The sequence below is a fragment of the Salinimicrobium sp. WS361 genome, assembly GCF_050750585.1.
GTDB lineage: Bacteria > Bacteroidota > Bacteroidia > Flavobacteriales > Flavobacteriaceae > Salinimicrobium.
The window spans coordinates 1-57671 of record NZ_JBOJLM010000005.1 but is presented as its reverse complement, the minus strand read 5'-3'; the positions used below and the strand labels follow the sequence as shown (position 1 = coordinate 57671).

The 57671-nt window shown below is 42.2% G+C and carries 48 protein-coding genes, 1 tRNA gene and 1 riboswitch (1 of these 50 running past the window's edge); of the genes, 18 read left to right on the top strand and 31 right to left on the bottom strand.

Annotated elements, in window-relative coordinates; genetic code table 11:
* Positions 1-48: the beginning of an FMN-binding glutamate synthase family protein gene (locus tag ACQ93I_RS06310; protein ID WP_431697709.1), read on the bottom strand. Its footprint begins 1572 nt before the window's first position; 48 of the gene's 1620 nt are visible here — the first part of the coding sequence; it begins with the start codon at positions 46-48; its stop codon lies off the left edge, out of view.
* 186 nt (positions 49-234) lie between these two features.
* Between ACQ93I_RS06310 and ACQ93I_RS06305 the strand changes: the two genes are divergently transcribed.
* The 3 genes from ACQ93I_RS06305 to ACQ93I_RS06295 all read left to right on the top strand — a co-directional run bounded on the left by ACQ93I_RS06305 (position 235) and on the right by ACQ93I_RS06295 (position 3523).
* Positions 235-2565: an ATP-dependent helicase gene (locus ACQ93I_RS06305; RefSeq protein ID WP_431697708.1), complete on the top strand. Its 2331-nt coding sequence runs from the start codon at positions 235-237 to the stop codon at positions 2563-2565.
* Positions 2566-2619: 54 nt separating this feature from the next.
* Positions 2620-2832 carry a DUF2945 domain-containing protein gene (locus ACQ93I_RS06300; RefSeq protein WP_266070927.1) on the top strand — a complete coding sequence of 71 codons (213 nt, stop codon included), beginning with the start codon at positions 2620-2622 and terminating at the stop codon, positions 2830-2832.
* A gap of 70 nt (positions 2833-2902) precedes the next feature.
* Positions 2903-3523, top strand: coding sequence for an L-threonylcarbamoyladenylate synthase (locus ACQ93I_RS06295; RefSeq protein WP_431697707.1), 621 nt, complete (start codon positions 2903-2905; stop codon positions 3521-3523).
* A gap of 103 nt (positions 3524-3626) precedes the next feature.
* Here the strand turns inward: ACQ93I_RS06295 and ACQ93I_RS06290 are convergent, their stop codons facing one another.
* From ACQ93I_RS06290 to ACQ93I_RS06275, 4 genes are all read right to left on the bottom strand, one after another.
* A complete protein-coding gene (locus tag ACQ93I_RS06290) occupies positions 3627-4751 on the bottom strand; it encodes a hypothetical protein (RefSeq protein ID WP_431697706.1) in 1125 nt (374 codons plus the stop codon).
* A 139-nt stretch (positions 4752-4890) separates the two neighbouring features.
* Positions 4891-5724, bottom strand: a complete 834-nt coding sequence (locus ACQ93I_RS06285) for an OmpA family protein (protein ID WP_266070930.1) — start codon at positions 5722-5724, stop codon at positions 4891-4893.
* Positions 5725-5814: 90 nt separating this feature from the next.
* The gene (locus tag ACQ93I_RS06280; RefSeq protein ID WP_431697705.1) at positions 5815-6807 is read right to left on the bottom strand and encodes a glycosyltransferase family 2 protein; all 993 of its coding nucleotides are present in this window, start codon (positions 6805-6807) and stop codon (positions 5815-5817) included.
* 61 nt (positions 6808-6868) lie between these two features.
* Positions 6869-7312 carry a type I restriction enzyme HsdR N-terminal domain-containing protein gene (locus ACQ93I_RS06275; RefSeq protein WP_423819395.1) on the bottom strand — a complete coding sequence of 148 codons (444 nt, stop codon included), beginning with the start codon at positions 7310-7312 and terminating at the stop codon, positions 6869-6871.
* A gap of 60 nt (positions 7313-7372) precedes the next feature.
* Between ACQ93I_RS06275 and holA the strand changes: the two genes are divergently transcribed.
* The 6 genes from holA (at position 7373) to ACQ93I_RS06245 (ending at position 13411) form a co-directional block, all read left to right on the top strand.
* A complete protein-coding gene (gene holA / locus ACQ93I_RS06270) occupies positions 7373-8377 on the top strand; it encodes a DNA polymerase III subunit delta (RefSeq protein WP_431697704.1) in 1005 nt (334 codons plus the stop codon).
* 1 nt (position 8378) lies between these two features.
* Entirely contained in the window at positions 8379-9281 is a 903-nt protein-coding gene (gene menA, locus ACQ93I_RS06265) for a 1,4-dihydroxy-2-naphthoate octaprenyltransferase (RefSeq protein WP_431697703.1), read from the top strand.
* Between the two features lie 297 nt (positions 9282-9578).
* On the top strand, positions 9579-10259 hold the full coding sequence (locus tag ACQ93I_RS06260; protein ID WP_431697702.1) for a metal-dependent hydrolase: 681 nt from the start codon (positions 9579-9581) through the stop codon (positions 10257-10259).
* 9 nt (positions 10260-10268) lie between these two features.
* Positions 10269-11303: an o-succinylbenzoate synthase gene (locus ACQ93I_RS06255; RefSeq protein ID WP_431697701.1), complete on the top strand. Its 1035-nt coding sequence runs from the start codon at positions 10269-10271 to the stop codon at positions 11301-11303.
* Positions 11304-11311: 8 nt separating this feature from the next.
* The gene (locus tag ACQ93I_RS06250; protein ID WP_431697700.1) at positions 11312-12256 is read left to right on the top strand and encodes a CPBP family intramembrane glutamic endopeptidase; all 945 of its coding nucleotides are present in this window, start codon (positions 11312-11314) and stop codon (positions 12254-12256) included.
* Between the two features lie 51 nt (positions 12257-12307).
* The gene (locus tag ACQ93I_RS06245) at positions 12308-13411 is read left to right on the top strand and encodes an AMP-binding protein (protein ID WP_431697699.1); all 1104 of its coding nucleotides are present in this window, start codon (positions 12308-12310) and stop codon (positions 13409-13411) included.
* Positions 13412-13554: 143 nt separating this feature from the next.
* Here ACQ93I_RS06245 and ACQ93I_RS06240 read toward each other — a convergent pair whose 3' ends face one another.
* Positions 13555-15198 carry a M1 family metallopeptidase gene (locus tag ACQ93I_RS06240; RefSeq protein ID WP_431697698.1) on the bottom strand — a complete coding sequence of 548 codons (1644 nt, stop codon included), beginning with the start codon at positions 15196-15198 and terminating at the stop codon, positions 13555-13557.
* 12 nt (positions 15199-15210) lie between these two features.
* The gene (locus ACQ93I_RS06235; RefSeq protein WP_431697697.1) at positions 15211-16839 is read right to left on the bottom strand and encodes an acyl-CoA carboxylase subunit beta; all 1629 of its coding nucleotides are present in this window, start codon (positions 16837-16839) and stop codon (positions 15211-15213) included.
* 216 nt (positions 16840-17055) lie between these two features.
* Here ACQ93I_RS06235 and ACQ93I_RS06230 point away from each other — a divergent pair, with 216 nt between their 5' ends.
* Complete coding sequence (locus ACQ93I_RS06230) at positions 17056-17235, top strand: CAL67264 family membrane protein (RefSeq protein WP_266070940.1); 180 nt, start codon at positions 17056-17058, stop codon at positions 17233-17235.
* 151 nt (positions 17236-17386) lie between these two features.
* On the opposite strand, the gene ACQ93I_RS06225 is transcribed toward ACQ93I_RS06230, so the two are convergent.
* Positions 17387-18055, bottom strand: a complete 669-nt coding sequence (locus ACQ93I_RS06225; protein WP_431697696.1) for a hypothetical protein — start codon at positions 18053-18055, stop codon at positions 17387-17389.
* A 101-nt stretch (positions 18056-18156) separates the two neighbouring features.
* Here ACQ93I_RS06225 and ACQ93I_RS06220 point away from each other — a divergent pair, with 101 nt between their 5' ends.
* Entirely contained in the window at positions 18157-18627 is a 471-nt protein-coding gene (locus tag ACQ93I_RS06220; protein ID WP_431697695.1) for a DinB family protein, read from the top strand.
* A 113-nt stretch (positions 18628-18740) separates the two neighbouring features.
* On the top strand, positions 18741-20429 hold the full coding sequence (ettA, locus tag ACQ93I_RS06215) for an energy-dependent translational throttle protein EttA (protein WP_431697694.1): 1689 nt from the start codon (positions 18741-18743) through the stop codon (positions 20427-20429).
* A 78-nt stretch (positions 20430-20507) separates the two neighbouring features.
* Here the strand turns inward: ettA and ACQ93I_RS06210 are convergent, their stop codons facing one another.
* The 7 genes from ACQ93I_RS06210 to hutI form a co-directional block, all read right to left on the bottom strand.
* Positions 20508-21098: a response regulator gene (locus tag ACQ93I_RS06210; protein WP_431697692.1), complete on the bottom strand. Its 591-nt coding sequence runs from the start codon at positions 21096-21098 to the stop codon at positions 20508-20510.
* Between the two features lie 33 nt (positions 21099-21131).
* Complete coding sequence (locus ACQ93I_RS06205; RefSeq protein ID WP_431697691.1) at positions 21132-24200, bottom strand: ligand-binding sensor domain-containing protein; 3069 nt, start codon at positions 24198-24200, stop codon at positions 21132-21134.
* Between the two features lie 227 nt (positions 24201-24427).
* On the bottom strand, positions 24428-25228 hold the full coding sequence (locus ACQ93I_RS06200) for an MBL fold metallo-hydrolase (RefSeq protein ID WP_431697690.1): 801 nt from the start codon (positions 25226-25228) through the stop codon (positions 24428-24430).
* Positions 25229-25292: 64 nt separating this feature from the next.
* Positions 25293-25751, bottom strand: a complete 459-nt coding sequence (locus tag ACQ93I_RS06195; protein ID WP_431697689.1) for a GNAT family N-acetyltransferase — start codon at positions 25749-25751, stop codon at positions 25293-25295.
* Complete coding sequence (locus ACQ93I_RS06190) at positions 25752-26102, bottom strand: DUF1622 domain-containing protein (RefSeq protein ID WP_431697688.1); 351 nt, start codon at positions 26100-26102, stop codon at positions 25752-25754.
* On the bottom strand, positions 26095-27090 hold the full coding sequence (locus ACQ93I_RS06185; protein ID WP_431697687.1) for a formimidoylglutamase: 996 nt from the start codon (positions 27088-27090) through the stop codon (positions 26095-26097). Before ACQ93I_RS06185 ends, ACQ93I_RS06190 begins: the two co-directional genes overlap by 8 nt.
* The gene (hutI, locus tag ACQ93I_RS06180; RefSeq protein ID WP_431697686.1) at positions 27091-28326 is read right to left on the bottom strand and encodes an imidazolonepropionase; all 1236 of its coding nucleotides are present in this window, start codon (positions 28324-28326) and stop codon (positions 27091-27093) included.
* A 130-nt stretch (positions 28327-28456) separates the two neighbouring features.
* Between hutI and ACQ93I_RS06175 the strand changes: the two genes are divergently transcribed.
* The 3 genes from ACQ93I_RS06175 (at position 28457) to ACQ93I_RS06165 (ending at position 30737) form a co-directional block, all read left to right on the top strand.
* The gene (locus ACQ93I_RS06175; RefSeq protein WP_431697685.1) at positions 28457-29629 is read left to right on the top strand and encodes a trans-sulfuration enzyme family protein; all 1173 of its coding nucleotides are present in this window, start codon (positions 28457-28459) and stop codon (positions 29627-29629) included.
* A 252-nt stretch (positions 29630-29881) separates the two neighbouring features.
* Positions 29882-30598: a bacillithiol biosynthesis deacetylase BshB1 gene (gene bshB1 / locus ACQ93I_RS06170; protein WP_431697684.1), complete on the top strand. Its 717-nt coding sequence runs from the start codon at positions 29882-29884 to the stop codon at positions 30596-30598.
* A gap of 63 nt (positions 30599-30661) precedes the next feature.
* Positions 30662-30737, top strand: a tRNA-His gene (locus ACQ93I_RS06165).
* A 373-nt stretch (positions 30738-31110) separates the two neighbouring features.
* On the opposite strand, the gene ACQ93I_RS06160 is transcribed toward ACQ93I_RS06165, so the two are convergent.
* Positions 31111-32139 (bottom strand): M28 family metallopeptidase, encoded by a 1029-nt coding sequence (locus ACQ93I_RS06160; RefSeq protein WP_431697683.1) that lies wholly within the window; start codon positions 32137-32139, stop codon positions 31111-31113.
* A 168-nt stretch (positions 32140-32307) separates the two neighbouring features.
* On the opposite strand from ACQ93I_RS06160, the gene ACQ93I_RS06155 reads away from it, so the two are divergent.
* Positions 32308-32736: a CBS domain-containing protein gene (locus tag ACQ93I_RS06155; protein ID WP_431697682.1), complete on the top strand. Its 429-nt coding sequence runs from the start codon at positions 32308-32310 to the stop codon at positions 32734-32736.
* Between the two features lie 305 nt (positions 32737-33041).
* Here ACQ93I_RS06155 and ACQ93I_RS06150 read toward each other — a convergent pair whose 3' ends face one another.
* From ACQ93I_RS06150 to ACQ93I_RS06135, 4 genes are all read right to left on the bottom strand, one after another.
* A complete protein-coding gene (locus ACQ93I_RS06150; RefSeq protein WP_431697681.1) occupies positions 33042-35405 on the bottom strand; it encodes a GH92 family glycosyl hydrolase in 2364 nt (787 codons plus the stop codon).
* Positions 35406-35602: 197 nt separating this feature from the next.
* A complete protein-coding gene (locus ACQ93I_RS06145; RefSeq protein WP_431697680.1) occupies positions 35603-36043 on the bottom strand; it encodes a MarR family winged helix-turn-helix transcriptional regulator in 441 nt (146 codons plus the stop codon).
* Positions 36044-36141: 98 nt separating this feature from the next.
* Positions 36142-36756: a glutathione peroxidase gene (locus ACQ93I_RS06140; protein ID WP_431697679.1), complete on the bottom strand. Its 615-nt coding sequence runs from the start codon at positions 36754-36756 to the stop codon at positions 36142-36144.
* Positions 36757-36838: 82 nt separating this feature from the next.
* The gene (locus tag ACQ93I_RS06135) at positions 36839-37312 is read right to left on the bottom strand and encodes a DoxX family protein (RefSeq protein WP_431697677.1); all 474 of its coding nucleotides are present in this window, start codon (positions 37310-37312) and stop codon (positions 36839-36841) included.
* Between the two features lie 269 nt (positions 37313-37581).
* On the opposite strand from ACQ93I_RS06135, the gene ACQ93I_RS06130 reads away from it, so the two are divergent.
* Positions 37582-38049 carry a hypothetical protein gene (locus ACQ93I_RS06130; protein WP_431697676.1) on the top strand — a complete coding sequence of 156 codons (468 nt, stop codon included), beginning with the start codon at positions 37582-37584 and terminating at the stop codon, positions 38047-38049.
* Between the two features lie 115 nt (positions 38050-38164).
* On the opposite strand, the gene ACQ93I_RS06125 is transcribed toward ACQ93I_RS06130, so the two are convergent.
* The 9 genes from ACQ93I_RS06125 to ACQ93I_RS06085 form a co-directional block, all read right to left on the bottom strand.
* Positions 38165-38332: a hypothetical protein gene (locus ACQ93I_RS06125; RefSeq protein ID WP_431697675.1), complete on the bottom strand. Its 168-nt coding sequence runs from the start codon at positions 38330-38332 to the stop codon at positions 38165-38167.
* 202 nt (positions 38333-38534) lie between these two features.
* Positions 38535-38753, bottom strand: a complete 219-nt coding sequence (locus ACQ93I_RS06120; protein ID WP_431697674.1) for a YgaP family membrane protein — start codon at positions 38751-38753, stop codon at positions 38535-38537.
* Between the two features lie 47 nt (positions 38754-38800).
* On the bottom strand, positions 38801-39106 hold the full coding sequence (locus tag ACQ93I_RS06115; protein WP_431697673.1) for a hypothetical protein: 306 nt from the start codon (positions 39104-39106) through the stop codon (positions 38801-38803).
* Between the two features lie 443 nt (positions 39107-39549).
* Complete coding sequence (locus ACQ93I_RS06110; protein WP_431697671.1) at positions 39550-42807, bottom strand: efflux RND transporter permease subunit; 3258 nt, start codon at positions 42805-42807, stop codon at positions 39550-39552.
* 103 nt (positions 42808-42910) lie between these two features.
* Entirely contained in the window at positions 42911-43993 is a 1083-nt protein-coding gene (locus ACQ93I_RS06105) for an efflux RND transporter periplasmic adaptor subunit (protein WP_431697670.1), read from the bottom strand.
* Positions 43994-44319: 326 nt separating this feature from the next.
* Entirely contained in the window at positions 44320-45636 is a 1317-nt protein-coding gene (locus tag ACQ93I_RS06100; RefSeq protein ID WP_431697668.1) for a TolC family protein, read from the bottom strand.
* Between the two features lie 598 nt (positions 45637-46234).
* Entirely contained in the window at positions 46235-47032 is a 798-nt protein-coding gene (locus ACQ93I_RS06095) for an HNH endonuclease (protein WP_431697667.1), read from the bottom strand.
* A 3-nt stretch (positions 47033-47035) separates the two neighbouring features.
* On the bottom strand, positions 47036-49351 hold the full coding sequence (locus ACQ93I_RS06090) for an AAA family ATPase (RefSeq protein WP_431697666.1): 2316 nt from the start codon (positions 49349-49351) through the stop codon (positions 47036-47038).
* Positions 49352-50852: 1501 nt separating this feature from the next.
* Positions 50853-52076, bottom strand: a complete 1224-nt coding sequence (locus ACQ93I_RS06085) for an outer membrane beta-barrel protein (protein ID WP_431697665.1) — start codon at positions 52074-52076, stop codon at positions 50853-50855.
* Between the two features lie 568 nt (positions 52077-52644).
* Here ACQ93I_RS06085 and ACQ93I_RS06080 point away from each other — a divergent pair.
* Entirely contained in the window at positions 52645-53637 is a 993-nt protein-coding gene (locus ACQ93I_RS06080; protein WP_431697664.1) for an endonuclease/exonuclease/phosphatase family protein, read from the top strand.
* A gap of 759 nt (positions 53638-54396) precedes the next feature.
* On the opposite strand, the gene ACQ93I_RS06075 is transcribed toward ACQ93I_RS06080, so the two are convergent.
* Both ACQ93I_RS06075 and ACQ93I_RS06070 read right to left on the bottom strand, forming a co-directional pair.
* Positions 54397-56091 carry a ribonucleoside-diphosphate reductase subunit alpha gene (locus tag ACQ93I_RS06075; RefSeq protein WP_431697663.1) on the bottom strand — a complete coding sequence of 565 codons (1695 nt, stop codon included), beginning with the start codon at positions 56089-56091 and terminating at the stop codon, positions 54397-54399.
* 36 nt (positions 56092-56127) lie between these two features.
* The gene (locus ACQ93I_RS06070; protein ID WP_431697662.1) at positions 56128-57102 is read right to left on the bottom strand and encodes a ribonucleotide-diphosphate reductase subunit beta; all 975 of its coding nucleotides are present in this window, start codon (positions 57100-57102) and stop codon (positions 56128-56130) included.
* A 133-nt stretch (positions 57103-57235) separates the two neighbouring features.
* Positions 57236-57330, bottom strand: a riboswitch (adenosylcobalamin-variant (AdoCbl-variant) riboswitch).
* Positions 57331-57671: the final 341 nt, after the last annotated feature.

The following is a 57671-nucleotide window of genomic DNA, read 5'->3' as shown; positions in this document are numbered from 1 at the left end:
CCACATCCACCAGGAGATATTTCCCAGAAATTCGAAAATATTATCCATACAAACCGCTTTAATTCCTAATAAAAAATAAAAGTTAGCTTATATAGATGCTCCTCCAAAATATATTGTTTTAAAATATTCGTAAAATACTTTTTGGGACCTTTCAGTTAAACCCAAAAAGATATAGTAGGAGGGTTCTTATTTTGCCTCATTTTAGCTATTTTCACCCCTTAAAAGAAGTTACTATTGGAATCTTATTTAGCCGAATTAAATGATGCCCAGCGAGCTCCTGTATTACAGAAGGATGGAGCTATGATTGTTATTGCAGGTGCGGGGTCTGGGAAGACGCGGGTACTTACCTATCGGATTGCTTATCTTATGAGTAAAGGAGTTGATGCCTTCAATATCCTTTCATTAACTTTTACCAATAAGGCAGCGCGGGAAATGAAAACCCGAATTGCAAAAATTGTTGGGAACAGCGAGGCCAAAAATCTGTGGATGGGTACTTTTCACTCCATCTTTGCCAAAATGCTCAGGTTTGAGGCCGATAAACTGGGATACCCTTCCAATTTTACAATTTATGACACCCAGGATTCCCAACGTCTCATATCGGCTATTATTAAGGAGATGGGGCTCGATAAAGATGTGTACAAGTACAAGCAGGTCTATTCCCGTATCTCGTCTTATAAAAACAGTCTCATTACCGTAAAGGCATATTTTCAGAATCCTGAATTAATGGAAGCCGATGCCATGTCGAAAAAACCAAGGCTGGGTGAAATTTACAGGGAATATGTAGACCGCTGCTTTAAGGCAGGAGCGATGGATTTTGATGATTTGTTGCTTAAAACAAATGAGCTGCTCAATCGTTTCCCCGAGGTGCTTCAGAAGTACCAGAATCGCTTCAGGTATATTCTGGTAGATGAGTACCAGGATACCAACCACTCCCAGTACCTTATTGTTAAAGCACTTTCAGATAAATTTCAGAATATATGCGTGGTAGGTGATGATGCGCAAAGTATCTATGCCTTCCGTGGCGCAAACATCAACAATATTCTCAACTTTCAGAAGGATTATGACAATGTACAAATGTACCGTCTGGAACAGAATTACCGTTCTTCCAAGAACATAGTTGAAGCGGCCAATTCTATCATTGAAAAAAATAAGACCCGACTTGAGAAAGTGGTGTGGACGGCTAATGAAGACGGGCCAAGGATCGTTGTAAACCGCCTGCTTACCGATGGCGAAGAAGGAAGGTTTGTGGCAGGATCTATTTTTGAGAACCGGATGGAGCACCAAATGAAAAATGGTGATTTCGCGATTCTTTACCGAACAAATGCACAAAGCCGGGCCATGGAAGATGCCCTTCGGAAAAAGGATATTCCTTACCGTATTTATGGCGGATTATCTTTTTACCAGCGAAAAGAAATTAAAGATGTGCTGTCATATCTCAGGCTGGTGATCAATCCTAAAGATGAGGAAGCGCTAAAACGGGTGATCAATTACCCGGCAAGGGGAATTGGGCAAACTACTATAGACAGGCTTACCATTGCTGCCAATCACTACAAAAGATCGATCTACGAGATCGTTGAAAACCTGGACAGAATTGACCTGAAGATCAACAGAGGCACCAAAAATAAGCTGGAGAATTTCATCAACATGGTCAAAAGCTTCCAGATCATGAATGAAACTGCCGATGCTTTCACCATTGCTGAAACTGTTGCAAAAAAGACGGGACTTTTACAGGAGTTGAAGAAAGATGGTACGCCCGAAGGTATTGCGAAAATTGAGAACATCGAGGAATTGCTTAACGGGATAAGGGATTTTGTTGAAGAGCAAAAAGAACTGGCCGATGTCACCGGTTCCCTTACCGAATTTCTTGAAGATGTTGCACTGGCTACCGATATGGATAAAGACTCGGGTGATGACGATCGTGTCGCCCTTATGACTATACATTTGGCTAAAGGCCTGGAATTCCCTTTTGTGTACATTGTAGGGATGGAAGAAGATCTATTCCCTTCGGCTATGAGTATGAGTACCCGTAGCGAACTGGAAGAAGAACGCCGGCTTTTCTATGTGGCTCTTACCAGGGCCGAGAAAAAAGCTTTTCTTACTTACACCCAATCGAGGTACCGCTGGGGAAAACTCGTAGATGCCGAGCCCAGCAGGTTCATTGAAGAAATAGATGATAAGTACCTGGATTTTATGATTCCGCAGGACGATTACAAATACAAACCTCTTATTGATACCGACATTTTTGGGGAAGTAGATAAAAGTAAATTCCGTCAAACCAAACCTTCAAGCGGCACTCCGCCACCATCACATAAACCTACAGAAGAACAACTTCAAAAACTGAGGAAACTGCGACCTGCAACTTCGCCCGGCAATACGGCTTCTGCAGGAGAAGTGATCAAACTTATGGCGGGTGACGAAGTAGAGCATATGCGTTTTGGTAAAGGAAAAGTGTTGAGCATAGAAGGGGCAGGGCAGGATAAAAAAGCAGAAATCGACTTTGAAACAGGGGGGATAAAAAAACTACTCCTAAAGTTTGCCAAGCTCAAATTACTTAATCAAGGTTAAGTAATTGTTATTCTTTGGTTTAGGTGTGTTCTTGTTCTTATTTTTAAATAAAAAATGATAAGAGAAGGTACAGCAGTAAAGTGGAAGTGGGGTAAAGGAACCGCCCAGGGAAAAGTGAAGAATACTTTTGATCATGAAGTTACACACACTATTAAAGGAACAAAGGTAACCCGCAAAGGAAGCCCCGAAAATAAAGCCTTGTATATTCAGCAGGAAAATGGGAATGAAGTTCTCAAACTTGAAAGTGAGGTAGAAAGAAATGACTAAATTTCTCTAAAACTCTTATTAAAAGGCGCTGATTTTTTGTATTTTTTGAAGCATTTAAATCAGAAGAACTATGGCAGAATTAATCAGGATCTACGAAGAGAACCCCAATCCAAAAGAAGTAAAGAGAGTAGTAGAAGCTTTAAGAGACGGTGCTTTAATCATTTATCCTACAGATACGGTATACGGTTTGGGATGTGATATCACCAATAATGCAGCCCTTGAACGCATAGCCCAGCTTAGGGGCGTAAAACTTGAAAAGGCCAATTTTTCTTTTATCTGTGAAAATTTGAGCAACCTTTCTGATTATGTGAGACAAATAGATAACCAAACCTTTAAAATACTCAAGAGAAACCTGCCCGGGCCTTATACTTTTATTCTGCCCGGGAACAATAATTTACCCTCGGTCTTTAGAAAGAAGAAGACTGTAGGTATCCGTATTCCCGATAATAACATCTGTAGAGCGCTTGTGGGAGGTCTTGGTAACCCGATTGTGTCTACATCCATTCGTGACGATGACGAGGTGCTGGAGTACACCACAGACCCTGAACTCATCCTTGAAAAATGGGATAAACATGTAGAAATAGTGGTAGATGGCGGTTACGGAGATAACATACCCTCTACAGTGATTGATCTCACTACCCCCGAACCGGAAGTGATTAGGGAAGGCAAGGGAAGTCTCGAAATACTATAAGTCCCCGTTTTCTAAGGCTTATTGCGTAACGTACCAGAATAAACTAAAAGTGCCCGGCCTGTAATGGCCGGGCATTTTTAATACCAAATAGCTTTGTCTTTTCTTATTCAAAGATATTACCAAATTCGGCCATAAAAGCTTCGTGGGCTTCTTGCTGCGAAAGGATATGCCCTTTCTTTTGTGCACTACTTGCTAATTCATACCCCAGGCGGGCTGCTTCCATTCTTTGAAGTGGCGTACCGTGGTGCCCGCTGCTGGCAAAGCTGCAATCTCCAATGTTGAAGAAGAGCTCAAAGAACTGTTCTACTCTTTTCCAGTTGTAGGTAGCTCCTCTTTTATGCGTCATGTAGTATGCAGCTAAAAAGTCGGCTTCCAGTTCGGTAAGACGGGTAGCTGCTGCCGGATCTTCGTCTGCACCGTTAGGGTACCATTCAGTAAAATTATCAAACTGAATCTGGTGAGCCCATTCATGTGCTAAAATTCCGGTCCATACAATATCTTCTGCAATACCTGTATTAGCAAGAACTGAAGTTATCCCATCTCCAATCACAATAAGGTTTCCTGTTGTGGCGAAACCGTCCATGGCAAAATATGGGCTTTCAGGAAGAACAGGGGAAGCTTCATTAATAGCCAGGAGTTGATCAGCTATTGCGTAAGCATCTTCTCTTGTTTCAACGTCAACGCCAACAATCATATATAAATCGGCCAGTTTTTCACGATCGTTCAAGCTGGCGGTATGTTGCCCGTTCACCCTGATTTCATCTGGCATTCCCCAGAATTTTTCAAGCTCACGGACTCTTTTTCTTACGAAGTTGGTGTATTGACCTTCATCTCCAAAATATTGTTCAGAAGTATCGAGGTACGCCATGTAAAAGTTCAGATCAAGGTAGAGGGAGTAGTAGGTCAACGCCAGCGGATCTGAAAAGAAGGGTTCGATCACTTTGTTGATTTCCTGATTAAACGCTGTAGGTGCACATTCAGATGGCGCTACAGCATCCATTTTAAAGACTTCATTCCGTAAGTTGTGACCGGCATAAGCAACAGGCTCTACATTAAATTCGGGATTTAATGCAGCATTGGCATTTACCGTTCTGGCCGATTGACTTGCATTCATAGATGCAGAATGAGCATCTATAATTTCTTCTACTTCGTTTTCTTTTTCACACGAAATACTAATAAGCCCGGCGCACAGGGTAAGCATGGCAATCTTGTTAAAATTTTTCAGCATAATTTTAGTTTAGTTTGATTTTTATTAGATGCTGAAGCTAATAAAAAAATATTATTATAAGTGTAATTTACTGAAGATTAATTTGTTAAAAATAAAAAACCCGGCTATAGGCCGGGTTTTAAAGAATATTTGAGCTTGCTTATTTAGCAGTCTGCATTCCTTCTTCAATAAGGTTGTAGAATTGATCAAGTTTTGGAAGAATCACGATACGGGTTCTTCTGTTCTTGGCTCTACCTTCAGCAGTTTCGTTTGAAGCTACAGGAACGTAGTAACTTCTACCCGCAGCGGTCATTCTTTGTGGCTGAACACCAAACTCTTCCTGTAGTACACGTACTACAGAAGTAGCTCTTTTTACAGAAAGATCCCAGTTGTCCTGAAGTACTGCATTTCTAATTGACTTGTCATCTGTGTGACCTTCAACCATAAATTCAATTTCTGGACGGTTTTTCACAACAGTGGCTACTTTTCCAAGTACTTCTTTAGCACGGTCAGATACATTGTATTTTCCGCTTTCAAAAAGAAGTTTGTCAGAAATAGAAACATAAACTACTCCTTTTTCAACATTGATCTGGATATCGTCATCACTCATGTTTCCAAGAACACCTTTAAGGCTGGTAACCAAAGCAAGTGTTACAGAATCTTTTTTAGTGATCGCATCCTGCATACGCTGAATCTTCATATCTTTTTCTTTGATACTTTCTAAAGAGCGTTCAAGATTTTCGGCTTCTTTCTTTGATAAGGTGGCAAGATCTCCAACGTTGTTCAATAAAGCAGTATTTTGGTTGCTCAACTGACTAATTTGTTGGTTCAATCGATCTTTTTCATCCAAACAGGAGTTAAGTTTAACCGTGGCTGTGTTCAACTTGTCCTGAGTCTCCTTTTGTTGAGCTTCAAGCTCGGCATATTTCTTCTGTGAAACGCATGAAGAAAAAAGGAGCGCAGCAGTTGCCGATAAAAGCATGAATTTTTTCATAATTCTTAATTGTGTGATTAAATGTTAACGTTTCAAAAATACAAAATCTAAGGTCATTCCGAAATTTAAACAGAACATAATTAAAATAATTTAAACTCTCTTAAATTCCTTCCTTCCCTGTAGGTAATATGCGAATACAACGGAGATATTGTTATAATATTTTGTCTTTTTTGGAGAAGGTTTCCTTTTTTTCCACATTTTTCTTGCATGCCGATAAAACTGAAAATGGGCTTTTACAATGGCTGCTGAATGCGAGGGTTTTAGCTCGATTAGGAATTTTACACCTGCCAGCCCATCCAAAAGTAACCGGAGAAAAATGATGATAAATACTTTGTCTACGGGGGCATTTTTTACCACTGTGAAGAGGCTGTTCCTGAAATTTAAAAAGGTCTTGCGCGGGTGCATGGCATTTAAAGTTCCGCCTCCTAAATGATAAACCTTAGATGCGCCCACAGCTTTTACCTTTAGCCCGCTGTTGTGAAGCCGCCAGCAAAGATCTATTTCTTCCTGGTGTGCAAAGAAATCTTCGTCAAAACCTCCCGCCTCAAAAAAGGCAATTTTGCGTATCATCATACAGGCCCCTGTAGCCCAAAAGATCTCTTTGGTATCATCGTACTGCCCATGATCTTCTTCAAGGGTTTCAAAAATCCGGCCCCGGCAGTAGGGATAACCCATGGCATCAATATAGCCGCCTGCAGCCCCGGCATATTCAAAATGGTTCTTTTTTCGGTAATTGAGGATCTTCGGCTGGAGTGCTGCAACCTTCTTGTCCTGCTCCATTTCTTGTATTAATGGCTGTAACCATCCTTCAGTCACCTCTACATCACTGTTCAAAAGCACAAAAATGTCTTCTTCCAGGTCTTGAAGGGCATCGTTATAGCCTTTAGCAAATCCGCCGTTTATTTTATTCTGAATGATCTTTACCTGCGGAAAATTCTTCCGAAGAAATGGCACCGAATCATCGGTAGAGGCATTGTCGGCTACATAAATGATAGCTTCAGGAGAATGTTGAACCACCGAAGGTAAGAACTGCTGCAATAAAGCTTTTCCGTTCCAGTTAAGAATGACCACTGCTACTTTCACAGGTGCAAATTAAAGTAAATTATGAGGTTGATGCATTATAGGGTGTCAAAAATGGCATTTTCTAGCCCCATTCCGGGAGGTCTGGAAGAAAGTGGTATTGCTCGGCTACATAATCAAGCTGACAAAAATAATGCTGAAGTCCGTTGGTCACCATCAGGTAATCTGCCTGCAGGGCCAGGTTGTAACGCGCAATCTGGTCAAAAGTGTCTTGTGTGATAGGAACAGAGGCTGCCTTGCATTCTACCACCAGGTGAATATCTCCGTTGGGTTTATAGGCCAGTACATCATACCTTTTTATAAGATCGTGGAGCTTCACTTGCTTTTCTACATTGAGCAGGCTCTTTGGAAATTTCTTTTCCTGAAGAAGAAATTGCACCACGTGTTGGCGCACCCATTCTTCGGGCGTAAGCAAAACAAATTTTTTCCGAAGCTCATCAAAAACAGCTATTTTATTTTCGCTATTTTTGAGCCGAAATGAGTACCGGGGGAAGTTAAGTGTATGCATGCTCAAAAGTAGGATTTTTTCAGAAGAAACTTCTTTTAGTCCCTCCCCAAAACCAGCTTTATGGATGACGTAAAAAATATAGTGACTGCCATTAAAAAAGGGGATATTAAACCTATCTATTTTTTAACGGGAGAAGAGCCGTATTTTATTGATAAGATTTCAGATTATATTGAAGATCATGTTTTGCCCGAAGAAGAAAAGGGCTTTAACCAGATGGTACTTTACGGGCGCGATGTGACTGTAGATGACATTATTGGCAACGCCAAACGTTATCCCATGATGGCCGAACGGCAGGTAATTATCGTAAAAGAAGCCCAGGATCTTTCACGCACCATTGAGCAACTCCTGCCATATGCCGAAAACCCACAACCCACAACTGTGCTGGTATTCAATTACAAGTATAAGAAGCTTGATAAGCGCAAAAAGCTGCACAAGGCTATTGCTAAAACCGGCGTGATCTATGAAAACAAGAGGTTGTATGAAAACCAGGTTGTAGACTGGATACAAAAAGAAATGCATACCCGCGGTTACCAAATGGCGCCAAAGGCAGCGCAAATGCTCCTCGAGTTTTTGGGGAACCAGCTCGATAAGATTGACAATGAGCTAAAGAAACTTCAGCTTATTTCGCCAAAAGGAACCACAATAACTCCCGAACTTATCGAGGAGAATATAGGGATAAGTAAAGATTTCAATATTTTTGAGTTGCGAAAAGCTATTGGTAGTAAAGACAACCTGAAGGCGCATCGCATCATTAATTACTTTTCGCAGAACGAGAAAGACCATCCTATGGTAATGACGGTGGGAATGTTGTTCAGTTTCTTTGTGCAACTGCAGCAGTACCATGCCCTCAATGACCAGTCTGAGAACAATGTGGCAAGAGCATTAAAGGTCAATCGTTTTTTTGTGAAAGACTATATTACCGCTGCCCGTAATTACAACATGAAAAAAGTGAGCAGTATTATTTCATATTTAAGGGAAGCCGATGTAAAGGGCAAGGGGGTAGGAGCTGCCAATGTGCCACAGGGTGATCTTTTAAAAGAACTACTTTTCAAAATTATCAATTAATATGGCGAATTTAGATACCTGGTTAAGTGCAGCGAGGCTCAGAACGCTACCGCTTTCAATTTCAGGAATTCTGGTGGGAAGTTCTATAGCTGTAGCGCAAAATGAGTTCAATAGTGTGATCTTTGCGCTGGCCCTGGCCACTACGCTGGGCCTCCAAATTCTCTCCAACTTCGCCAATGATTATGGAGATTTTGTAAAAGGAACAGACAATGAAGACAGGGTAGGTCCTCTACGTGCACTTCAAAGCGGAATGATGACCAGAAAGGAGATGTTTTGGGGAATGATCGTTACCGGCATCATCACCTTCCTGTTTGCCGTTACGCTTATTTATCTGGCCTTTGGCACCCGTAGCCTGTTCTACGGACTGGTGTTTTTGGTCCTGGGAATAGGCGCTATAGCTGCAGCAGTGAAGTATACCGTGGGAGACTCGGCTTATGGCTACAGGGGTTTGGGAGACGTGTTTGTGTTCGTGTTCTTCGGACTTGTTGCGGTTTATGGCAGCTATTTTCTTTATACTATGGAATGGGACTGGCGGGTATTCTTACCGGCTGCCACTATTGGATTCTTAAGTGCCGGGGTGCTCAACCTTAACAATATGCGCGATCGCGCTGCCGATGCTAAAGCAGGAAAGAACACTTTAGTAGTTAAACTGGGGGAAGCCCAGGCAAAACAGTACCATTATTTTCTCCTGCTGGCGGCATTTTCCTCTATGATCCTCTACTCGGCTTTCTCGTTTACAGGAATAGATGATCTCCTGTATCTCTTTGCGTTTGTGCCACTTTTGTTCCACTTAAAAAGGATCATGGAGAACAAGAATCCCGTCCTCCTCGATCCTGAACTTAAGAAACTCGCCTTAGGCACCTTCTTACTGGCTGTTCTTTTTGGGCTGGGACAAATATTATAGGTCTCAAAAATGCCATTTTTGGAAGGTCTTTCGGGTAGGATTTTGTATTTTGTATCAGTGTTGTCCAATTAAATAAATTAATCAGGAGCTAAGTCACGAATTCACTAATTATACTGTTCATTTAAGGTATAGAAAGATGGTTTCCAGTTTCTGAATTTATATTGAACTTTATTTATGGAAATAGAATTAAATATCGTTGTTAATCAAGTGGTTAGATAAAGTCTTGGCGCTTGCAGCGAAGCGATCTTGACTCTTGTCTCCCTGATAATAATGAATTGTATATTAAAATATGATATTATGAAAATTACTCACTACGCACACAGCACATTTGCAATAGAAGTTAAAGGTGTTCACCTTTTAATAGATCCTTTTATCTCGGGTAATGAGAAGGTGAAGGGAATGGTGAATATTGATGATCTAAAGGCAGATTATATCCTGTTAACCCATGCCCATCAGGATCATACACTAGATGCTGAAGCCATTGCCAAACGCACCGGCGCGGTGATCATTAGTAATTTTGAGATAGCCACTCATTACGAAAATAAAGGTCTGGAAGTACACCCGCTTAACCATGGTGGTAAATGGAACTTTGAATTTGGAACGGTGAAATACGTGAACGCCATTCATACCAGCTCCTTTCCCGATGGTAGTTACGGCGGCCAGCCCGGCGGATTTGTCATAGAAGGGGAACACAAGAATATTTACATCGCGGGCGACACTGCCCTTACTATGGATATGAAACTTATCCCCATACACACCAGGCTAGACCTGGCAATTTTGCCTATTGGCGATAATTTTACCATGGGTGTAGATGATGCCATAATAGCCAGTGATTTAGTGCAGTGTGATAAAGTGCTGGGTTGTCACTATGACACTTTTGGATATATTGAAATTGATCATGAAGAGGCAAAAAGGAAATTCTATGAAAAAGGAAAAGACCTTATGTTGCTTGAAACCGGGGAAAGTATAGAACTTTAAACAATATAAGTGCAGGCAAATTATTATAAGTACATCCTGAATTTTAAACGCCCCAGCGGTACTTCGCGGGGCGTTCTTACACAAAAGGAAACCTGGTTTATTATTCTGAAGCAAAACGGAAAGACCGGAATTGGAGAGTGCGGCATTTTAAGAAGTCTTAGTTACGACGATCGTCCGGGTTATGAAGAAAAGCTGAAGTGGGTGTGCGAAAACATCCAGCTCGGTGAGAACAGGCTATGGGAAGAACTTCGGGAATTTCCAAGCATACAGTTTGGGGTAGAAATGGCCTTCAGGTCGTTAGCGGCGCAAGATCCTTTTCTATTGTTTCCTTCAGAATTTACTGCTGGCCAGGCGCCCATTTCTATCAACGGACTCGTTTGGATGGGGGAGGAGCAGTATATGAAAGAGCAAATAATTGAAAAGATCAGGGGCGGCTTCAAATGCATTAAGCTGAAGATAGGTGCTATAGATTTTGAAACTGAAATGAAATTGCTCAGCTTCATCAGGCGTGAATTTACTTCGGAAGAAATGGAAGTAAGAGTAGATGCGAATGGAGCTTTTAAACCTTCCGAAGCATTAGAAAAACTGAAGCGTCTCAGCGATCTTGAACTTCACAGTATAGAACAGCCCATAAAACAAGGTCAGCCGGAAGAAATGGCCTCACTTTGTGAGAAAACACCTTTGCCTATTGCCCTTGATGAAGAATTGATCGGGGTAACAGGTCTTTCGCAAAAGTGGGAACTGCTGGAAAAAATCCGACCTCAATATGTCATTTTTAAGCCCAGTCTTATTGGTGGGATTCGGGGAACAAATGAGTGGATTGAGCTTAGCCGGGAACTCGGTATTGGCTGGTGGGTCACCAGTGCTCTTGAAAGTAATGTAGGGCTTAATGCTATTGCACAATATACTTACAATCTTAACAATCCTATGCCGCAGGGGCTTGGCACAGGAGGTTTGTACACCAATAATTTTGAAGCTCCTCTTGAAGTTGAGAATGGAAAATTATGGTATCGCCCCAACAAAAGCTGGAATTTTAATCTATAAAAGAAAAAATGTTTATACAACAGGCATATAAGGGCAAAACTGAATGGTGGCGCTATGTAATAGGGTTAGTGATCATCTTTTTGGGCTGGCAGCTTTTTGGGGCTCTACCCTGGTTTGGTGCCGTGATTTTGGAGGCAGGCCCAGATGTGCTTACGCTCTCGCAGGAAGAGTGGATGAGGGTACTCGATTCAAATCTCAATTTCTTTTTGTTGCTTCTTTCTTTTGCCGTGGGCCTCGCTGCCCTGCTTTTTGTGGTGAAATACCTGCATGGCCAAAGTATTAAAGACGCTACTACTTCTCGTAAAAAAGTGGACTGGGGCAGGTTTTTCTTTGGATTTAGCATTGTGGCTATTTTCACAGTTGTTACCACGCTTATCGACTATAACATGCAGCCCGAAGATTACCTGTGGAATTTTAAAACGGTGCCTTTCCTCATACTCGCAGCCATTGCCCTTATCATGGTGCCGTTGCAAACCAGCTTTGAAGAATACCTGTTTAGGGGATATCTTATGCAGGGAATTGGGGTGCTCGCGGGAAACAGATGGGTGCCTCTGGTTATTACTTCTGTGGTCTTCGGAAGCCTTCACCTGTTCAACCCCGAAGTGGAGAAGCTCGGTTACATTATTATGGTATACTACATTGGCACCGGATTTCTACTCGGTATGATGACCCTTATGGATGAAGGGATGGAGCTGGCGCTGGGCTTTCATGCCGGGAACAACCTGGTAGGTGCATTGCTGGTAACGGCCGACTGGACGGCATTTGAAACCAATTCGGTTTTAAAGGATGTTTCCAATCCTGAGGCAGGGCTTGATATTCTTCTGCCAATCCTTATTGTGTATCCAATTTTCCTGTTTTTAATGGCGCGGACCTATCGCTGGACCAACTGGAAAGAACGCCTCTTCGGAAAAGTAAATCGGCCGGAACCTATAAAGTTCCCGGAAGAAATTTAGTATTTCTGAACAATTCGTTAACTTTAGCATTTGATCGTTAAATATGACGAAATGATGCAAACAAAATTCAGCTTACCCGAAACTCATCCCGAATTCAGGCTTAACGGGCTTCACTACAACAATGAAGAACTGGCTGCGGTAGCCTACAGTCTTATCAAGGAAGGGGAGCCCTATGAGGGCCAGGCAGGAAATTTTCTGCTAGACTGGGTTAATGATAAGGAATATATCGAGGTGAAAACCTCAGGTTCTACAGGGCCTCCTAAGAGAATTCCTATTAAAAAACAGCAAATGATCAACAGTGCCCGGGCCACGGGAAAATATTTTGAGCTGGGGCCGCGCACTACTGCATTGCATTGTCTTCCGGTGAATTTCATTGCCGGAAAAATGATGCTGGTAAGGGCCATGCTGCTGGGGTGGAAGCTTGATCTTGAGCTGCCAAAAGCAAACCCTCTGGACCGCATTTTTAAGACCTATGATTTTTGTGCCATGACGCCCTTCCAGCTTGATAATTCTCTTAGCCGGTTACACCTCATCAAAAAACTTATCGTGGGTGGCGGTGCTGTATCGGGGAACCTGCGAAACCTTGTGCAGGGAATCAATACCGATGTTTATGAAACTTATGGCATGACCGAAACAGTTTCTCATATTGCAGCCCGGCACATCAATGTAAAGGAGAAAAAGATGGAAGATCCGCTGCCTTTTTCTACGTTGCCCAATGTAAAAATTGATGTTGATGACAGGAGCTGCCTGGTTATTGAAGCCCCACAATTGAACGACGATACACTTGTTACTAATGACGTGGTGGAACTTGTTTCTGAAGACAGTTTTATTTGGAAAGGCAGAATAGACAACCTGATCAATTCGGGGGGTGTGAAGCTACATCCTGAAGAGATAGAAGTTAAGCTGGCGCCAATCATTGCCCACAGGTTTTTTATCACCTCCCTGCCCGATGCGGCACTTGGTGAGAAGCTGGTTTTGATGGTGGAAAGTCAGTTTTCAGAAGTGGCTTTAAACAATCTTGAAAGAGAGATCAAAGCCTGCAGGAAGTTAGGGAAGTATGAAATACCCAAAAAGATCTATTTCGTCGAAAAATTCGAAGAAACTGCAAACGGAAAGATCCACAGGGCCAACACACTTAAGAGCCGGATGAACTAGTTTTACTTCGGAAGTAATAAAGATTTTCAATTTTCTCTGAAGCTTTAGCATAGAGGAAAGAGCAAGGTTTAAAATAAAAAAGTCGGGATCAATGTTTTGATCCCGACTTTTTTATTTTTACTGAAATGTCAAAAATGGCATTTTTAAGCCTGCTTCAGGTTTTGACGTTTAATGTAGAACTCATCTTCCTGCACCTGTACTGCTTCAGGAGAATTCACTTGCTGTTCGAGCTTTTGCCATTTTTCCGTAGGATAGAGGCGAAGCTCTTTTCCTTCAATAGTTACATCTACAGGCATATCAAATCCTTCAACATCGGCTTTCCATTTGTAAAGGATATTACCTTTTTCCTGCTTAAACTGCAGTTCGGGTAAAGCAGAGTGCCTCAGGTATTGATCGAATACCGGCTGCAGGTCATACTTTATGGCAGCATTAAAGAAATCTTCGGTGGTTTGGGTAGTAATGATCTTATGGCGATTGGTTTCGGTATAATCTTTTAAGGTTTTCCACCACAAGTCGTCATCATTGTAGATGCTTCTAATGGTGTTTAGCAGGTTAGCGCCTTTGTAGTACATGTCGCCAGAGCCTTCACTGTTCACGCCATACGTGCCAATGATCTTTTTGCTGTTGGCAATGTTGCTTCTTATGCCTTTAAGATAGTCGAGGGCTTCCTGTTTTCCCCAGCGGCACTCAATGTAAACCGCTTCAGAATAAGTGGTGAAGCCTTCGTGTATCCACATATCGGCGATATCTTTGGCTGTAATGCTGTTTCCAAACCACTCGTGACCAGATTCATGAATGATAATAAAATCCCATTTTAAGCCCACGCCGGTACCACTCAGGTCATTGCCCAGGTAGCCCATTTTGTACTCGTTGCCGTAAGCAACCGCGCTTTGATGCTCCATGCCCAGGTAAGGCGTTTCCACCAGTTTAAACCCGTCTTCTTCAAAAGGATAAGCTCCAAATTTTTCATAGAAGCAGTTCATCATAAACTTCACTTCTTCAAACTGCTTTTTGGCTTTTTCCAGGTTGTAGGGCAAGACGTAATAATCCAGGTCCAGATGACGGAATCTATCTTTAAAATGAACATAATTACCAATGTTCACTACAATATTGTAATTGTTGATGGGGTTATTCACCTTCCAGTTCCAGCGGGTATAGCCGTCACCCAGGATTTCTTTTCCGAGGAAGCGACCGTTAGAAACGTTCATAAGGTCATTAGGAACAGCGATTCCAATAAGGGCTTCTTCAGGTTCGTCGCTTTGGTGATCTTTATTTGGATACCAGAGGCTTGCTCCCGTCCCCTGAACAGCCACAGCGATCCATGGATTGCCCTGTTGGTCTTTTTCAAATACAAATCCGCCGTCCCACGGGGCATTTTTGGCAACTATTGGATTTCCGGAGTAGTAAAAAAGAACAGAGTCTATCGCATTTTTTTCTACCTGTGGCACCAAATCGATAAACACGGCATTGTGGCGCCGTTTAAAATCCATTCTTTTTCCGCGGAAGACAATAGAATCAACCCTCATATTCCTGAAGAGGTCTACCTGCATTACGGGCAGGTCTTCTTCGGCCTTAAAGCTGATGCCGTTATAACCCGAAATGAACTTTTCTTCGGGCACCACCTTTACCTGCAGGTTGTACTTGAGTACATTGTACTCTCTCTCGGCCCTCAAAGAACCACGCAGCGTATCGGCTTCGGTGAATTGAGATTTATTGGTGAGCACCTGGCCCTGTAGAGGAGTAGCTGCAAGAATTAAAACAAAAATAATGGAGGTGAAAAATCGCATTTTTGAGAGGTATTAAGTCTGGATCACACCCAGGTTAAAATCTTTTTCGATAGGAGCATTATTGGCTGCTTCAATTCCTGTAGAGAGCCATTTCCTGGTTTCGAGAGGATCTATCACAGCATCAGTCCATAAATGGGCGGCAGCGTAATATGCTGAAGTCTGCCTGTCGTACCTGGTCTTGATCTCGTCGAACACTTTTTTCTCTTTTTCGGCGTCTACTTTTTCCCCTTTTTTCTCGAGGGCCGCAGTTTCTATCTGTGCCAGTACTTTTGCAGCCTGGGTGCCGCCCATAACAGCGAGTTCGGCGCTGGGCCAGGCGAAAATGAGGCGTGGGTCATAGGCCTTGCCACACATGGCGTAGTTACCGGCCCCGTAGGAGTTTCCAATGATCACTGTAAACTTTGGGACTACCGAATTACTCACGGCATTTACCATTTTTGCACCGTCTTTAATAATACCGCCGTGTTCACTCTTGCTGCCCACCATAAAGCCGGTCACATCCTGAAGAAAGACCAAAGGAATTTTCTTCTGATTACAATTGGCTATGAATCGGGTGGCTTTATCGGCCGAATCTGAGTAGATCACCCCGCCAAACTGCATTTCTTTTTTGGCACTTTTGACAATCTTGCGCTGGTTGGCCACGATACCAACGGCCCAACCATCAATTCGGGCGTAGGCGGTAATGATGGTTTGCCCGTAGCCTTCCTTGTACTCCTGGATTTGGGAATTGTCTACCAGCCTGGCAATAATCTCCCGCATGTCGTACTGTTCGTTGCGCTGCTTGGGAAGGATTCCGTAGATATCCTGCGGATCTTTTGCCGGCTTTACCGGATCCTTGCGGTTGTACCCGGCCTTGTCATTATCCCCTATCTTATCTATAAGCCCTTTAATAGTATCGAGGGCATCTTTATCATCTTTAGACTTGTAATCTGTAACGCCGCTAATTTCACTGTGGGTAGTGGCACCGCCCAGGGTTTCGTTGTCGATAGATTCGCCAATAGCGGCTTTAACGAGGTAACTACCGGCCAGGAAAATACTTCCGGTTTTGTCAACAATAAGGGCTTCATCACTCATAATTGGCAGGTAAGCACCTCCGGCAACGCAACTTCCCATCACGGCAGAGATTTGCGTGATGCCCATGCTGCTCATTATGGCATTGTTTCTAAAGACCCTTCCGAAGTGTTCTTTATCGGGAAAGATCTCATCCTGCATAGGGAGGTAAACCCCGGCCGAATCTACAAGGTAAATGATGGGCAGTCGGTTTTCCATAGATATTTCCTGGGCTCGCAGGTTCTTTTTTGCGGTAATGGGAAACCAGGCTCCCGCTTTTACCGTGGCATCGTTGGCCACCACGATACATTGTTTGCCCGAGATCTTCCCAATCTTCACCACCACGCCGCCACTTGGGCAGCCACCGTGTTCCCTGTACATCCCGTCTCCTGCAAATGCACCTATTTCAACAGCTTCCTGGGTATTGTCAAGCAAATAGTCTATTCGCTCACGGGCAGTCATTTTACCCTTGGCGTGATGTTTTGCTATACGTTTTTCCCCGCCTCCCAGCTTTACCTCTTTGAGGCGTCGCTTAAGCTCTGATACTAATAATTTGTTGTGGTCTTCGTTCTTGTTGAATTCAATATCCATTTATAAGATCTAAAAGTCGTTGTGGTTAACCATCTACCCGTCTTGAAAGCGGCGTAGATTTATCAATGGTCGCTAAAATACAAAAACCCTGCAACTAAAAATCCTTATAAAAACATATAAAAATGCGATCTTTGTCATAGAAGAGGTCGAAACACAATACTACTTTTACGGTCTTTTGGCAAAGACTGCCATAAAACTAATTACTCGCTGCACAAGATGGGAATGAATAAGAACACGATTTTTGGATGGGCATCATTTTGTATGCTCCTTATAGGTATTGCTTTGGTTTTACTGGGGGTGCTTAAGTACCAAGATCAGGCTATAGGTTTTTCTACAGTAGGGATTGGCTTCTTCGTAATGTCCTGGGCTTTTAATGCTTTAAAAGGAAGGGTTTAAAAATAGCATTTATGTCCGGCATTTTTTCTGAAGAAATCCGGGAACAAAAAACATAATTGATCAGGCCACAACTTTTTATACTGAAGACTCATCCTATCCTTTTGGAACTTCAGAAGCAATTATTTTGGCGTTGCAGTGCTTTGTGCCGTAATTAAAAGGAAAAGCCGAAACCAATGTTGGCTATTAATCCTTTGAAAAGTATATCGGCAGAGGCTAATTGATCTTCAAAGTCATAAATATCCGTTTCGGTAGTGCCATCGGGATATCTCACCTGGTAATCTATGGTTTTGGGAAGAGAGGAGAAGGCATAGCCAATTTCAGGCCTAAAGTAGAACAGGCCGCCCAGTTTGGCACCCAGTTTAATGTTGAAAGAACTGTGGTTGTAGTCTATATTTCCCGTTCCTTCCATACCATCATTATTTACATCTGTTTGTCCTTCAAACTTCATTCTGCCATAGCTCACCCCGGCATAAAGGCCTTTGCCCGCTTTAAAAATATAATAATTTATTCCGCCTTCAATATAGGAGTAACTAAGATCGGTAGTTTCGGTGTCACCAGATTCTTCTTCAGATAAAAACCAGTCAGATTCAATAGTGGAATAATCTACACTTACCGATAGCCTGTCATTGAGAAGCGGGGTCACGTATTCTGCATTTCCGCCCACCATGTTCGGAAATCCTATTTTCACACCCAGGCGTATGGGTCTTACCTTGTAATCCCTTTGTTCCGGAAGCTGCTCCTGTGCCTGTGTAAAACCGGTGTTTAACAGCAAAATAGCCAAAACTAAAAAGAAGAGCGGGGTGGTTGTGAATACTTTCATGACAGCAAGATTATGTTATAACCGAAAGATATCTTATTAAAAATGAGGCTGCAATACCCATAAATGAGTAATTTTAAGGGGATTGAAATTCAGTTAAGTCTATGGAGAATATGAAAGAAAGTTTGGTAAAGCATTTAAGAGGTGGCGAAGCCTTTATGCCGGTAGATAAGATGATCGAAAAAATACCTTTTTTGGAACTGGGGAAAAGGCCTGCAGATCTTCCCTATTCATTTTTTGAGATCTTCTCTCATATTCGTTTTACGCAGAAAGATATTCTCGACTATTGTACACAAACTGATTATATGGCACCCGAATGGCCTAAAGATTACTGGCCAGAGAAATCTTCTCCCGATGATGAAAATACCTGGAAGGAGCTGGTAGACGCTTATTTTAAGGAGAGGGATGAGCTAGGGGAGCTTATACTTTCCGAAGAAAAAGATCTTATGGATACAGTACCTTCCGGCGGTGACCACACGATTTTCAGGGAGATTCTGCTGGTCATTGAACATTCTGCTTATCACAGCGGCCAGCTTTTAATTCTCTTAAGGCACCTGGGACTTCATTCCTCCTGAAATTATTCCGAAGCAGCCTTAAAATCAATTCTAAAATTATGATATTTGTCTGTTAGAATAAACTGGGAGTTCTTATTAAGAACTTCAAAATAACAAACTGAAAACAGCATTTTATGGCAGATGATAAGAAAGTAATTTTCTCGATGTCGGGAGTTACAAAGACCTACCAGTCAGCAAACACGCCGGTACTCAAGAATATTTACCTCAGCTTTTTTTACGGGGCAAAAATTGGGATTCTTGGTCTTAACGGTTCCGGAAAATCGACCTTGCTCAGAATTATTGCAGGGGAAGAAAAGAATTACCAGGGAGATGTGGTCTTTGCACCAGGCTATTCAGTAGGATATCTTGAACAGGAGCCAAAACTCGATGACGATAAGACTGTACTGGAAATTGTAAAGGAAGGAGCAGCCGAGACAGTGGCTATTCTGGAGGAGTACAATAAGATCAACGACATGTTTGGTCTGCCTGAAGTCTACGAAGATCCAGATAAGATGCAGAAGCTTATGGATAAGCAGGCTGCACTACAGGATCAAATTGATGCGAGCAATGCGTGGGAACTGGATACCAAGCTGGAGATAGCCATGGATGCGCTAAGAACCCCCGATCCCGATAAGAAAATCGGAGTACTTTCGGGTGGGGAACGAAGAAGGGTAGCGCTGTGCCGACTACTGCTTCAGGAGCCGGATGTATTACTTCTGGATGAGCCTACCAACCACCTTGATGCAGAATCTGTCTTATGGCTGGAACAACACCTTCAGCAATATAAAGGAACAGTGATTGCCGTAACGCACGACCGTTATTTCCTCGATAATGTAGCTGGCTGGATCCTGGAACTTGACAGGGGAGAAGGAATTCCGTGGAAAGGAAATTATTCCTCATGGCTCGATCAAAAAGCCAAACGCCTTGCGCAGGAGCAAAAGCAGGCAAGCAAGCGCCAAAAAACGCTTGAACGTGAGCTGGAATGGTCAAGAATGGCACCTAAAGGAAGACAGGCCAAACAAAAGGCCCGTTTGAACAATTACGATAAGTTGCTTAGCCAGGATCAAAAACAAATGGATGAACAACTGGAGATCTATATTCCCAATGGTCCTCGTTTGGGAACCAATGTGATTGAGGCTAAAGGTGTGAGCAAGGCTTTTGATGACAAATTGTTATATGACGATCTCAACTTCAAGTTGCCGCAGGCCGGGATTGTGGGAATTATTGGGCCAAACGGTGCCGGTAAAACCACGATTTTTAAGATGATCATGGGAGAAGAACAACCCGATAAAGGTACTTTTGAAGTAGGTGATACTGCAAAGATTGCCTATGTAGATCAAAGTCACACAAATATAGATCCTGAAAAAACCATTTGGCAAAACTTCAGCAATGAGCAGGAGTTGGTGCTAATGGGAGGAAGACAGGTGAATTCTAGAGCATATTTGAGCAGGTTTAACTTCAGCGGAAGCGAACAGAACAAAACGGTAAATAAATTATCGGGAGGGGAAAGAAACCGTCTTCACCTGGCCATGACCCTAAAGGAAGAAGGGAACGTTTTGCTTCTGGATGAGCCTACCAACGATCTTGACGTGAACACCTTGAGAGCTCTTGAAGAAGGTCTTGAGAATTTTGCAGGCTGTGCGGTGATCATCTCTCACGACAGGTGGTTTATGGATAGGGTTTGTACCCATATCCTCGCATTTGAAGGAAACTCAGAAGTATATTTCTTTGAAGGCAGTTTCTCTGAATATGAAGAGAACAGGAAGAAACGTCTTGGCGATGTGGCTCCAAAGAGAATTAAATACAAGAAGCTGGTACGCTAAGTATTAGCTCCTTTTAAGTCTATCCATTATTGGCTGAAAACTTCAGCTGATAATGGATATTTTTTTGGTGAAGGTTAGTTACAGCCGATTAGATAGCACAAATCTTATCAATTCCCCTTTTTTATTGAGCTGAAGTTTTTCTTTAATGTTCTTCACGTGGGTGTCTACAGTAAGTTTAGATATGCACAACTCTTTTCCAATCACCTTGTTTGTCTTTCCGGTAGCCAGAGATTGCAGGATCTCTATCTCCCGTTTGCTCAGTTTTTCGGTCAGCGAAGTGTCGGGTGAGGGCGGTACAAAATTCTCGCGGTTTTTGAGAGCGAGGTTTAAGGTGATAAGTAACTGCTGATTATTGAAAGGCTTTAAAATATAGGCATAGGGAGTGACCGCTTCGGCATTATCCATAACCTGTGGGTTAGAGTAGGCTGTAAGAAAGATCACTGGCCCGTGTTGATCGAGTTGATGAAATTTCTGAATGAGCTCAATACCATTCATTTTTTCCTGAAGATTTATATCGCAGATCACCGCATCAAAGCTTCCGTTCTCCAGGTTGTAGATTGCCTTCTCAACGTTTGAAGAAATAGTGATCTCGTAGGAATTCTTCTTTAGAAAGATCCTGAGACTTTCTGCAATAATAATTTCGTCTTCTATGATCAGAATTCTATTCATATTCAAAGTTTACATCTGGTGAGCTTGTAAGTCTTAACATTTAAAGCGGATAACTATATGAGTGCCTTCCGGCGCTTCTATGATCTCCAGGTTACCCTTTAGTTGTTGTGCCAGGTTTTCAACTAGGTTAAATCCCAGGGAGTTACTGTCGTTTCTTATGTCTTTTGGAATTCCTGTTCCATTATCTTTATAATCCATTCTTATCGTTTCCTCTTCCGCAGAGAGGGAGATGTGGATCTCTTTCTTTTCCTGCTCGTTTGGAAAGGCATGTTTCAGAGAATTGGTAACCAGTTCGTTAATGATGATCCCCAGCGGAGTGATACATTTTTTGTGGACTTCAAACGGCTCTAATTTAAAGTCGAGATCCACACCCTCATCCATGAAGTTCACCAGTTCACTGGTTAATGATGAAATAAAGTCATTAAGCCTGAAATGACCTCTCGGATTCTTTGCACTCAACAGGTCGTGGATTGCTGCAATGGTAAACAGCCTGTTTTGAGCTGCCTGAAGATGATCCCTGGCAGATTCATCAAAAATGCTTTCTTTCTGAATATCGAGCAGGCTTGCAATAAGCTGCAAGTTGTTCTTCACCCGGTGATTTAGTTCCTGCATGAGAAAGGCAATATTATCTTTTTGCTTATTGGCTAGAAGCATAGCCTCACCAAGGTCGTTGTTGGTTTTTCTAAGCTCGGCCGTTCTGCCTTCCACCATTTTGTGAAGGCGTACATTTTCTGCCTTTTTCAGGTTGTATCTATAAAAATAAATACCTGTAATAAGGAGTAACAGTAACAGGATGGCAAAGGCTTTAAACCAGGCTGTGGCATACCATGGGGCTCTTATGGTAAGCACCAGGGCATCAGGATTGCCCCATTTGAGATCGTTGTTACTGCCTTTTACCAGGAAGGTGTAGGTTCCCGGGTTGAGGTTAGTATAAGTTGTGGTGCGTTCTTTTGTTACAGGGCGCCAGTCTTTATCAAAACCCAGCATCTTAAACTGGTAGGTGTTCTTCTGCGGAAGCAAAAAATTAAGTGCCGTGAATTTAAAAGTAATTACGTTCTCGTCATGGTCAAAAGAAAGTGTATCGGTATAAATTACATTTTGGTCTATAGGGTTTCCGAAGAGCTCTACTTCCTCAATAATTGTTTTTCCGGCGTAGGTATTCACGGGAATACTGTCGGCGTGGAATTTATTGTACCCGTTCATGCCTCCAAAGTACAGGTAGCCCAGGCTGTCTTTGTAAGCCGCCTTGCCATTAAATTCGTTATTCTGCAGCCCGTCCTGTTCAGTGAAATTGGTAAAGGTTTCGGTAGTGGGATCCAGTTTGGATAGGCCTCTGTTGGTGCTCACCCAAATGTCGTTGTTATTATCGGCAAGCACTCCATAAATAAAATCATTTGGCAGCCCCGGTTGTTCGAGGTAGGAGGTGATTTCATCGGTTTGCAGGTCGAGTTTGTTAAGCCCCTGCGCCGTTCCTATCCAAAGGTTATTGTTCTCATCCTGGGTAATACTAAAAACCCGGTCGTTGCTAAGAGAACCTTCGGAACCCGATTTGTGCGTATACTGCCGGGTTTCACTGCCGGAAATTCTATAAAGTCCGTCGTCGGCACCCAGCCAGATGGTCCCGTCTTTGCCAATGAACGAGGCGCGCGATCTGTGAAGATCCTTGCCGTTGACCTTTACCGGCTGTGCCTCCAAAGTTTGCGGGTTGACCGAATATATTCCCGAAGCCCAGGTGCTCACCCACATGCTGTCTTGTGATAAAGGAATAATCTCGGCCACATCGCGGTCAGGGATACCTGTAAGGGGGGTGAGGTCTCTAAAATGGTCTTTTTGGCGGTTGTATTTCTCAAGGCCCAGGTCAAATCCGCCACCCCAAATTTGTCCCTGCGAATCTTTGACCAGCGTGTAACCCAATTTGTTGGTGCGGTACAGGTCATAGGTATCCGAACTCAAATCGTGCTTCACATAGCCAATAGCGGTGGCCATCCACAGCGTTTGACCTTCTCTCAGAAAATTAAAAATGCTTATAAAGTCTTTTTCGGGTTCGTTTTTAAGTTCTATACGCTGTGGGGTAAACTTTTGCCGGTCCGGGTGATAGTAGAACATGCCTTTTCCCTGTGATCCCATCCAAACGCCCCCGCCGGCATCCTGTTTAACCTGAAGGATCTCTACAGGAGAAAATACTTCCTTCTCAAAACCGCCCAGCACTACAGGTTTGACCTTGTAAGTTTGTTTGTTGAGAAATTTGATGCCCTTGGTGCCTCCAAGGAGGTAGTAATCTTTATTCCAGTCAAAGAAACAACGTATGCCCGATTCCTGTTCGGGCTGCCCAATGAGCTGTAATTCTTCCGAAGAAAAAGAGTATTTAAAAAGCCCTTTTTGAGTACCTATCAAAACTTCATTAGCTGCACTTTTCTGAAAAGCATGCACCGGATTATTGTCCAGCGTATTGAACTGCGGCATATCTTCAATGGTCATTTTTTGAAGATTTAGTTTCAAAATACCGTTGAAGTAGGTGCCCAGCCAGATGTTCTCTTCGGAATGGTTGATCATGCCCAGCACGTAGTCATTGGCAGCGGGTTTGGGCAGGGGAAGGGTAGTGATCTCGCCAGATTTTCTGTCTATAAGGGTGCAATTTTTAAGAGTGGCCGCCAGAAGGTACCTGCTGCTAACTTCATATATGCCGTGTGTAAAACTCAGGGAAGCATCGGAAGCAATTTTTTCGTGCTCCCTAAAATGGATAAACCTGTTCTGCGACGGAATATATGCCTGTACAGCATGCGTATTGGTGCCCAGCCAAAGCGTATCATTCCTGTAAAGCAACCCCCGAATATGATCATCGGTGAGACCTGAAGCTTCGTCGGTCCCCTGGGAATAGGTGTACATATTATAGCCGTTGAACCTGTTGAGCCCGTCTTCTGTTCCGGCCCACATGTAGCCATTTTCATCAAAATCAAATTGTAAAACATTCAGTTGGGAAAGGTTCTGCTTCTGGGCGATCTGCGAAACCCTAAGCGTGTCACCCGTGGGTAGTTTTAAATTTTGAGACCAGCCAAAAGAGGTGAAGAATACAGTAATTAGAACATGTAAAGTTTTTCCCATACTTTTTACTTCTGATTTAAAACTAATTATTTTTTAATTTAATTCATAAAATTTTTAACATTTTTCTGGATTCACGATCAATAACTGATAGTAAAAGTTGTCTTTTGATATTATTGTTGAGGTAGCATAGGTGTCAAAAAGGGGATTTTTGCATTACGTTTTTTAAGTTCCGGAAACAAAAAACCCGCTGTAAAAGCGGGTTCAAAGTATAGGGTGTAGGTCTACGATTATGATTCATCTTCGGGGTACCAGTTGGCCAGTACCACTTCTACCTCGCTGTTCCCTTCGTTTACCAGTTGTTTGAATTTGTCAACATCGGCTTTTCCATCCTGTCCGCGGAAGTGGTACGGATATACTTTTTCGGGTGCAAACTCGATCACTGCATCTGCAGCCGCATCAACCGGCATGGTGTAAGGCAGGTTCATTGGCACCAGCGCAATATCAATATTCTCAAGGTTTCTCATTTCGGGGATGTCTTCGGTGTCTCCGGCTATGTAAAGCCTTTGTCCGTCTTTTTCAAGAACATACCCGTTGCCACGGCCTTTGGGATGGAACTGTTTTGCCTCTTCGCGCAGGTTGTACATGGGGATAGCTTCAATAGCAATCCCGCTTTGACTTAAATTTTCTCCGTTGTTCATCACGGTAATTTTTGTAGCAAGGGAATCTGGCAGCTCATCTTTCACGGCCTGCGGCGCAATAATGGGCGTGTCGCCAAGGTTCAAGGCAGCCAGGGTCTCGGCGCTCATGTGATCTCCGTGAATGTCGGTCACCAGCACCAAATCAGCTTCTTGCATACCTGTAAAAGCTTCGGCGCCTCCCACGGGATCGAGGTAAATGGTCGTATCTCCCCAATTGATTACAGCGGTGGCGTGTGAAATGGGATTGATGTCTATTTCAGCAGTATCTGTAGCGGCAGCTGTTTCTCCTTCCAGCACGTCTTCTCCTGTAACATCAGGAATTTCGCGGTTTTCATTTTTGCAGGATAAGAGCGAACCGGCCACCATGGCAAATAGTAAAATACGTTTCATGTAAAATCAGTTTCCAATAAAACTAATGAAAATTGTGGCTTTTCACCTCAAGTTTAATAGTACTTTAAGAAAGAGGAAGTTCCATTTTGATATCGCCACGGGCATAAGGATTGTTCTCCCCAATGGGAATTTCCTTGAAACCGTATTTTTTGTAGATGTGAATGGCGTTCTCCAGCTTTCGGTTTGAGTAGATAATGAGTTTTTCCCAGCCTCTGCTTTTGGCAAAATCGAGGGTGTGCTGCATTAGCTTCTGGCCAATATTATTTCCCTGTGCCGCAGGGGCTACAGCCATTTTTGTGAGCTCAAAGATTCCCTCGTCAATTTTCATCAGGGCCACCGTCCCAAGAACCCTATCATCTTCCAAGACAAAGAAGATGTTGCCTCCCGGTTCAATAATGTATTTTTCGGGCTTTCCCAAAACCTCTTCATCATGAGGTTCTACCCAAAAGTATTTTTCCAGCCATTCAATATTCAGTTGCCGAAAGTCTTCGGCATATTTTTGGTCAAATGATATGATCTCCATTTATTCTCCAATTTCTCGCTTTTGCCAGGGCCATTTTCCCTCCAGCTCCACTTGCAAAGAAAGACTTAAAAAAGTTCGTATTAAAACAATTACACCCAGCACAAGTACATTATTCATGGTAGGGTCTGTGCTTACCGTAGCAATAATATCGCCTGCCACTAAAAACTCAAGTCCCAGTAAAATTGCCTTTCCCAGGTCGTGTCTAAAGGTCCTGTAACTACTGCCGTCTTCATGCCTGTCAAAAAAATACCTGTAAAGAGCAAAAAGTGGCCCAATGATCATCACCAGGACGCCGGCAACTTCAATTGCCAGGGCCGCCCACTCAACGTAATATTGTACTTTTTCATGCATGCTTCTTCTCTTTTAGAAAATCGGTTACCAAATAGCTCAAAGCCTTCCCGGTAGGAAAATTATTGGTTGCTACAGCTTCACAAATGTGAAGATAACAACAATTTTTTTCTTTTGCAGCCTCTCTTAACAGTGTTCTTGCCTCGTCCAGGTCAATGCCCGCCGGTGAAATAGCGCTGCTGGGAAAATTTGCAATGGCATCACAATCCAGCTCCAGGCCAAATTTATTTGCTTTTATAAATGCAAGATTCTGACTAAATTCCTGTGTTCTTTGATGCTTCGGAAGCTCTTCAAGCAGGCTATATTGATATGCTTCGGAAGCATTCATCTCATCATAAATATATTGAGGTGTGTAATTCTGATGGAGCCCAAAAACAGAATACTTCTCTAAAAAGCCATTTTTGAAGGCATAGCTGAAGCCGTTCCCGCTGTGACGATGTTCCAGCCTTCGCAAATCGGTATGCGCATCTATGTTCAGCACATTAATAGCGTGTCCCAAAGCTTCGGCGGCACCTTTGATGTTTCCGTAGGCATTGTTATGGCCGCCGCCAATGATCACCGGAAATTTCCCTGCTAAAATGACATTTTTGACAACCTCACTAACTGCAGCATCCAGTTGCTCCACAAGATCTCCCAGCTTCTGAACGTAATTTGGATCTGAAACATCAATATTTCCGGCCTTTTCCATTGCTTCGGAAGTATTGATCTCTCCCAAAAGCAGTACATTTTCTCCTGAATTAAACTGGTTTTCCTGAACATTGAGAAAAGCTTCTAAAAATGCCTGCCATGCATTTGAAGTTCCGGGTTTTCCGAAGTTGGCCCGCACGCCAATGTCTTCAGGGATCCCAAAAATGACAATTTTGGCTTCCGATTTTTGAACATCCTCAAAACTCGTGGCAACCTTAATCTTTTCTGCCAGCTTGGTTTCCCCCTGCCGGGTTGAGATCAGCTTTGAAACCTGTTTTTCAGAATAAAACTTCAACTGATTCATTTATACCTTTTTTCCGTTTATATAAACCGAATTTATGTGGTTGGCGCCAAAGGAGTAAGGCATAAATCCGTAAGAAGGGATCTCCTCGGTAAGGATGAGGTTTGCGGCTTTGCCTTTGGTGATGCTGCCGTGGGTGTCGAGAATATCCATTGCATAAGCCGCATTAATTGTGGCAGCATTAATGGCTTCTTCGGGATTCATTTTCATTTTAATACAAGCCAGGGAGATCACCAGGTTCATGTTTCCGTTGGGAGTACTTCCGGGGTTGTAATCGGTCGCCAGTGCTATGGGCAGTCCGGCATCAAGGATTTGTCGTGCCGGGGAGTAGGGAATTCCGAGGAAAAGAGAGCAGGAGGGCAGTGCCACCGGCATGGTGTCGCTATCTTCTAAGGCATCAAGATCATCGGGCTCCATCACTTCCAGGTGGTCTACAGAAAGTGCGCTGTGCGCTACTGCGGCTTTGATACCGCCAATGGCATTGAACTGATTGACATGTATCTTGGGCCTGAGACCATGTTTTCTCCCGGCCTCCAAAACCCGGTGTGTATCTTCTACTGAAAAATAGCCTTTTTCGCAAAAAATATCTACAAATTCGGCCAGCCCTTCTTCAGCTACTTTTGGGATCATTTCATTAACGAGCAGGTCGAGATAGCCGTCTTTGTCGTTCTTGTATTCTGGCGGAATTGCATGAGCGCCCAAAAAGGTCGCTTTTACAGGTAATTTATAATTTTCTGTCAGCTTTTTGATCACCCGCAGCATTTTGAGTTCGGCATCTGTGGTTAAACCGTAACCCGATTTGATCTCAATGGCTGTGGTACCCATCTTCATCACTTCTTCCAGCCGCCTGGCCGATTGCAAGTAGAGTTCCTCTTCAGAAGTTTCCTGCAGTTTTATGGCCGAATTCACTATCCCGCCGCCTTTTTCGGCAATTTCTTCATAAGTGAGGCCGTTAATGCGATCTATGAATTCCTGTTCTCTATTTCCGGCGTAAACCAGGTGTGTGTGGGAATCGATCCAGCCCGGCAGCAGAAACTTTCCGGAGGCATCTACTTCAGAAATTCCTTCAAAAGAGGGAAGATCCTGCATTTTTCCGAAGTCGGCAATTTTACCGTCCTCCACCAGCAACCAGGCGTTGTCTATAACGGGAAGTTCTTTCATTTCGCTGCCTCTTAAAGGTTTAAGGGTTTCCTCTCTTACCTGTACGAGCTGTTTGATGTTCTTAAAGATGGTTTTCATATCGTAAAGATAAAAAAGTGCTGAGAAATTACAGGCCTGTCCAGGAGGAGTCTCAAAAATGGCATTTTTGGAACCCCCTTCTTTTTCATTAATTATTTTTATCTTGGAAAAGAATTTTTTTCTGACAATTATGACTCATAAAAAACCCGGTCTCAATACCATTTGCACCCATGTGGGCGAGCTGAAAGATGAACAGTTTAAGGGCGCAGTGTCCCCGTTGTACATGTCAACTTCTTATGCATACGAAGATGTGGAAGTGAAACGCTATCCCCGCTACTTTAATACGCCAAATCAACAGGCGCTGGCACAAAAAATGGCCGCGCTCGAGCATGGCGAAGCTGCTCTTATTTTTGGTAGCGGAATGGCTGCGGTAAGTACTTCGCTTTTTGCCTTTTTGCAGAAGGGAGATCACGTGGTGTTGCAAAAAACGCTTTATGGCGGTACCAGTAATCTTGTGGTGGAGGAATTTGAAAAATTCGGCATTGAATATTCCTTTGCAAAAGATCTTTCTGCGGAAGCTTTTGAGCACGAGATCCTGGAAAATACGAAAGTGATCTACATTGAAACTCCGTCAAACCCATTGTTAACAGTGACTGATATTGAAGCTGTGGCAAAGCTAGCAAAAAAGCGGGGGCTGGTGAGTATGATCGATAATACGTTTGCTTCGCCGGTAAACCAGAATCCCATCGATTTTGGGATTGATGTGGTGATACATTCGGCTACAAAATACATGGGCGGGCACAGCGATATTCTTGCCGGGGCCGTGATCTCTTCGGAAGAAAAAATAGACAGGATCTTTCAGCTGGCCAAGAATTTCGGCGGAAGCCTTAGCGATTATACCGTTTGGCTCCTGGAACGCAGCCTGAAGACTATGGGACTTAGAGTAAAAGCACAGAATGAAAATGCACAAAAACTGGCCGAATATCTCGAAAAAAATGAGTTGGTAAAGAAGGTGTATTATCCCGGACTGGCTTCTCATGAGGGACATGAACTGGCAAAGAAACAAATGCACGGGTTTGGCGGAATGATGTCTTTTGAACTGAAAGATCTCGATTCGCAGGCGTTTATGAAATACCTGAAGCTTATCAAACCCTCTATGAGCCTTGCCGGGGTGGAATCGACCATTCTGTCACCTGCCAAGACCTCTCACGCCCTTTTAACTCCCGAAGATCGTGCAGCGCAGGGAATAAGTGATAAGCTCATGAGGTTTTCGGTAGGTATTGAAGAAGCCGAAGATCTTATTGCCGATATAGAACAGGCACTGGAAGAGACGAAGAAGGATATGCTGGACGTGAGGATTTAGTGTTCAGTGATCAGTTTTCAGTGGTCAGTGGCCAGTATTCAGAAAGTTTGTTTTAAAAGCTCCAGTGGATCAATATAGAGAAGAGCAAATAAAATATTCGTGTATTCGTGGCTACTAGAGGAAGCAGTATCAAGGGGTGTTCAGAAGGTTTGCTGAAAAAGCTCCAGTGGATCAATATATAGAAGAGTAAATAAAAAATATACGTGTATTCGTGGCTAAATTTTCACGAACAAGACAAGAAAGATTACAAAAATGAAATTAGATATACTTGCCATTGGGGCGCACCCCGATGATGTTGAATTGAGTTGCTCGGCTACCCTGGCCAAAGAAATTTCGCGGGGTAAAAAAGTGGGGGTGTTAGACCTTACCCGCGGGGAGCTGGGAACTCGTGGTACCGCAGAGATCAGGGACCAGGAATCTGCCGATGCGGCAAAGATCCTGGGGCTGTCAATGCGCGAAAATCTCGAATTCAGTGATGGTTTTTTTGTGAATAATGTAGCCCACCAGCTTGAGATCATAAAAGTGCTGCGGAAGTACAAGCCAGATTTGGTGTTGTGCAATGCGATAGACGACCGGCATATAGATCATGGAAAAGGGGCAAAGCTGGTAGCTGATGCCTGTTTTTTGAGTGGCTTGCGTAAGATTGAGACCATTTACAACGGAAATTCCCAGGAGGCATGGCGCCCAAAAAGTGTTTTTCATTACATACAATGGAAAAATCTTACCCCCGATGTTGTGGTAGATGTTACGGGCTTCATGGACAAGAAATTAGCGTCTGTTAAAGCCTATAGATCGCAGTTTTGGGACGAAAATAGTGAGGAGCCCGAAACTCCTATCTCAAGCAGTAATTTTTTTGACAGCATCACCTACAGGGCCAGGGATTTAGGTAGGCTCGTTAGCGTAGAATATGCCGAAGGATATAACGTGAGCCGACATGTGGCGGTAGATTCTTTGTTTGATCTCCTGTAAAAAATTCAATTTTTTTCTTTTGTAGAAGAGAGGAATTATATTACATTTGCATCCGATTAAAATGGTGGTTGTAGCTCAGCTGGTTAGAGCGCTGGATTGTGGTTCCAGAGGTCGCCGGTTCGAACCCGGTCTTCCACCCATAAAGCTTCTTGTGAAAACAAGGAGCTTTTTTTGTTTTGGGAACTTTATCGATGAGAAAGTAAGGGTGAGAAGCCTGTCCTGAGCCCTTTGACTTCGCTCAGGATAAACTTCATCGAAGGGAACCCAGTCTTCCACCCGTTTTAAAGGCTCCTTTGGAAATAAAGGAGCTATTTTTTGGACCTCATTTAAGATCTGTCGCTCCTCCGGAGCTGTTCTTTTTTATGGAATTATTTAATCCCCTCCTTCGGAGGGAGCCTGTCCCGCTTTTTTAGGGGTGGCCGCAGGTCGGGGTGGGGAGGAGACAGAATAAAAAAATCCTCACAGGTTTTAAAAACCTGTGAGGATTGGGTAATAATATTTCTCGTAAAAAACTACTCTCCAGCTTCAGTCAGGGTAGGTTTATCAACGTAAGGTCGGGTGTCGCGATTTGCTATTTCCCAGGCGGTAAGGAATACCAGCTTAGCTCTCTTCTCCAGCAAATCGTATTCTATCTTATCTGGCGTGTCTGTGTGACGGTGGTAATCTTCATGCACTCCATTAAAGTAAAATATGATTGGAATATCATGTTTTGCAAAATTGTAGTGGTCGCTTCTGTAATAGAACCTGTTTGGATCGTTTTCGTCGTTGTAAGTATAATCCAGGTTGATGTTCAGGTACTTTTCATTGACTGCCTCACTTATTTCATGAAGTTCTGTACTTAATTTGTCACTTCCTATGAGATAGACGTAATCTCCCGCACTTTCCATATCGGTTCCAATACGGCCAATCATATCAATATTAAGGTTGGCTACAGTATTAGCGAGGGGAAATACAGGATTTTCAGAATAAAATTTTGAACCTACCAGTCCTTTTTCTTCTCCGGTAACATTAAGGAAAAGAATAGAACGCTCGGGGCCAAAGCCATCTTCCTGCGCTTTTTTGAAAGCTTCAGCAATTTCAAGTACTGCAACAGTACCCGAACCATCGTCATCGGCACCATTGTATATCCTTCCTTCGTCATCAATACCCACGTGGTCGTAGTGAGAAGATATTACAAGCACCTCTTCAGGTTTGCTACTACCTTTAATAAAGGCCAAAACATTTTCAGTATCATTCACAGTACCGCGTGTGAAGTAACTGCCGGGAACTTCCTGGAAATAATCATCACCACCTAAAGGCGAGGCAATGTTGAGACTTTGATATTCTTTTTTAAGATAATCTGCCGCCATTTTCTGGCCAGGTTCTCCTGTTTCTCTTCCTTCAAATTCGTCACTGGCGAAGATGTACAAATGATCTTTTAATTCTTTAGCAGTAATTGTACTGGCATACTCCATTGGGTTGGCTTCCGAGATGTCTCGTGGTTGCTGCGCTTTACAGCCTAGAAGGCTGACGGCAAGAGAAAACAATAAAACTTTTTTCATGTTAAATGTTAGGGATTAAAATAAAGACGGCAATATAAGAGATTTAAAAGAATTCTTACATTTTCAAGTTATTTCCGGCGCATTTTCTGAAGAATATTTCCTTATTCTGAATTTAAAATGAGACAGAATTGTTGTATTTTTAGATAGCTCCTGATAAAAAGAACTCCGATGAAAAATGATATTTCCGTTTCCCAGATAATGACCAAAAACATTTTGCGTCTTTCGCTGTCTGATAGTCTTTCGACAGCCGAATCTCTTATGAAGAAGAACCACATAAGGCATCTTCCGGTAGTAGAAAATGAGCATATTGTAGGCATGATAAGCCTCAACGACCTGCTTAGGATCTCTTTTGCCGATGCGACCGATGGCGGTGGAGATGATGTTGAAGCCACTGTGTATGAAATGTTCACAGTAGAGCAGGTGATGACACAGAAGGTAGAATATATCACTTCCAGCCATACAGTCACAGATGTAGCCAAATTATTTTTGGAGCACGAGTTTCACGCCTTACCGGTGGTAGATGATGATTGTCTAACCGGAATTGTTACGACTACAGATGTGATTAGGTTCTTCCTTGAAAATAAAAGCAAAGAATAAAGAAAATAAAAAAGTGAGAAGAGTATTGTAGGGGGGTACACTTCTCACTTGTAGTGCCTTTACAGGCGAATATTAATATCAAAATAAGTCATTTCTTTCTATAGAAAAATATGTTTTTATACGGTTTAACCTGTATTTAACATAATATGTAAGAACTTTCTCTAACGAAAGCGAAAAAATCTGCTTTTTTTTGAAAAGTATTCAATTCTATGCGTAGTAGATAAGGTAAGACTACTTTTATTCACTCATATTTCTACTGAACAGATATTTCTACTCAACAGAGCAACAAAAGAATAGCCGGAATTCTAATTATACAGCTCCCGGTTTGGAGTACTTGCCATATAGAATTTTAATTCTCCCCCTTTCATAACATCGTGGTGGTTGATAAAAGGACTTTCCAGTTTCTTTCCGTTAAGTTCAACCTTCTCTACGAATACATTTTCTTCACTTTGATTTTCGGCAATTACCCTGAAGGTATTTCCGTTTTCGAGATTAATAGTGGCCTGGTTAACGCCCGGGCTGCCAAGGGCATAATCTTCACTGCCCGGTGCCACGGGATAAAATCCTAAAGAACTGAAGATATACCACGCGCTCATTTGGCCAAAATCATCATTCCCACCCAAACCATCGGCTCCGGTTTGATATTGATCTTTTAAAACCATTCTGATCTTATCCTGGGATTTCCAGGGAGTATCTGTCCAATTGTACAGGTAGGCCACATGGTGAGACGGCTCGTTGCCGTGCACGTAATTTCCAATGATGCCTTCCCTGGAAATATCTTCGGTATTGGCAAAATATTTATCCGGAAGATTCATGCTGAACAGGGAATCGAGGTGCTGAGAAAATTTTTCTTTCCCGCCTATCATTTCAATCATTTGTGCAGGGGCATGAGGCACGTACAAGCTGTAGTTCCAGGCGTTACCTTCAATAAAGCCCTGCCCATGGGTGTCTAAAGCATCAAACTCTTTTTTAAAGCTGCCATCACTCAGTTTAGGTCTCATAAAGCCCGATTTTGGATCAAAGACATTCTTGTAGTTTTCTGACCTCTTCATAAACTCTTCAAAAATGTCATTTTTGCCCAACTTTTTTGCAGCCTGGGCAATGGCCCAGTCGTCATAGGCATACTCCAATGTTTTTGATACCGATGCGCCATTTTTATCCTCGGGCACATAACCTATGTCCATATAATACTGCAGGCCGTCATAATATCCTGTTTTAGCTGTTTGCACCATGGCATCAAGGGCCCGTTCCTGGTCAAAGTCGGCATTGCCTTTTACTATGGCATCTGCAATGACCGAAACACTGTGGTAGCCTATCATGCACCAGTTCTCATTGGCGTAGTGCGACCACACTGGCAGCATGGAATGTACGCTTTGGTCATAATGTGCCATCATGGCTTCTACCATATCGGCATTTCTTTCGGGCTGGAGCACGTTAAAAAGTGGGTGTAAAGCCCTGTAGGTGTCCCAAAGTGAAAAGCTGGTGTAGTTAGTAAAACCGTCGGCCTGGTGGATTCCCATATCAATTCCGCGGTATTTTCCATCGGTATCCATGTATTCTGTGGGTCCTAAAAAAGCGTGGTACATAGCCGTATAGAAATTGACCATATCTTCAGGTTTTTCAGTTTCTACAATGACTTTATTCAGTTCCTCGTTCCACACCTGCCGGGCCTCTTTCTTCACCTGATCAAAATTCCAGTGAGGGATCTCATCTTTCATATTCTGCAAGGCACCTTCAGCACTAACCGGTGAGATTGCCAATTTGATGTTCAGCTTTTCATTTTGTTTCATGTCAAAATCAAAATACATCCTGATCTTTTCACCTGCTATCTCCGGAAAGGTTTCAGACTCATCATACTTTCTCCAAAACCCATTATAAGGCTGCCTGTCATAACGTTCCCTTCCGTAGTTTTCAATTGGCTGACTGAAGGAGAGGGCGAAATATACTTTCCTGGTGCGGGCCCAGCCATTAGTTTGACGATATCCGGTCACCAAAGTGTCATTTTCAACCCTCACAAAGGTCCAGACGTTTTTATCGTCATAATTGTAAATGCCTGAAACAAGGTCTAAGATGATGTGCGATTTGCCAGCTTCCGGAAAGGTGTACTGGTGCATTCCCACCCGGCTGGTAGCTGTCATTTCGGCTTTGATGTTGTAATCTTCAAGCAAAACGCTGTAATAACCGGGTTCGGCAGTTTCTTTGTCGTGAGAAAATCTCGAGCGGTAGCCGCTATCGGGATCAGATGCTGTTCCGGGATTCAGCTTTAGATCTCCGGTAGTGGGCATGATCAAAAAGTCCCCGAGGTCTGAGTGACCCGTGCCGCTAAAATGAGTGTGGCTAAACCCGACAATGGTCTCATCGTTGTATTGATAACCGGCGCAATACTTATAAACATCAGGGTTGTACTGTCCATTGACGGCATAGGGAATCGTATCTGTATCGGGGCTTAGCTGTACGCTTCCAAATGGAACTGTAGCGCCGGGATAAGTGTGGCCCATTTTTGCCGTACCTATCATGGGGTCAACATACTGTGCCAGGTCTTTTAATTCGAGTTGCTGATTATTTTCAGTTTCCCTTGCGGCAGATTTCTTACAGGAGTGCAGAAATACGGCGGAAACTACCAGAACAACACCCATAAAAAGTTTGGGGCTAAAAATGTTTTTTCTCATTTGGATACTGTTTCTGGACCTGTTCATGGAAAGAGGGTAATGGAAACTTAATTTGCAGGTCCTTTTTTTGTTTAACGTTGGTTAGCTGAATAGCGTGAAGCTTCAATGGCTCCGTTGCTTTTCCTGCCGAAAAAAACGAACAAAAAAGCCGGAGCTATGGTCAAAGTTACAAAAATGAGGATAGGGTGCTTGTCTTTTTACTTAGATAAAAATTCGATGACATCATTAAGTCTTTGCTTCAGCTTAACAAGATCATCGATTTCGAGCTGACTATCTAACAGGCGTTTTTCCAATGCTTCAGGGATTTGAGCAGCCTGTTCCTGCAGGTCTCTTCCTTTTGAAGTTAGTTTCACCAGGACCTTGCGTTCATCTCGTTTTGAGCGTTCCCGGGTAATTAGAGCCTGTTGTTCCATGCGTTTAAGCAGGGGAGTGATGGTGTTGGTGTTGAGAAGTAACTTCTTGGCAATATCGTTTACCGTAAGGCCATTGGTCTCCCACAAAACCATGAGGACCAAATACTGTGGATAAGTGATCTCCAGCCGGTCCAAAAATGGCTGATATTCCCTCGTGATTAACCGCGATGCTGCATAAACAGGGAAACATAATTGATTTTCTAATTTGAGTTGTTCGTATTCCATAGTACAATTTATTGCAGGAATTATTCAGGATGCTACAAATAAATGAAATAATCGCCTGCGATAAAAAACTTCCCTTCTGAAAAGAGGTATCACTGTAATTATTCCAAAGCTCTTAAAAATTGCTCTTCCAATGGAGAGATAGAAGGACCAAAATAGTGCGTTAAAATGCCATTTTCATCCACTATATATTTACTGAAGTTCCAGTCGGGCGCATGTTGGTTCCAGCCGTTGAGGTCTTTATTTGTCAGCCACTTGAAAAGATCCTGCTGTTCCTCATTTTTGACCACCACGCCTTTTTTGGCTACCGGAAAAGTTACCCCATAATTCATCTGACAAAATTCGGCTATTTCATTGTCGTCACTTTTTTCCTGTTCGGCAAAATCATTGGCAGGAAAGGCGATGACCTGAAGAGTATTGCCGTAATGCTCCTGTAAAGATTGGAGTTCGGAGTACTGGCCAGTGTAGCCGCAGTTTGAAGCAGTATTCACCAGGATCAATTTCTTTCCTTTAAATTCCTGCAGATCCAGCTTTTTTCCGGTGTTAAGGTCAATTTTCAGATTGTGCAAAGAAGTGAGCGGCTGCCTTTTATGTTCATTAAGTAAGACAGTGCCATTTTTACCTTTTTTGCCCAGTTTCCTGATTAATGGGTACATGAAGCGTAAAACTTTTTGCTTCAGGCTTTGACTTTTTACTGTTGTTGATCTATTTGTCATTTCTGAATATTATAAGGTTTGTAAATATGATTCTCAACTTCTTTTATTCCGAAGTAATTTCTGAAAGAATCAAAAGAGTTGATCAGGAATTTTTGTTGCTGTTTGATGAAATATTTCGCTCCACGTATGCCTTATAAGCACCCGTTGACCACAATGCCCAAAGAATCAATACCGGCTGAAAGAACAGCCTGATCAACCTTGCATGGTCTGTATCCAGGCCAAAAGCATCTGTTCCATTGAGGTACTGTGCGATATTCCCCGGGAAAATCAGGACAAAGCATATGGCGACAATCCATCCCGTTAAGGCTTTCCATTTTGGCAGAAGCACAAGGGCAAGGCCTAACGAAATTTCCACGACCCCAGAAAGTACAACCACAAGATCATCAGACAGGGGCACCCAGTTTGGTACCTGTGCTACAAATTCGAGTCGCGAAAATGTAAGGTGACCTATTCCTGCATAAGCTAGGCTGAGGCCTAATATAATTCTGAAAACCGCACGAAACCAGTGGGTTTTGACGCCATAGCTCCATTTTAAGTTTTGAAGGATCCCGTTCATAAGAGAAGTTTTTTAAATCATTATTTTTTGTGTCGTGCACGATGTAAATATATGAACTATTTATTATGTCGCAAGCGATATAAATATTTACTTCTAAAAAATTACATTTATGAATGCAGGAAAGTGCTGCTGTATTCGCACAAAGATGCATAACACTACCATGGATAATATTATGTCCCAAGCTGTTTCCGCTAAACAAGTCAGTGTATTACAGGCTACATTTTCGGATCTTTAGCGAGGTTATGTATTGTAATATTAAAACTGAAAAATTGAAAAAACTGATATATTTTGTTCTGATCTTTACCTTAATTCAGTGTAAAACTTCGGAAGTTGATCAATTTGATTCCACCGGAACTTATGTCTTCGGAAACTACAATCCTGAGTCGGCTGAAGAAATAAGGGAGTATTTTGGAGAAATTCAGGTTAAGCAGATAGATTCTGATAGGATCGCAATGACTTTTGTGATCAATAAAGGTGCTCCTAGTTACAATTCTGGATCTTTCATGGACACTTTAATTGTTGAAAATAAAGTAGCCGTTTACAGAACCCCACAATTCGACAAGTCCTGCAAGATCACTTTTTCCTTTGATAGGAAAGGGGTAAGAGTAAATGAAGAAACTGAAGATTTTAATTCCGGTTGCGGCTTTGGACATGCAGTTGTTGCAAAGGGGTACTTCAGGAAGATTTCATCTGATACTCCTGTTTTAAGAAACCCCATGACGGGTGAAGAACTCTAATAAGTCACAGCTGTATTTGCGTAGGCTTATAACGTTGCAGAATATCACCCTTCAAAAATGGCATTTTTGAAGGGTGATATTCTGTTGGTGCCTAAAGAAAATTGGAAACTGAATTTCAAAATTTAACCCCTCTTTTTCTCATTTCTTCGGCGAGCTTACCGGGTATCTTGCGGCAGCTGCAGTTTTTAACATGATCCAGATGCCATTCAATACGCTGATCTATCGTCGGATTTTTGGGCATTTTGTGCTTTTCATGCCATTCCCTGTTTATTTGTGCTTTCATGGCTTCTAAGTTTAAGCTTGTTTACGAACCCGATCTTCCAGGTCCCAAGCACCTTATTTTTGAAAAAATACTGATCTATCCTGGGTAAAGCAGAAAAGTTTTCCCTTTTTGAAGTTCTTTTACAGGTGAAATTAAATATCCTCAGCCAATCAAATAAGGCAATTTGTCATGTTGGGGAGTTTTCAATGATATTTTGAAGGATCTAAACTTTTGACCTGGATTCTTTTATTTGCTTCTCCTCCTTTACTCCGAATTTCTTCAGAATGTCTTCCATCAAACACCAGCGGGTCATTGAGGATTGCAATAAGTTCACACCCACAAAGGCTGTAAACCATAACCAGTTGAGGTTGACATAAACTGCCAAAAGCAGGCTTATAAGGATAAATGTTCCAGCGATGCCGCGTATAAATCTATTTAGCATAATCTTAAATTTTTAGTTGATAATTGTTTATTGTTAATTGATCATATTTAGATCGATTGTTCTACAGGTAACACCACCGCACGAACGGGATTATTGGTTTCCAGTTTTTCGTTGTACTCCTTCAGGTACTTAAAAAGCTCTGTTATCTTTTCCTCTTCGGTGAAAGAGAAGAGCATGAGCGATTCATTGCCGCCTTTTTCTCCTGGAAACCAGCTCTGCGTAGCGATCAGGTTATTTCCATTTTTATAGCCATCTATTTCCGAAGAACTAAAGGCTTCAATATTTGCTTTTTTGAATAGATTTAGTACGTCTTTTTGAAAAGCGACTACGCTGGTAACTATTAGTAGTTTCATTTTTTTAATGTTTAAGGATTATGGTCAAATGTTTGATATTTACAGAGCAATAGGTTCCAATTATACACAGTTCTTGAGCATTGAGTTCTTCCTTAAAAAATTGTTTACTCCCTCTGGTCGATAAAAATTCGATTCTTTTCATGATTGTTCATTTTTTTGCTTGTCCAAAAAAACGAACCAAAAAAAGGACACTTTTTTGATAGGTGTTTCCAATTTTGCTCCCGCAAAATTAGAACCGTGCTCCCCCGGCTAAATTTTCTCCAAGGCTTCAAAAATTTTTAACGCCGGGGAATCACTACACTTACAAAAAAGAAACTACACGACATGTTTAGTATTTCATATTGTTCTTTCATTGTTGTCGCCACTTTCCGCCTCCCTTTAGGGCAGGGGCAACCCGCAACCCCCAACCCGCAACCGGTAACCCAAAACTCATAACTCCGAACTCATAACTCTGAACTAGAGAACTCAGTTTCTCGTTTCTCCACAACCTCCGGTTTCACCTCCCTATCCTCATACTTCTTTCTTTCGATCATGTAGTACACCAATGGCACTACCAGGAGTGTAAGGAAAGTAGAAACGATGGTTCCTCCCATCAGCGAGATGGCGAGTCCCTGGAAAATAGGGTCGAAGAGGATCACGAAGGCTCCGATCACTACCGTACCTGCAGTTAAAAGGATTGGTGTTGTTCTTACAGCTCCGGCTTCGATCACCGCCTGCTTCAGCGGAATCCCGTCTTCCAGTCGCAGGTTCACAAAGTCAATGAGCAGCACCGAGTTCCGTACCATGATCCCGGCCAGCGCGATCATTCCGATAAAGGAGGTAGCGGTAAAGAAGGCGCCCATGATCCAGTGACCAAGTACAATTCCTATCAGCGACAACGGAATGGCGACCATCATCACAATTGGTGCTCTAAAGTTCTGGAACCAGCCTACGATGAGGATGTAAATGATCACGATAACTCCCAGAAATGCAATTCCCAGATCCCGGAAAACCTCCAGGGTGATTTGCCATTCTCCATCCCATTTTACGGTATAGTCATCTTCATACTGCGGCTGACCCATATAAAGGTCACTGATCTCATATCCTGCAGGCAGTTCTATCTCCTTCAGTTTTTCTTCCATTCCGAGGATAGCGTACACCGGACTCTCCAGTTCTCCTGCCATATCGGCCAGCACATATACCACGCGTTTTTGATTTTTGCGGTAAATGCTTTTGTCCCTCAATACTTCTTTAGGCTCTACCAGATCGGCTATTGGAATCATTTGCCCATTTTGGGAAGCGATCTGGATATTCATGATATCCTGAACAGAGGATTTTTCCTCCTCATCAAGCGCCAGGACAATTCCTACCCGCTGGGTAACTTCCTCGTCATACAGCTGTGTGATGGCTCTTTCTCCCAAAGCAGAATTTAATGTGTATACGATCTGCTGAGGTGCGATCCCGTAAAGCATCGCCTTCTCCTTATCGATCTCAAACTCAAACTCTTGCTGATCCGCTTCTACCATCCAGTCAATATCCACCACATCTTCGGTGTTGTGAAGTATGGTCTGGATACTGTCAGCAAGTGCGATCTGTGTTTCGTAATCGGGTCCGTAGACTTCAGCGACTATGGTAGATAATACGGGTGGTCCCGGTGGGACTTCCACCAGCTTGATGTTGGCTCCGTATTTATCTCCTATCTCCTGAATATCGGGGCGCAGCAGTTTAGCGATGTCGTGACTCTGCAGGCTTCTCTCGCCTTTTGGCAGCAGGTTCACCTGAATATCGGCGGTGTTGCTCGCCCCGCGCAGGTCGTAGTGACGCACGAGTCCGTTGAAGGTGATAGGGGCAGAGGTACCAATGTAGGTCTGATAATTCACCACCTGTTCGCTTCCGCTCAGGTACTGTCCCACCTCCTTGGTCACCACCGCTGTTCGCTCTAAAGTTGTTCCTTCGGGCATATCGATCACCACCTGGAATTCATTCTTGTTGTCAAAAGGCAGCATTTTTACGGCTACATCTTCAGTAAAGAACAAGGCTACAGATCCAAGCAGAAGGAGCGCCGTAATTCCGAGGAAGGACCAACGTATCTTTTTATTATCGATAAGCGGCTCTTCAAAGCGCTTATAGATGCGATAGATCATCGAATCTTCGATGTTCTGAGCCTCTTTTACCGGTTTTCCTTTCTTCTCCTTTTCACGTAGAAAAATGAACCCGAGGTACGGAGTAATTGTCAGTGCCACGAACAGGGACAGGATCATTGCGATAGAAGCCCCAATTGGCATCGGGCTCATATAAGGTCCCATCAATCCGCTAACAAATGCCATTGGCAGTACCGATGCAATTACCGTAAAAGTTGCAAGGATAGTTGGGTTTCCTACCTCGTTGATGGCATATAGTGCAGCCTGTTTGAACGGCAGGCGTTTCATCTTAAAGTGCCGGTGCATGTTCTCGGCAATAATGATCGAGTCATCCACCACGATACCTGTTACGAAAACCAGTGCGAACAAGGTGATCCTGTTCAGGGTGTAATCCAGCATATAATAACTCAGCAGGGTAAGGGCAAAGGTGATAGGTACCGAAAGAAATACTACCAGTCCACCACGCCAGCCCATTGCCAGCATCACAACAAGCGTTACTGCTATGATCGCACCAATAAGGTGTAACAATAATTCGCCTACTTTATGCGAAGCAGTTTCCCCGTAGTTACGGGTCACTTCCACATGCACATCTACCGGAATAAGATTCGTTTGCAGGTGTTCCACTTTTTCAAGGATCACATCGGCGATCTTCATCGCGTCGGCTCCCTTGCGTTTTGCTACAGATAAGGTTACCGCAGGATATTCTCCCGGATAATTTTCCGAAGCATCTATTGCCTGCCCGAATCCAAAATTCACGTAAGATTTAGAAATCTCAGGTCCGTCCTGAACAGTAGCAATTTGCTTCAGGTACACCGGTTGCCCGTTATTCACTCCCACGATGAGATTCTCCACATCCTGAGGGGATTCCAAAAAGCTTCCGGAGCTAACCAGAACTTCACTGTCGTTGCGGTCAAAACTTCCGGAGGAAAGCTGCTGATTCGAAGCTTTGATCTTTTCAGAAACACCAAGCAGATCCACTCCGCTGGCAGCCATCCTGTCCTTGTCGAGCACCACGCGCAGTTGCCTGTCACGGCCCCCAATGGTGTTCACGATAGAAACATCTTCCACCTTTTCGATCTCGTGGCGCAGCTCGTTGGCCATTTGCCGCAGCTGGTAATCATCATAATTTTCGCTCCACAGGGTGAGCCCCAGCACCGGAACGTCGTCAATAGCCCGGGTTTTCACCAGCGGCTGAGTCACATTTGGCGGGAACTGGTCCATGTTCTTCATGAGCTCGTTGTAGAGCTTCACATAGGAGCGTTCAATATCCTCGCCCACGTAGAACTGAACGATCAACATCCCCTGTTCCTCCATGGAGGTAGAGTAGACGTACTCCACGCCCGGAATGTTGGAAACCATCTTTTCCAGGGGTTTGATAATGCGCTGTTCCACCTCGGTGGGGCTGGCACCCGGGTAGCCTACAAAAATGTCGGCCATGGGCACATCGATCTGCGGCTCTTCCTCGCGGGGAATTAAAAACGACGCGTACACACCCACGATCATGAATACGATCATGAGCAACACCGTCAATTTCGAATTTATAAAGCCTTTGGCAATCTTGCCTGCTAATCCTTCTTTCATATTTTTTATGGTTCTTTGGGCGTGACCCTACGGGTCGGGCTTTCGGCGCTACACGGTAGCTGCCTCTATCCCTGCCTGCCGGCAGGCAGGCCTCACGCGGGTTTTACTCCTTTACACTAACTTTCGCTCCGTTGAACAATTTTCCGTCTGCCGAAACTATATAGGCCTCGTCAGGGTTAAGTCCGCTAAGAACTTCTACCCGGTCTCCATAAGTCCTTCCCAGTCTCAGCCATCTTAGCATGGCGGTATTTTGCTGACTCACGGTATAAACTCCTTTCAGGTCTCCGCGGGTAATGATAGCCTCTGTGGGGATCATTACCGCTTCAGAAGTATTTTCCTGCTTCTCGACAGGAAAACGAACGGTAGCATACATGCCCGATTTTAAATCGGCTTCGGTGTCTTCAAGAGCCACTTTCACCAAATATTGTCCGCCGGTATTGCTGGCTGAAGTACTTACTTCTGCCACGGTACCCGGAACAGTCTGCTCAACAGACTTCACAATGACGTCCACTTTAGTTCCTGTTTCTATCCTCGAGATATTGGACTCCGCAACTCTTGCAGTTACTTCAAAATTCCCCGGCGCCTCAATTGCTAAAAGCGGCTGACCAGGATTGGCCATGGTGCCTTCCTCGGCAAATTTGTTAGTGATCACTCCGCTAAAAGGAGCGCGTATGTTCACGTAAGCGAATTGGGAGTTCACCTCGTTCCTCATCTGCTTTGCAGCTTCAAGTCTTGCCTGGGCCATTTCAAAACGGGCAGTCTGGTCGTCCATCTCTTTCTGGGAAGCCGACTGCTCTTCGAAAAGTGCTTTAAATCTTTCGAAATCTTTTTCAGCATTTCGGTAAGCGGCCTCAGCTTCGGTGATGCCGGCGTTTACCTGGGCACGTTTGGCCTGCAGGTCGCTGTTATTGATGGAAACCAGCAGCTGACCTTTATTCACCCGGTCTCCCACGTTCACGTGGATGTCATCGACAAAGCCCATCATACGGGTACTAAGGGTGGCGCTGTTCACCGCTTCGATCTTTCCGCTGGCAGTGAGAAAACGATCCCCCGTCCCCGATGGTGTTTCTACCTGCACAGGAACAACGGGACCTTCATTCACCGCCTGCTTTTTATCGTCGCTCCCACAGCTCGTCGCGAATAATCCCAGGGAAGCAAGTGCTATTATGTATATCGTTTTTTTCATCTCTTTTGGTTCAAGGTTTAAAGTTTAATGTTCAAAGTCTGTTCAATTCAAAATTCAGGATTCAAGATTCTCTTTCGCTGTCACCTCGAGCGGAGTCGAGAGGTCTTTGTACTCCCGACTCCCTTTTTCCCCCCGCCCCCTAAAGGGGGAGAAGGGCATTCGTGTTATAAATTTTATTTCGTTTTCAGTAGCGCTTCGACCTTTCTCCCGCTGTCGCGGTCGGGCTCAGAGTGACATTTGTTTTCAATACTTTCCGCCTCCCTTTAGTCCCGATAGCTATCGGGAGGGGTAAAGCGGAAAGGCCGCTTCTCAATACTCACTACTAACTACTCAATACTCTCCGTCAGGAATTCCAGATACGCTACTGCGTAGTTATATTCATACACCGTCTGGTAATACTCCAGTTGTTTTTCTGAAAACTGTGTTTCGGCTCCCAGGAGGTCTGTTGTTTTTTCGAGACCTTGCTCATAACGATTGTTTCTTATTCGCAGGGCTTCTTTGGATTGTTCCAGGGCCAGTTGGGTGAGGTGCAGTTTATTCTCTGCATCCTGTAAGGCACGGGTGGCGCGGTTAAGTTCCAGCTGACTCTGTTGTACGTGTTGTTCGAGTTCCAATTCTGCCTGTTTGAATTCGGCTTTAGACTGCTGGGCTTTTCCGATTCGCTTGCTGCCGTCAAAAATATCCCAGGTTAAGGCGACTCCGGCCATATAGCCGTTGGCGTCTCCCTGGAAGATCTCATCGTCATATAGCTCATAGCTTCCAAACGCATTAAGGCGTGGCAAAAATGACATTTTTGAGGCCGTATACATTTTCTTACGTGCATCGGTAGCCAGCTCCATAGCTTTAATGTCGGCACGGTCGCCGGGAAGGGCAGGAGAGGTCATTACGTTCATCTGCACGCTCAAAGAATCTGCAGGCAGCAGCACCACGTCAATGGAATCGCCCATAAGGAACATGAGGTAATCGCTCGCGTTCTCCACGTTGCTCCTGGCGTACTGTAGCTGGTTGTTCACTTCGGTCACGCGGACTTCCACCGCCAGCACATCAGATCGCTGCAGGTACCCCTGCTTAAAATTATTTTCGGCCAGTCTCAGGTTTGCCTGTGCTGTTTCCAGTGCCTGCTCCAGTACGGTCACCGCTTTATGGGCGAGCTGTAACTGCATATAGGCCTTCTCGGTTTCGAGTTTCATGTGGTCCCCGGTGCGTACGCCCTGCAACTCGGTCGCCTGCATCTTGTTCTTTGCAGCGCCGCGCTCCCAGAAGCCGTCCAGGTTCACCAGCGGTTGCTGAACTTCCACTTTAGTTGCGAAATTGTCAATTCGGTCGGGATCGTTGAGCCGCGCCGGATCGAAATCGGCCTGGGTGACGATCTCCTGGTTCAGTTTGGAACCAAAGGCCATAAGGGGATTATTGGTAGTCATCCCGGTATGGGAGACACTTATGTTGGGTAAAAAGACCGCATTGGTCTGCCGGTACTGGGCACGGGCCGCCAGGAACTCCTGTTGGGAGATCTTTAGCTGACTGTTATTCTCCTGCACCCGTTCCAGGACTTCTTCCTTTCCGATGGACATGGATTCCTGAGCGGAAAGCATCCAGGAAAAAAACATAACCGGAATTAGAAAAATAAGTTGCTGTTTCTTCATTTCTTAAATTTTATGGCACAAAAGTACTCTCAGAATAAGGGCTGGTCAGTAACCATTGTTACCAACTGTTAAAACTCTCTGGAAGACAATTTCATTCAGAGAGGAAGATCAAGGGGGGAAGTGTTGGATTGTAAACGGGAGGGTATTCCATAGGCCTCCTTTTAAAGTTCTTACTTAAAGGTCTTGCCTTTTCCAGATAAAAAGAATGACAAATGTCAGGATGCCGGGAGTGCATCCGGTTCATTAGAGGATGGGGGTAAGTTGCGGAAAGCTACGAGAGTTGGAAATCTTTCCCGGGGTGGAAGACGCCTGGATAAGTGCAAAACATATATCTGCGCGTGTTGTTCTCAGGACTGCCCGTTAGCAGTAACTTTTGTTACGGGTGGTGCATTTGTTACAGAGGGGATTGAGAAATGGGGTTTTTGGGGAGGGGATGGAGATCTGCATTAAAACCATTAGAGATAACGGTTGGGTTATTGTAGGATAATGGAGTGGATAAATGTCATTGTCGGATGACATCTTCTTTGATTAAAACATTAAGATTTTCTTTCTTAAGATGGCTCTTGCGTGTTAAGTGATGTATGGATAGAAAGTTTATTTACTGTTCTAGGTATTGGGAATCTTCTATAGCTTGATCAAAATTGAAAGGAAAATTCGGATTTTCACTAATGTAATCATCCATAATATATTTTATCAAATACAAATAGTCTCCACAACGTATTAACTTTAAAAAGTCATTCTTCCTAGTTTGAAACAAAGTAAATTTTTCTTTAGCCTCTTTTGAATTTTTACCCTTAACTTCTTTCTCCACCTCAAATAATGAAAAAATCAAATTGATTCTTCTTAAATGATTTTCTAGTACATCACGATAAATGTATTCCCTTCTTTCTGGTCTATTTTTCCCATTAATAAATGTATATTCTTCTGTGTTTGAAAATTTGGTTTTAAGATCTTCTGTAGAAGAGTGGAAAGGTAAATACCTGCCGTCTGCTGAATGAAAGTAAATTTGATCCATCTCATCCTCATCACAAGGATTTATGATTGGATAGTTACTACTTTTTTTTCTATTGCATGAAGGACATGACCAGATAAAGTTATTCCAGTTATAAATCAAATTAGCTTCTAAATCTTCCGATTTAGGAAAAAAATGGTCTACTTCGGCTTCATGGCCTTTATCTGTATGGATACCACAATATCCACAATTCTTTAAAAATAAAATTTTTAATTCATTTCTTATAATATCATTATTCCAAGTTGAGGATGGCTTGGTGGGCAATCTCTGGTTATCTTTTTTGGCTTTATTATAGAGTTTCCAATTCTCTTTATGCTTTTTATTGCTGCTTTCCAGAAGATCTTTAATCTTCTTGGATGCAGTACCTCTTTTAATGTAATGCATCAATCATATTTTGTTTCTATACTCTTTGATAAGAATATTTAGCTCTTGTTCTTTCATCCTTAATTCTTCTTCATATTTTCTGACATCATCCATTAAAGTTTCATTTTCTAATAACCTTTCTAACGTAACCTTTAATTTTTCTTTTTTTGTAGGACTATTTGTTTGTTCAATTTTTCTTTTAATTTCTTCCTTAGAAATTTTTGGAATAAAATCACTCGTATTAAAAACATATTTTAAAATATCTCTATAAGAGGCTGCCCAAGTATCGAACTCATTTGGTTCAATAGAAAATAAATCTTCAGATTGATGAATTTCCATAATTTGGCTTCTGTCGAGCCCAGCCACCATTAATGGTGAGTGGGTGGTGCAGATAATTTGAGTGTTGGGAAAATTATCTCTTAGAACATCTAAAAGCCTTTTTTGCCATACAGGATGAATAGAATTATCAATCTCATCAATTATTAAAATTCCCTTTTCTAAATAGTTTGATCTGGGTTTGCTTAGAGGGAATGCCTCAAATCTTCTTTGGATGAAGTATCCAATCCAACCTATAACAATTTTAAATCCTTGACTGATAAAATCTAAAGGAATACCTCTAGGAGCATCTGGAGAGGATACAATAATAACAGGAGGTGAAAATTTTTGAACTGTTTTAAACTTTATCTGACTTCCTGTCAAATCTGATATTACTTGGAATACATACTGTATTATATTGCCTTCTCTTGTTGTTTCTATTTTGCCCTTTTTGATGGCTTCTCCATACAAATTGGCAATCCAATCAACAAAAGAGTTCAACCTATCATCTTCTTTAAATGTTATTAGAGGTAGCAAATCGTCTACATGAGGTTGGCTATATGATTTCTTATTTATTACAACAGAATGATTGTAGGTGCCTCTTGCTTGAGGAAAGCCTATTATTAATGATTTTAAATTAAATTCCCCAGAATTTATTTCTTTATCCCCAGAACATTTTATATTTATAATTCGACCTTCATCTTCTGATTCTAAATCAATTATATTTTCAAAATTTTCCCCGTCAACGGTGTACTCTAATTTTATTCGTCCACTTGTGGAATATATGGCGTCACCATCTTCGTTAATTTCTTCTATTCTTAAAAGCTTTCTCAGTGTTTTCTCATCAGCATATTTGCTATCGTCTCTTCCTGTTATAGCTAATGCTAGAGCTCTCAAAATCGAGCTTTTCCCTTGGCCATTCTCTCCTACAATACAAGTTAAAGAATTGTCGAAGTTTATGGATGAGCTTTCAAAATGACCAATATTGCTCAGTTCCAATCTTTTGAGAATAATTTCCGGTCGATGTTCTCTAAGGACATTAAAAATCATATCCTTTAAATCGGTTGTTGAATTGAATTGGATCAATTGATCATTAAAATCTTTAACCAATTTATCTCTTAAAGATTCCACTTCATTTCCCTTTACTAGATTTATTTCGCCTACGCTAGACACATCTTTCTGAAGTAAAATTTTATAGGGAATATTATTCTCCTTACATTTTTCTATAATTTTGAAAACTTCAGAGGCTAGTTCGTGAATATCAAAACCTACAACGATTAACAAAAAACTTGCTTCGTTAGTTATTTCTGAAGCATCTAATAGAACATTAAATTCTACATCATATTCTGCATTAAAACTTTTAAATGCTTCTTCATATTTAGAGACTAATTCAGGTAAACTAAAATTTAAAAAAATATCGGCCTTTTTTATACTTAGTTCCGGAATTGGCTCTTCTTGATTTTCAAGAATATAGTCCAAGGTCTTTTGAACCTGAGATGGATTAAATCCTGAGGGTTGAGGCAATTGAGTTCCACGGATATCTAATAACTGTAGCTTTCTTAAGTTCTTTAATGAATGAGGCAGATAAGAAATAGGATTATTATTTAAATATAAATGAGTAAGCTCACTCAGTTTTCCGATTTCTGGTGGTAATTTTTCTATTTGATTTTGTTGGAGATGTAATTGATTTATGTTTTTGAGATTTTCAACTTCTGAAGGGAGCGATGTTAGCTCATTGTGATTTAGAATTAATATTTTAAGTCTTTCTAAGTGAAATATGGTTCGAGGGACTTTTTTTAATTTATTTTGTGGAATTCTCAAATCCTCAAAATGTGCTAACTTTGCAAGTTCTGGAGAAATTTTAGTGATATTGTTGTTGGATATGATTATTCGCTTAAGGTTCGTTAAATTTCGAACGGTATCAGGTATCTCATTTAAATGATTATTGTCGAGTCTTAAATCGGTGATATTAGCCGGTAAAGTTGGCCATTCGGCTAAATTTCTATTAATATAATTACCTTGCATTGATTGCTATTTTACATTTAAAGATATCAAATTGATTTTAGTTTATTCTTACAGCTTTGTCTCTTTGGAAATTCCTGACCAAAATCTTCACGGCGGCAGCTTAATATTTAAAAATGTTGCGTTTCTGTAAATCTATTAAAATTTTGTTAAGAAGCCGTTACGGGAAACCGTAAAATCAATAACCAATTATCAATGAACAATGAACAGAGATTCTTCTTGGCCGGGAGATTTTTCTGTCGCCCAAAACCTATTGAAAATGACATTTTTGCCACCTTTTCTTTGTGATCTTCTTTTTTGACTTAGTGTGAAACCTTGTTCTCGATACAAATCCGCCCCTGCTCCCGCAGGTCCAGATTCACCTGCCTACCGGCAGGCAGGCTCGAACTGACGGGAGACGTAATCTGCGTAGATCTGCGTGATCTGCGGGGAAAAAGTGATTAGTGTTCAGGAAAAAGATCTCTTTGCGCTCTTTGCGAGAAAATAGTCGGTAGACTTTAGACGGGAGACGGTAGTTTTTAAAATTTCCACTATGGGATTTGAAGTGAAAACAAAAGGATATGAGTTAAAAAATTATCTGTGCATCTGTGGCTTTTTTACTGTATAAGGGATAATGAATATTGAATAATTGAGAAGGTAGGAGACACAGATTTCTCAGTCGCGAAAAAGCTCCTTCGAAATGACATTTTTGGCACCTTTTCTTTGTGATCTTCTTTTTTGACTTAGTGGGCTTAGTGTGAAACCTTGTTCTCGATACAAATCCGCCCCTGCTCCCGCAGGCCCGGATTCACTCGAACTGACGGGAATGGTTATCTGCGAAGATCTGTGTGATCTGCGGGGAAAAAGTGATCAGTGGTCGGTGTTCAGTGTTCAGGAAAAAAGATCTCTTTGCGGGCTTTGCGGTTGAACTTTGCGGCCTTTGCGAGAAATTAGTAGGGAGGCATTAGACGGTAGACGGTAGTCGTAGTTGAGATTTCTCAGTCGCAGAAAAGCTCCTTTGAAATGACATTTTACAGGACCTTCCAAATTACAAGCATCAAATTCCAAACTTGATTTGAAGATGTGAGGATTTGAAAATTTGAAAATGAGAAGAAGTGGAGTAGAGTAAAAAAATTATCTGTGCATCCGTGGCTTTTTTAATAGACGGTAGGGAGACGGTAGTTGAGATTTCTCAGTCGCTGAAAATGCTCCTTCGAAATGACATTTTTTAGGAAATCCCAAATCACAAGCACCAAATTCCAAACTTGATTTGAATATGTGAGGATTTGAAAATTTGAAAATGAGAAGAAGAGGAGTATGAGTAAATAAAAATCATCCGTGTATCCGTGGCTTTTTAAAGAGACGGGAGACGTTGGACGGTAGACGGTAGTCATATTTGAGATTTCTCAGTCGCAAAAAGCTCCTTCGAAATGACATTTTTGGCACCTTTTCTTGTGCTCTTCTTTTTGAACTTAGTGGGCTTAGTGTGAAACCTTTTTGAGAATCCTGCCTACAATCTCCTGACTTAAAAGAAGGAATAGCCAAGTATCATGGAAATGGTTTTATATGCTGAACTCCAGTAAGAATAGTTACTCAGTATCTCCCGGCTGGTATTGTATCTGAGTTCAATGCTGTAGGTGTCCTTAAATTTATATCCGGCACCAAAGGCTACATTTCCCTGGGTTTTAATTTCCAGGGAAGAATACAAGGTGTTATTCTGTCTGTAGAAATCCATGGTGGCATTGGGATCAAAATTGATTACGTAAGAAAAGTTTAAAAAGAGCTTTGAGCTGTCATTCAAATATAAATAATGCCTTATCCCTACTGGCAATTCGATAGAGGGGTAGTCGATCTTTGAAATAAGGATCCCTCCTGAAACATTGTCTTTTTCCTGTGTCTGTTCCGATTTGAAATGTTGGTAGGTGGGTTCAAAAATGATTGCCCATTTGTTCTTATTAAATGGCAAAATAAATTCGGCCTCAACTCCAAGTCTCAATCCTATTTCATCATCAAAATCGGTGTTTTTAGAACCTGAATTTGCATTTGTTATGGAAAGAGATGAGTAATTCAACCCCGGACGCAGGCTTAAATTGAACAGATCCTTTTTTTGTTTTTGTTCGTAGATCGTATAGGCCTGATCATGACATTCATTATAGTCCACAAAAAAGCTGGTAAGATCCCTTTTTTTATAATCCAGATTCTCCACTTTTCTCATTGTAAGATCTGAACATTTTAGACTATTCCATATTTGCTGTCTAAAACCGTCATTTGTGGCGATACTTTTTTCAGGAGTCATGAATTTTTTATAGATCAACTGGATGATTTCTGAATCATCTTTGCTGTAAAAATACCTGGTAATATTACCGTCTTCCAGAGAGTATAAATTAGCTTTCCCTTCTACCAGTAATTTTAAAAAAAGTTCTTCTTCTTTAAATTCAGGATTTCTGTCTTCGCTCAGATTCTTGATATTCCCATTAGATCTGTCCACGTTCACCGTATGCCTTACGAATCTTGCCCCATCGGCAATACCAAATTCCTTAACTGACTTTATGGAAGCATTTTTAGGTGCCCCATCTGCGGAAAGTTTATACTCAAACTGAGAAGGGTTACTTCTCCAATCCACATTCCTGATCAGGACATCCATTTTTTGATCGCCATTATCAATGAAATATCCTTTTTCGAATTTGATTTGAGAGTAAGCGTTCAGGCTTAAAAGTGCAGTTAAAAAAAGTAATAGGTATGGTTTCATTTTAATTTGTTCGTTAAGACCGGACCCAATTTGTCCCGACCGTAAAAATTATAAGGAAATCTCAGAATAATCCCGCTTCAACGTAGATTGACAGTTGGATTTTCAAGATTCTGTAAACTTATTAATATTTTGTTAAAGGAAATTACGGAAAACCGTAGTTTGTAAGAAGAAATTCCAATAAACAAGTACTAAAATCTAATTAGAAGATAGTCGTTAGATTTTAGACGGGAGACGGTAGTTTGGAATTAGTCGATAGACTTTAGACGTGAGACGGTAGTTACTAAAAAAAACCAAAAGTTCAAGCACCAAATTCTAATGTTGATTTGAAAATGGGATAATTTGAAAATTTGAAGATGAAAACAAAAGGATATGAGTTATAAATCATTTGTGCATCAGTGGCCTTTTTAATTGTATAATGTATAATGAATATTGAAGAATTGAGAAGGTAGAATAATTTCCAGGGGATGTTGTAATTGGAGTTGTAGGTATGTCTGTGCCTGTTCAGGAAAATGGGAAATGTTTTCACAACTTTCACTAACTTAATGAGATCAATCGCATTAACCCGAACATGAACTTTAGAAGAATCTTCTTTTATTTTATCGTTTTTATAAGCAGTATTGTAATTCTGGCGAGTCTGTTTTCTCTCCTTTACGATTTGCCGTACTGGTACTCGAAACTGCTGGATTTTCCGCGATTGCAGTATTTGATCCTCGCAACATTATGCCTCATTCTCGTTGGCGGAATCAACAAAAAGTGGAAGTGGCCCTCCATACTTCTGGTCGCTGGTTTACTGGCATCCATTTTCATTCAATCTATCCGCATCTATCCTTACTGGTTCGCGGATAAAGCTGTACCCGATGCAGCCGAAAATTATTCTGAAGAGAATTCTGTTAGTCTGTTGCTGGCAAATGTTTTGATGACCAACCGGGAATCTGCCAGGATCTTAAAAGCTGTCAGCGATGCTGATCCCGATATTTTCCTGGCCATGGAGGTGAATCAATGGTGGCTGGATGAACTGGAAGTCCTTAAACAGGATTATCCTTATGTTATGGAGCAGCCAAATGATGAAGCCTATGGGATGGCGCTGTATTCGAAGCTGCCTCTAAAACAAAAGCAACTCAAATATCTTAAACATGAAAACGTACCCTCGTTTCATACGCGGGTTCAGCTGGAATCGGGCAAGGAATTTATGCTTCACGCCGTGCATCCGGTGGCGCCTATGCCCAGCGATAAATACCCCGATAATGTTGGGGAAGCGGAAGTTGCTCTTCTCAAAGTGGGAGATTTTGTAGCCGGTGAAAACATTCCTTCTTTAGTGGCAGGGGATTTTAACGATGTTTCCTGGTCTCAGACTGCAAGGCTCTTTGGAAAATCAGGGAAATTAAATAATGTGCGGATTGGCCGGGGACTGTACAACAGTTTCGACGCAAACTCCCGGATCATGAGATGGCCACTGGATCATTTTTATGTCACCAAAGAATTTCAACTGGCCGACCTCAAGACACTCGGGAAAGTGGGATCTGATCATTTTCCTGTTTACGCGGAATTCGTTTTACCCTGATTCATTCTTCATTGTATAATGTATATTGAATATTGTAAAATGTTTATTTATAAATTAAAAAATGATTTGAAGATGAGATAATTTGAGGATTTGAAGATGAGAAGGAATATAAATTCCAAAATTTCAAGCACCAAATTCCAGTAAAATAAAAAATCATCTGTGCATCTGTGGCAATTTTTTATTGAATAAGGTATAATGAATAAGGTATAATGAATAATGTATAATGGGTAAGTCAATAAATTTCAAGTACCAAGCACCAACTTCCAAAGTTAATTTGAAGATCTGTTGATTTGAAAATTTGAAGATTTGAAGATGAAAAGGAGTGGAGAGTGAATAAAAATCATCTGTGCATCTGTGGCCTTTCAAATTGTATAATGTATAATGAATATTGTATAATGGGTAAGTCAATAAATTTCAAGCACCAAGCACCAAATTCCAAAGTTAATTTGAAGATGTGGTGATTTGAGAATTTGATAATTTGAAGATGAGAAGGAATATAAATTCCAAATTACAAACACCAAATTCCAATGTTTTCAATTAGCAATTAGCAGAGATTTTTGCGCTCTTTGCGCTTAGCTTAGCGGCCTTTGCGTGAAAATAATCGGTAGATTTTAGATGGTAGAATTTTACATTTACAACAATTCACGCGGGAAATTTCTATAGCTCAAACAGCAGGTTTTGAATGCCAGATTTTAAGAACCTGCTTCTGAAGAGAGGTTCTTAAAATGGCATTTTCAGAAGGAATTTTTCTGCAAATTACTAAGCTTCACAACTTGAACAGCTCACAATATTTGAAACAAATTCTTTTGAAACGCTTTGGCTTCTTTGGTAGTACAATGTTTTTACGCCGAGCTTCCAGGCTTCAATCAGTAGCTTGTTCACTTCTCTTACCGGAAGCCCTGCAGGGATGTTCAGGTTTAAGCTCTGTGCCTGATCAATGAACTTCTGGCGTACAGATGCCTGCTGGATGATCTCTAACTGACTGATCTCTTTGAAGGTCTTAAAAATGTCTTTTTCTTCCTGGCTTAAACTATCCAGGTGCTGTACGCTCCCGTGGTGCAACATGATGCTTCTCCAGGTATCCTCGTTGTCCAGGCCTTTTTCCTGAAGCAGCTCTTTCAGGTATTTATTCTTCCGCATAAAATTCCCTTTTGCAAGCCCTGCTTTAAAATAGTTACTGCTAAAAGGTTCAATTCCCGGTGAGGTTTGTCCCAGAATTGCTGAAGATGAGGTAGTGGGCGCAATGGCCATTAAAGTGGTGTTCCTGAGTCCGTAGCCCTTGAGGATTTCGGGCTCGCCGTAGATCGTTGCCAGCTCTTTACTTGCTTTGGTCGCTTTTGTGCTGATGTCTTCAAAGATCTTATGAGTCAGGCCTTTTGCACGCATGCCTTCAAAAGGGATCCTGTTCTTTTGCAAATAGGAATGCCAGCCCATCGCGCCCAAACCAAGCGCCCGGTGATTCTTTGCAAAACGGTTTGCTGCAGCCAGGTAGTGATTGCCTTCAGTCTTTGCGATGAATTCCTGTAGCACCCCATCAAGAAAATAAACGGCCATTTTAACCGCTTCAGTGTCTTTCCACTCATCATACAATTCCAAATTCATAGAAGAGAGACAGCAGATGAAGGATTCATCTTCAGTAGAAGGCAAAGCAATTTCAGAACATAAGTTACTGGAGTGTATCGTGAGGTTGTTGTCTTTGTAAACCTGCGGCTTAAACCTGTTCACGTTGTCTTTGAACAGAATATAAGGCAATCCTTTTTGCTGGCGGCTTTCCAAAACTTTCGCCCAGATATCACGTTTTTCCATGTCGCCATCAATCATTTCCTGCATCCAGTAATCGGGAACACATACCCCGTTGAACAGGTTCTGGATAGGGTTACCAATATTCTTGATCTCGAGGAATTCCTTTATATCAGGGTGATCAATGTCGAGATAGGCAGCAAAAGCGCCACGACGTACGCCACCTTGCGAAATGGTGTCCATAGCCGTATCAAAAAGCTTCATGAAGCTGGTGGCGCCGCTGCTTTTTCCATTGTCGGTCACTGCACTTCCACGGCCACGCAATTCTCCAAAATACCCCGAGGTTCCGCCGCCAATCTTAGTTTGCATGATCACCTCACCAAGCTTGTGGGTGATACCTTCAATATTGTCGGGCACGTACACGTTAAAGCAGGAAATAGGCAAGCCGCGCTCGGTTCCCATATTTGCCCAAATGGGAGAACTCAAGCTCATCCACCCACGCTCGATCATTTCGATAAATGCTTCGGCTAATTCGGGTTTGTACAGGCGCCTGGCCGCAGCATTGGCAATACGTTCAATGGCCGATTTCACAGTTTCACCCTTCAGCAGATAGCCGCGGTTAAGGATCTGCTGGCTCTCGTCATTTAGCCACCAAAGTCTTTCGTTGGTAGTTTCATCGCCAATTAAAGGCTGGGCTTGTACATTAGTTGTCATGGGAATTTCGGGTTTAATTCGGGAATTCAGGCTTAATTAAAATAGGTCGGCTGCGGTAATACTTTTATCGTGCTTGGTGTAATCTACCGGGCGTCTTGCAAAGAAATCATCAAGACTGTTGGCAAAAACTTCTTCCTCAAACCAAAGCATAGGCTGATAATCTACTGCGCTCACGTTATAGATCTTAGACATACCAATGCTTTTTAAGCTGTCATCTACGCGGAACTTCATAAAATCCATGAGGTTCTTTTTATCGATATTCTCCAGTTTACCGTTTTCAAAGATCCAGTCCAGGATCTCACCTTCAACTTCTATAGATTTCTTTACGGTGCTGGTTAAACTCTGAATCAATTCCTCATCAAAATAATCGGGGAATTCTTCACGAATTTGATTGATGATGTACATGCCGGCATTTGCGTGTATTTGCTCATCAACCGAAGTCCACGCTATAATATTGCTGATGTTCTTCATCACGCCTTTAAAGCGGTTAAAAGACAAAACGATAGCAAACTGGCTAAAAAGAGAGACATTTTCAATCAATATTGAGAACAGGATGAGGGAAGAAATATAATCTTTTGGATCTTTTGCTTTGGTGTGTTCCAAAGCTTCAGACAGGTAGTTAATCCGGTTTTTGATTGCCGGTACTTCAATGACATTTGCAAATTCATTGCTGTAGCCCAAAACTTCGAGAAGCCTTGAATACGCCTGAGAGTGCCTGAATTCACATTCGGCAAAAGTACTGCCCAGGCCATTAAATTCAGGTTTTGGCAAATGCTTGTAAAGGTCGCCCCAAAATGATTTTACAGCAACTTCAATTTGTGCAATAGCAAGTAAACTCTTTCTTACCACATCTTTTTCACCGTCTGAAAGATAGGAGTGAAAATCCTGTACATCGGCTGTGAAGTCTACTTCAGAATGTACCCAAAATGCTTTGTTTATGGCATCGGTAAAATCCAGGACTCCGGGATATTCAAAGGGTTTGTAGTTTATTCTCTTTTCAAAAATGCTCATAATCTATTCATTTTGATTAAACAAAAGCCTAAAAAATAACCAATGGAAGAGAAGATAAGGGCCAGGAAATAAGGCAGGGCCAATCTGTAGAATTCCACGACAATTACTTTTTATGCGAAAGCAAAGTCATCGATCTGAAAAAGGTACTCTGGCTTATAACCTAACGATTATTGACAGTTGCGCAACAGCTCATGATTTTCACATGATTCCCCTCCTGAAAATATCAGATCAATTATTCAATGTAAAATTAGAAAGAAAGAAGCAGCAATCATTTTGTGCTGCGTTTACTTATCAACACAGTTTTTCACAAAGGCAAAAATTCAGGTTGAACTGTGGGAGTAAGCGACCACGGCGTTTCTAAGTTTTTAATTTCCTAATGCTTCGGAAAGAGGTGTCAAAAATGTCATTTTTGGATACCGATATCTTCGGAAATTTTTGTCGTTGCTGGAAGTGGAAAACTTCGGTTACTACTGAAGGAGCATTGATAAAAAGTAAGTGTCTTTTACTTCAGCTAAGTGGAAATAATTTTTTCAACCTCTCGTTTTCAGCAGTTGTATTAACAAAACTAT

What these genes read in the sequence shown, in the direction of transcription:
- ACQ93I_RS06285 (WP_266070930.1), bottom strand. Translation starts at nt 5,724, where the DNA reads ATGAAAAAATTCATGCTTTTATCGGCAACTGCTGCGCTCCTTTTTTCT.
- ACQ93I_RS06220 (WP_431697695.1), top strand. Translation starts at nt 18,157, where the DNA reads ATGGAGAATATGAAAGAAAGTTTGGTAAAGCATTTAAGAGGTGGCGAA.
- ACQ93I_RS06120 (WP_431697674.1), bottom strand. Translation starts at nt 38,753, where the DNA reads ATGCTAAATAGATTTATACGCGGCATCGCTGGAACATTTATCCTTATA.
- ACQ93I_RS06235 (WP_431697697.1), bottom strand. Translation starts at nt 16,839, where the DNA reads ATGGATATTGAATTCAACAAGAACGAAGACCACAACAAATTATTAGTA.
- ACQ93I_RS06080 (WP_431697664.1), top strand. Translation starts at nt 52,645, where the DNA reads ATGAACTTTAGAAGAATCTTCTTTTATTTTATCGTTTTTATAAGCAGT.
- ACQ93I_RS06260 (WP_431697702.1), top strand. Translation starts at nt 9,579, where the DNA reads ATGAAAATTACTCACTACGCACACAGCACATTTGCAATAGAAGTTAAA.
- ACQ93I_RS06150 (WP_431697681.1), bottom strand. Translation starts at nt 35,405, where the DNA reads ATGAGAAAAAACATTTTTAGCCCCAAACTTTTTATGGGTGTTGTTCTG.
- ACQ93I_RS06140 (WP_431697679.1), bottom strand. Translation starts at nt 36,756, where the DNA reads ATGACAAATAGATCAACAACAGTAAAAAGTCAAAGCCTGAAGCAAAAA.
- ACQ93I_RS06240 (WP_431697698.1), bottom strand. Translation starts at nt 15,198, where the DNA reads ATGCGATTTTTCACCTCCATTATTTTTGTTTTAATTCTTGCAGCTACT.
- hutI (WP_431697686.1), bottom strand. Translation starts at nt 28,326, where the DNA reads ATGAAAACCATCTTTAAGAACATCAAACAGCTCGTACAGGTAAGAGAG.
- ACQ93I_RS06095 (WP_431697667.1), bottom strand. Translation starts at nt 47,032, where the DNA reads ATGCATTACATTAAAAGAGGTACTGCATCCAAGAAGATTAAAGATCTT.
- holA (WP_431697704.1), top strand. Translation starts at nt 7,373, where the DNA reads ATGGATGACGTAAAAAATATAGTGACTGCCATTAAAAAAGGGGATATT.
- ACQ93I_RS06135 (WP_431697677.1), bottom strand. Translation starts at nt 37,312, where the DNA reads ATGAACGGGATCCTTCAAAACTTAAAATGGAGCTATGGCGTCAAAACC.
- ACQ93I_RS06105 (WP_431697670.1), bottom strand. Translation starts at nt 43,993, where the DNA reads ATGAAAAAAACGATATACATAATAGCACTTGCTTCCCTGGGATTATTC.
- ACQ93I_RS06245 (WP_431697699.1), top strand. Translation starts at nt 12,308, where the DNA reads ATGATGCAAACAAAATTCAGCTTACCCGAAACTCATCCCGAATTCAGG.
- ACQ93I_RS06190 (WP_431697688.1), bottom strand. Translation starts at nt 26,102, where the DNA reads ATGCATGAAAAAGTACAATATTACGTTGAGTGGGCGGCCCTGGCAATT.
- ACQ93I_RS06205 (WP_431697691.1), bottom strand. Translation starts at nt 24,200, where the DNA reads ATGGGAAAAACTTTACATGTTCTAATTACTGTATTCTTCACCTCTTTT.
- ACQ93I_RS06070 (WP_431697662.1), bottom strand. Translation starts at nt 57,102, where the DNA reads ATGAGCATTTTTGAAAAGAGAATAAACTACAAACCCTTTGAATATCCC.
- ACQ93I_RS06230 (WP_266070940.1), top strand. Translation starts at nt 17,056, where the DNA reads ATGGGAATGAATAAGAACACGATTTTTGGATGGGCATCATTTTGTATG.
- ACQ93I_RS06175 (WP_431697685.1), top strand. Translation starts at nt 28,457, where the DNA reads ATGACTCATAAAAAACCCGGTCTCAATACCATTTGCACCCATGTGGGC.
- ACQ93I_RS06275 (WP_423819395.1), bottom strand. Translation starts at nt 7,312, where the DNA reads ATGCATACACTTAACTTCCCCCGGTACTCATTTCGGCTCAAAAATAGC.
- ACQ93I_RS06145 (WP_431697680.1), bottom strand. Translation starts at nt 36,043, where the DNA reads ATGGAATACGAACAACTCAAATTAGAAAATCAATTATGTTTCCCTGTT.
- ACQ93I_RS06185 (WP_431697687.1), bottom strand. Translation starts at nt 27,090, where the DNA reads ATGAATCAGTTGAAGTTTTATTCTGAAAAACAGGTTTCAAAGCTGATC.
- ACQ93I_RS06125 (WP_431697675.1), bottom strand. Translation starts at nt 38,332, where the DNA reads ATGAAAGCACAAATAAACAGGGAATGGCATGAAAAGCACAAAATGCCC.
- ettA (WP_431697694.1), top strand. Translation starts at nt 18,741, where the DNA reads ATGGCAGATGATAAGAAAGTAATTTTCTCGATGTCGGGAGTTACAAAG.
- ACQ93I_RS06155 (WP_431697682.1), top strand. Translation starts at nt 32,308, where the DNA reads ATGAAAAATGATATTTCCGTTTCCCAGATAATGACCAAAAACATTTTG.
- ACQ93I_RS06250 (WP_431697700.1), top strand. Translation starts at nt 11,312, where the DNA reads ATGTTTATACAACAGGCATATAAGGGCAAAACTGAATGGTGGCGCTAT.
- ACQ93I_RS06200 (WP_431697690.1), bottom strand. Translation starts at nt 25,228, where the DNA reads ATGAAACGTATTTTACTATTTGCCATGGTGGCCGGTTCGCTCTTATCC.
- ACQ93I_RS06115 (WP_431697673.1), bottom strand. Translation starts at nt 39,106, where the DNA reads ATGAAACTACTAATAGTTACCAGCGTAGTCGCTTTTCAAAAAGACGTA.
- ACQ93I_RS06085 (WP_431697665.1), bottom strand. Translation starts at nt 52,076, where the DNA reads ATGAAACCATACCTATTACTTTTTTTAACTGCACTTTTAAGCCTGAAC.
- ACQ93I_RS06075 (WP_431697663.1), bottom strand. Translation starts at nt 56,091, where the DNA reads ATGACAACTAATGTACAAGCCCAGCCTTTAATTGGCGATGAAACTACC.
- ACQ93I_RS06160 (WP_431697683.1), bottom strand. Translation starts at nt 32,139, where the DNA reads ATGAAAAAAGTTTTATTGTTTTCTCTTGCCGTCAGCCTTCTAGGCTGT.
- ACQ93I_RS06225 (WP_431697696.1), bottom strand. Translation starts at nt 18,055, where the DNA reads ATGAAAGTATTCACAACCACCCCGCTCTTCTTTTTAGTTTTGGCTATT.
- menA (WP_431697703.1), top strand. Translation starts at nt 8,379, where the DNA reads ATGGCGAATTTAGATACCTGGTTAAGTGCAGCGAGGCTCAGAACGCTA.
- ACQ93I_RS06100 (WP_431697668.1), bottom strand. Translation starts at nt 45,636, where the DNA reads ATGAAGAAACAGCAACTTATTTTTCTAATTCCGGTTATGTTTTTTTCC.
- ACQ93I_RS06210 (WP_431697692.1), bottom strand. Translation starts at nt 21,098, where the DNA reads ATGAATAGAATTCTGATCATAGAAGACGAAATTATTATTGCAGAAAGT.
- ACQ93I_RS06090 (WP_431697666.1), bottom strand. Translation starts at nt 49,351, where the DNA reads ATGCAAGGTAATTATATTAATAGAAATTTAGCCGAATGGCCAACTTTA.
- bshB1 (WP_431697684.1), top strand. Translation starts at nt 29,882, where the DNA reads ATGAAATTAGATATACTTGCCATTGGGGCGCACCCCGATGATGTTGAA.
- ACQ93I_RS06290 (WP_431697706.1), bottom strand. Translation starts at nt 4,751, where the DNA reads ATGCTGAAAAATTTTAACAAGATTGCCATGCTTACCCTGTGCGCCGGG.
- ACQ93I_RS06195 (WP_431697689.1), bottom strand. Translation starts at nt 25,751, where the DNA reads ATGGAGATCATATCATTTGACCAAAAATATGCCGAAGACTTTCGGCAA.
- ACQ93I_RS06300 (WP_266070927.1), top strand. Translation starts at nt 2,620, where the DNA reads ATGATAAGAGAAGGTACAGCAGTAAAGTGGAAGTGGGGTAAAGGAACC.
- ACQ93I_RS06295 (WP_431697707.1), top strand. Translation starts at nt 2,903, where the DNA reads ATGGCAGAATTAATCAGGATCTACGAAGAGAACCCCAATCCAAAAGAA.
- ACQ93I_RS06110 (WP_431697671.1), bottom strand. Translation starts at nt 42,807, where the DNA reads ATGAAAGAAGGATTAGCAGGCAAGATTGCCAAAGGCTTTATAAATTCG.